Source organism: Rubricoccus marinus, assembly GCF_002257665.1.
Taxonomy (GTDB): Bacteria; Bacteroidota; Rhodothermia; order Rhodothermales; family Rubricoccaceae; genus Rubricoccus; species Rubricoccus marinus.
Genome location: NZ_MQWB01000001.1, coordinates 3,002,695 through 3,060,365, shown reverse-complemented (window position 1 = coordinate 3,060,365; position 57,671 = coordinate 3,002,695). Strand labels below are relative to the sequence as shown.

Sequence of the window (57,671 nt, the reverse complement as noted above, 5' to 3'; positions counted from 1 at the left end):
GCGTGTAGGCCACACGACGGACGCCCCGTCAGTCCCCCATCTTTCCAGACTCCCATGCTTTACGCTTCCACACGCTCGCTGGCCCTCGCGCTGGCCTTTGCGCTCACCCTCACCGCCTGCGACGCCTCCATCGACGACGCCACGGCGGACCTCACCGAGACCGAGCAGACCGAAGCCGCGTACCTCGTGGCCGACGCGCTGGCCGAGGACACCGGCGGCCTGCTCGCCTCTGCCTCCGACCTCACCGCCTCCGTTTCTCCGAACGGCCTGAGCGAAGGCCCACGCTCCGTGCGCGGCAACCGCCGCGCGGTCGCCTGCCGCGGCGGCGATCAGTCCGTCTCCTACGACGCCGGGACCGGCACGCACACCGTGACCTACGCGTGCTCGCAGTCCAACCCCGTCGGTGAGCGCAGCTACGCCGCTACGCTTCTCTACCAGTTCCGCGACGCCAGCGGCGGCTTCGTCGCGCGTCCCGACGCCAACTGGGAGAGCGTCGCCTCGGTCGGCTTCGACGGCGAGCGCGAGGGCTCCGTCTCCATGAGCCGCGGCGAGTTCTCCGCCGCCTCCACGTTCGAGCAGTCCAGCGACTGGTCGCTCACGGGCCTGGGCGACGCCGCCTCGCCCGCGGTCTTCAGCGTGGAGCAGCAGCGCAGCGGCACCAGCACCCGCACGGGCCCACGCGGCGACGGCTCCCGCGAGTTCGACATCACGCTTACCGGCACAGGCATCGAGCTCGTCCCTGCCGCCGACGGCACGGGCTACGCGGCCTCTGGCGAGCTGAGCTACACGCTCACCATGGAGGTGGTACGCGGAGACCGGACGGTTGAGCGCGAGGTGGAAGGCACCATCACGCTCGACGGAACGGAGCGCGGCCTCTTGCGCATTCTCGGCCTGCGCGGCGCCTACCGGATCTCGCTCGGCGACGGCGCCACGAGCCGCACCTAATCCCCTCGCGCCCGGGCCGCCAGAGGCCCGGGCGCGGTTCTCTCCCTCACGTGCCTGACGCTCCCGACCCCCGCGGCCTGTCCCCTCGCGACCTGGACCTCGCCCGGCGCCTCGACGCCAGGCAGGCTCCCGACGCAGCGGACCCGCTCCACGCGGCGCTCGATTCCCTCCAGCCTCTGGCGCCCGACGTGGCGCCAGAGGCGTCGGCGCGGATATGGGAGGCCATCGCGGCGCAAACGGGGCTCGCGCCAGAGGCCGGCGTCTCCCGGCCCGCGAGGGCGCCGGACCGGGCCCCTGCACGAGGCGTGCCGACACGTGTCCCGCGATGGGTGGGAGCCGTGGCGGCGGCGCTTCTCGTGTTGGGCGTGGGGTCGTGGGCAGCGCTGCAATGGGTTGAGAGAAGCACGCCAGCCGTCGTCGCATCCGCCTCTGGCGAGATCGAGACGTGGACCGGGCCGGACGGATCCACGGTCGCGCTACGCCCGCAGAGCCAGCTGGTGCGGCAGGGCGACGAGCGGACGTACGCGCTCACGGGCGAGGCGTTTTTCGACGTCGAGAGCGATCCCAGCCGCCCGTTTACCATCGAGACCGCCGCTGGCGACGTGCGCGTGCTCGGCACTCGGTTCAACGTCAGCACGTGGGGCGGCGAGACGCACGTATACGTGGAAGAAGGGCGCGTCGAGGTCTCGAGCCGGTCCAATGCACTCGTCCTGAACGCGGGCGAGGGCGGGGTTTTGCTGGGGGCCAGCGCCGAACGCCTCCGGTCGCCAGAGGCCGAGACGTTCCTGGACTGGCAGCGCGGGGAGGCCGTCTTCTCGCGCGAGAGCGTCCAACGCGTCGCGAGCGAGATCGAGCACCACTTCGCGGTCGTCGTCCGCCTCCCGCCGGGCGTGGGGCGCGAGACCGTCTCGGGCGTGATCGCGCTGGATTCGGCGCCCCAGGCGCTGGAGCAACTCGGCCGCATCCTCGGCGGCACGTTCCAGCGTGAGGGCGGCGCCTACCGCTTTGCCCGACCGTGAGCGACGGTCTCTGGCGCCTCGTCGTTCTGGCGGGGCTCGTCCTGGCCTCTGGCGCCGTGCAGGCCCAGGCGCTGCGCGCGCAAAACGAGCCGCTGCGCGACGTGATCGAGCGCGTGGAGCGCGAGACGACGTGGCGCTTTCTCTACTCGGATGCCCTCGTCGCGGGCAAGCGCGTCAGCCTGAGCACCGATACCGATGGCCTGCCGGACGCCCTCTCGCGCGCGCTCGCCCCGCTCGGCATCGGCGTGGACGCCGACCGCCAGAGGCGCCGCATCCTTCTCGTCCCGGCGCCGAAACGGACGCCTCTGGCGCCAGAGGCCGCGCCGGCACCCCGCGAGACGGCCGAGCGAGTCGTGCGCGGACGTGTCTTGGACAGCGAGACCGGCGAGGGCCTGCCCTTCGCGACGGTGGTGTGGGACGGCGGGCGCCGCGGCGTCGTGGCCGATGACCGGGGCGGCTTCGTGCTCACGCTCCGCGGTGAGATGGCCTCTGGCGCGACGGCGCTCACGGCCTCGTTCGTGGGCTACGGCGCCCAGACGGCCACGCCGAGAGGCTCCGCTATCACGTTCCGGCTGGCGCCAGAGGCGGGTGGCGTCCCGACCGTCGTGGTGGATGCGCGGGCGTTTACCGCCCCGCTGGACACGGCCTGGGCCGCGCGCATCCAACCCGGGCGGTACGACGCGCTGGGCGAAGGCGGCGGGCTCCGCGCGCTGGAAGTGCTCCCCTCGGTCGCGCCCGCAGCGGCGTTCTCGGACGGACTCATCGTGCGCGGGAGTCCGTCCGACGCCTTCGAGGTGCGGCTGGACGGCGTGCCGGTGTACAACCCTCGCCACCTCTTCGGCCTCGTCGACGCCTTCAACGCGGACGCGCTCCGCGCCGTCGCGCTGCACCTCGGCGTGGCGCCCGCGCAGGTCGCCGTCGCGCCCGGCGGCGCGTTGGACTACGTCACCGCGACCGGCGCCCCCACGCGGCCTCTGGCGACGCTCGGCGTCTCCAGCCTCGCCGCCAGAGGCTCGGCCTCGGTCCCGGTCCGCCCGGGCCGGACCACGCTCTTGGTGGGCGGCCGCACGTCCGCGCTGGGCGCTTCGCCCGGGACCGCCGACGCACTCGTGGAGCAGGGCCTCGGGGTCGCGACGCGCACGAGCGACCTCCCGAGCGGGACCGCCGACGCGCTCTCGCGGCTGGTGGACGTGAGCAGCACGCGCGCGTCCTACTGGGACCTCCATCTCGGCGCGGCGGACCAGCGGGCCTCTGGCGGCCGGACCGCGCTGACGGCTTACACAGGAGGCGACGAAACGGAGGTGGCGGGCGCGCGGCTCTACCTGGAGCGCGATGACGACGATCGGATTCGGCGTGTGGAGCGGCCCGTTGCCGCGCGAAACCGGTGGGGCAGCAGCGCCGCGAGCCTGACGGATCAGCGCATCCTCTCCGCGCGGTGGATGCTGACCTCGCGCGTCGGCGCGAGCACCTACAGCGCGCGCTTCGCGCAGGACGACTTCGCGTTTCGCTCCCAGCCCGGCCTAGGGAGCCTCGTGTTGGTGGACACGCTGGGCTACGACAATCACTTTCAGGAAGCCATCGCCGAGCAACGCGTGGAGGCCGCGCTTGGCGGCGGCGTGGCCTCTGGCGGATACAGCCTGCACCTCTATCGCCAGAGGTACGAGGAGACCGCCGCGCGCCGCGCTGCCTTCGTCACGGACCAGACGGCGACGCGCTTGGATGTCCACGCCGCCTGGGAGGGCACTGCCACGCGCGCGCTCCACCTCGACGCCGGGCTCCGCGCGCACATGTACTCCGAAGGCTCGGCGCTTCGCCTGAGTCCTCGCGTCCGGGCTCGCGTAGACGCCGCGCCGGGCTTCGCGCTGTCTGCGTCGCTGGGCCGGAGCACGCAGTTCGCCCACCGCCTCACGCTCGCGAACGTCGCCGGAGCCGCCGCCTGGGTGCTTACCGACTCGGAGCAGACCGTGACCGAAGCCGACCTCGCGGAGGTCTCCGCAGACCTCTCTGCCAGAGGCGTCTCGGTGCAGCTCACGGCCTACGCCAAGCGCACGCGCGGGCTGTGGCTCCACACCGAGGACCGCTCGGTCCGCGGCCTCGCGCGCGGGACCGTGTTGCAGCGCCCCTGGCTGACAGGCGTGGCCTCTGGCGCCAGAGGCGTGGAAACGCTGGTCCGCGTGCCTGTCGGTGCGTGGAGCCTTGGGGCCTCTGGCGCGCTTGCGCGGGCCACGTTCCAGCACCCGGAGCTCGAAGGGGGGGAGGCATTCCCCGCTGAGTGGGACCGCCCGGTTCAATTCGCGATCCTGGCAGATGGGCCCGTTCTTCCCGGCGTTCGCGTGGCGGCATCATGGACGCTCGCCTCTGGCGCGCCCAACCCCCTGGCGCCAGAGGCCGGGGAAGAGGAGAGGCTGCCGGGGCTCTCGCGCGTGGACCTCCGGGTCACCGCCGAGCAGCGCATTGGCCGCGCCGTCGCCACGCTCTCGCTCGCCGTCCGCAACGTGCTCGACCGCGACAACGCGTTCACGCGAGAGGCCACCAACGTGGTCCGCCTGGGCCGGCCTACCGACGAGCCGCGCCTGCTTGCCGTCCCGCTGGACATTTACGACGTGGGCGTGCTCCCCACGCTCGACCTCGCGCTGCGGTTCTAGCCTCTGGCGCCAGAGGCTAGAGGTACGGCGCCACGAGGCGGTCGATGGTGGCGTTGACCTCGGCATCGACCGTGCGCCGCGCCGGGTCGGCGTCGAACCACGCGGTCATCTCGCGAGCGCCAGCGGCCCAGGAGGTGGGAGCGTCGAAGTCCGGGACGAGAGCTTTGATCAGGCTGTTGTCGAACACGCGCGTGTGCGCCTTGTCGCCGAGCAGGCTCTGGCCCCACTCGCCGTCCGCCTTCGCGATCTGATCCGACGGCACGTGGACGATTCGTGCTTCGACGCCAGAGGCTTCCGCCAGCGCGCCGACGATGGCGTCCCACGTCAGGATCTCGTCCGACGTGATGTGGACCGCGCGGCCGAGTGCGTTCTCGTTGCCCAGCAGGCCGACAAAGCCTCTGGCGAAATCCCGGTGGTGCGTGAGCGTCCACAGCGAGAGCCCATCGCCGTGCACCAAGACGGGCGCCCCGCGCCGCAACCGGTCGATGACGGTGTAGCGGCCGTAGACGGGAGGGCGCCACGGCGCGTACGTGTGGGACGGCCGCACGATGGTGACTGGCATCCCAGCGTCGCGCGCAACCCAAACGCGTTTCTCGCACTCGATCTTGGCCTGCGAGTACGCCCAGAACGGGTTGTCCAGCGGTGTCTGCTCCGTGACGGGAAGCGACTGCGGCGGCGTCTGGTACGCCGAGGCGGAGGAGATGAACACGTACTGGCCGGTCCGTCCGCGGAACAGGCGCACGTCGTCCTCCACGTGCTCGGGTGCGAACGCCACCCAGTCCACGACGGCATCGAACGTCCGGTCGCCCAGCGCCTCGGCGAGGGCTTTGGGGTCGCGCGCGTCGGCGTGGAGGATCTCGGCGGCCTCTGGCGCGCGGGCGTCGGCGCCCCCGCGGGTGACGAGCGTGAGGTCGTGGCCGCGCTCAACGGCGAGGGCGGAGCAGGCCGACGAGATTGTGCCGGTGCCGCCTAGAAAGAGGATCGTCATCGCGAAGGGTGGAAGAGACGCAGCGGGAGTCTACGCGCGATGGCCCTGCACGCGGCCTCTGGCGCCAGAGGCCGCGGCGGGTCTCGTCCCTGTCACCCTGTCTCGCCAGAGGCTCAGGCGGCGAGCGTGGCTTCGATCTGGGCGATGCTGTCGCGGAGTTCGGCGGCCTTCTCGAACTCCAGGTTCATCGAGGCCGCGTCCATCTCGCGGGTGAGCTGCGCCACGAGGTCCAGCTTCTGGTCGTCGGTGAGGTACTTCACCACGGGGTCGGCCACCTTGGGGAGCTGGCTTGGGCCGGAGTAGTACGTCGGCGTCGGGTTCTCCTCGGGCTCCGGCTTGTGGTCCGCCACGAGCGTGCCCTTGCGGATCTCGTCGATGGACTTGGTGACCGTCGTCGGCGTGATGCCATGCTCGCGGTTGTACTCGGCTTGGATCTCGCGGCGGCGGTTCGTCTCCTCCATCATGCGTGCCATGGAGTCCGTGATGCGGTCGGCGTAGAGGATGACCACGCTGTCCGCGTTGCGCGCGGCGCGGCCCGCGGTCTGGATCAGCGAGCGCTCGGAGCGCAAGAAGCCCTCTTTGTCGGCGTCGAGGATGGCGACGAGGTTGACCTCGGGGAGGTCGAGGCCTTCGCGCAAGAGGTTAATGCCGACGAGCACGTCGAACGCGCCCAGGCGCAGGTCGCGCAGGATGTCGACGCGTTCCAGCGCGTCGATGTCGGAGTGGAGGTACCGCACGCGCACGCCGAAGGAGTCGAGGTAGTCGGTGAGGTCCTCGGCCATGCGCTTGGTGAGCGTGGTGACGAGCACGCGCCCGCCGGCCTTGACGCGCAGGCGGATCTCGCCGAGCAAGTCGTCGATCTGGCCTTCGACGGGGCGGACCTCCACTTCGGGGTCGAGGATGCCTGTCGGGCGAATGATCTGCTCCACGACGACGCCGTCGGACTTCTCGAGCTCGTAGTCGGCGGGCGTGGCGCTGACGAAGAGGACCTGATGGTGGAAGCGCTCGAACTCCTCATAGGTGAGCGGGCGATTGTCCATCGCGCTTGGCAGACGGAAGCCGTGCTCTACCAGGCTGAGTTTGCGCGCACGGTCGCCGTTGTACATCCCGCGCACCTGCGGAATGCTGACGTGGCTCTCGTCCACCGCCAGAAGCCAGTCGTCGCCGTAGCTCATCTGGAAGTAATCCAGCAGCGTGGAGGGGCGAGTACCGGGCTCGCGGCCGTCCATGTGGCGCGAGTAGTTCTCGATGCCGGAGCAGTAGCCGATCTCTTTGATCATCTCCAGGTCGAACAGCGTCCGCTGCTCCAGGCGTTGCGCCTCCACCAGCTTGCCCTCGTTGCGGAGGATCGCGAGGCGCCAGCGGAGCTCCTCTTCGATGCCGGCAAGCGCGCGGTCGAGTTGGTCCTGCGGCGTCACGAAGTGCTTGGCGGGGTAGATCGTCAGGAGGTCGCCCTCGCTCGCGATCTCTTTCCCGGTCACCGGGTCGATGCGCGAGACCTTTTCGACCTCGTCGCCCCAGAACGTGATGCGGTAAGCTTGGTCCTCGAAGTAGGCCGGGAAGACTTCCACTTGGTCGCCGCGGACGCGGAACGTGCCGGGCGCGAAGTCGATGTCGTTGCGGGTGTAGAAGACGTTGACCAGCTTGAGCAGAAGCTCGTCGCGGTCCACGGTCTCGCCGGGCTTGACTTGGATCACGCGGGCCTTGTACTCCTCCGGGTTGCCGAGCCCATAGATGCAGCTCACGCTGGCCACGATCACGATATCGCGCCGGCCACTCACGAGGGCCGACGTGGCGCGAAGCCGCAGCCGGTCGATCTCCTCGTTGATCGCCATGTCCTTCTCGATGTACGTGTCCGAGGAGACGATGTAGGCCTCGGGCTGGTAGTAGTCGTAGTAGGAGATAAAGAACTCCGTGGCGTTGTTCGGGAAGAACGTCCGGAACTCAGCGAAGAGCTGCGCCGCGAGGGTCTTGTTGTGCGAGAAGACGAGCGTCGGCTTGCCCGTCTTCTGGATGACGTTGGCGAGCGAGAACGTCTTGCCGGTACCTGTGGCCCCCAGAAGCGTCTGGTACTGGTCGCCTCGGAACAGCCCCTCGGTCATCTCCGCGATGGCGCGCGGCTGGTCGCCGGTGGGCCGGAACGGGGTGTCCAGCTTGAAAGGAGAGTCGATGCGGGCAATCGTCGCCATGTCGTCGGGGTCGCAGTTGGGCAGCCGGGAAGCGTAGCACTCCGTGCTGACAACGGTGCGTCAGCGGGGTGCGGCCGTGTGTACCCCGCCTCTGGCGTGGGGTTCGCGCCAGAGGCGGCCCTGTTGCCGGCGGACCGTGCACTGGCCTCTGGCGTATCCTCGCGCCGATGCAGTACTGGCTCTGGTCCGTTCCCCCCGACGCGCTCGCGGCCTTTGCCCGCGCCGAGACGTTCGCGCTCCGCATGCAGGGGCGGAAGGCGCTTCAGGAGGTGCGTCCGGGGGACCGCATTTTCGCGTACATCCCGGGTAGCCGCACGCTGGCGGCGCTCGTCGAGGCCTCTGGCGTGGCGTTCGAGGACAGCACTTCGCTCGTGCTGGGCAAACACCTGCCGCACCGCGTCCGCGTGCGGACCCTGACGGTGCTCCCGCAAGAAGCCTGGGTACCGTACGAGGGGTTCGCGCCGCACCTCAGCGTGCTGGATCAGTACCCGGACGAGCCCACGCTCGACCGGCAGTTCCGCCGCGTGGCGCAGCGCGTGCTCCATGCGCTCCCGGCGGTGGACGGAAAGGTCTTGGAGTTCCTGATCGCTGCGCGAGCGGGCGAGAACCCAGAGGCGCTGATGCAGATGGTGGAGGCGGTCCGCGAGACGCGCCAGAGGCCTCGGCCCGTCGCGAAGCCGGCCGTCGCGGAGCCTCTTGCGATGTATACGAGCTGGGACCGCGCCCAGGCGATGGAGCACGTGATCGCGCATGTGGAGGCGCGCGGGTTCGTGTACGCACCGTGGCAACTGGCGGCGTTCGTGGTCGCGTTGCGGACCCGGCCGTTTGTTCTCCTAGCGGGTGTGACGGGCGTCGGGAAAACGCGGCTGCCGCTGCTCGTGGCCGAGGCTACGGGAGCACGTGCCGACGTGCTCCCGGTGCGTCCTGACTGGACCGATCCGTCCGAGACGTTGGGCTACCGAGGACTCGATGGCCGCTTCCAGGCGGGTGGCGTGCTCCGGGCGGCCCGGGCCTCTGGCGAAGACCCAGAGCGGCAGCACGTTCTGATCTTGGACGAGATGAACCTCGCGCGACCGGAGCACTACCTAGCCGAAGTCCTGAGCCGCATGGAGTTGCGGACGCCAGCCGCGGCGCAGGCCTCTGGCGGCGCTGAATCCCCTCCTCTAGTGAGCGAGTCGCTTGCGCCAGAGGATGCCGTGTGGCAGGCAGTGCGGATGGGGCCCAACCTCGGTCTCGTCGGGACGGTAAACGTGGACGAGAGCGCGCATGCGTTCAGCCGTAAAGTGCTGGACCGGGCGTTCACGCTCGAACTCGATGCGCCCAACCTTCACGTCTGGACCACCTCTGACATCTCTGAGCAGGTCCCGGAGGCGTCACGGTGGCCTGTCTCCGCGTGGCAACCTCTGGCGCTCCGGCTCTCTGCTCTCACGGACATCCGTGATGAGCAACGGGAGGCCATTGGTCGCGCAGTACAGGCCGTCACCGAGGCCGATGCGATCCTCTCGCCGGCAGGGTTGGGCATCGGCTACCGGACGCGGGACGAGGTCGCGCTGTTCGTGCTCCATGCGATGCAAGCGCCAGAGGCGTTCCGGACGCGCGACGGTGAGTCTGTAGACCCGCTGGACCTTGCCCTCCTGATGAAGGTGCTCCCGAGAATTGAGGGCGCCGGAGCGGCGGCGCGTTCGGCGGTGCTCCTCCTTCTCGCGTGGGCCTCTGGCGAGAGCGAGCAGGATCGCGAGAGGTCTGCTGTAGTGCAGGTTGAGGCATGGGAGTCCGAGGGGAGACCGGCCGTGCTCCCGTCTGCGCGGTTCCCGAGGACGGCGGCTCGCCTCGCGCGGATCGCGGAGGGTGTGCTGGCCGATGGTGTTGCCTCGTTCTGGGCGTAGCGGTGAGAGGCGCTGATGCTCGTGCTCCCGAAACCGGGACCCTCGTCGTTGAAACGACGCGGATCCGGATCACGTGGAGCGGTACCTCGCCAGAGGCAGGGGAGAGCCACGTTCGTGTGCTCCGCGGAAGTGGAACGGTGTGGGCCGCTGGTGAGAAGTATTCCGCGACGCGAGAGGTGACAATTCCTGTGGCGGTGCCCGAAGAGCGCATCCTGTCTCTTTTGGTGGAGAGCCGGACAGGCGAACCCGTGGCCGTGCTACATCGAGATCCTGGCCAAGTCTCGGGCCTCGTTTCAGCAAATGGAGGGCGAACCGTCCACGGCTCCGTCCGCGTCCGCGATGAAGCGGGGCTGAGCGTGTTCGCGTTTACGGTCGGCGGGACGCCAGAGGCTGAGGTCGTGCTCCGGGTTGTTCCCGCGAAGGTGAGCAGCGCCGACGTTGCCGCGATGCGTGGGGGCGTAGAGGCCGCGTGGCGGGGTGCCGCGCTCGCCGGGTGGGGCGCAGCCGATGAGCAGAGCGGGTTACACAATGAGCCGTCGATTCCTGCCTGGGTCACCGTGCTCCGCTACGCCGTCCATCAGCTTGAAGGGCCTCTGGCGAGCATCGAGCGCCGCCCGGCGTTTGAGCTGTCGCGGCGGGAGCACGTCCGTCCGGCGGCGCGGTTGCGCGGCGACGCCGAGAGCGTTCGCGCGATCCGGCGGTCGAAGGGGAGAGGTGAATGGACGCACGTCCGGGGAGTGCCGGTACAGAGTCGGATGCCGGTCCGCGTGCTCGGCGAAAACGAGGACATCGCTGCGCACCGCTGGATTCGCCAGAGGCTGGACCTCGCTTTGAGCGTGTTGGCGCAGATCACGCGTGAGGAAGCTCGTCACCCGTACGCAGAGACCGGTAGGCGCCGCGCGCTCCGCGAGAGCCTGGATCAGATCGCCGCTGGCCTTCGCCGGTTTCGACGCCAGAGGCCTCTGGCGGAAGCGGTGGGAGCACCAGCTATGCGGAAGGCCCCGCTCGTGCTCCGGACTCGGCCTGTGTACCGGGAGGTATTCGACGCGCTTCAGGCCCTAGAGCGAGGCTTGGATGTTGGCGCGGGGGAGGTGGCGACAGCGTGGCTGGGAACCGGTCGGCTGTACGAGTCGTGGGCCGTGCTCCGCGTGGTGCAGGTTCTCGCCGATGTTCTGGGCGCGCCTGCTCCAGAAGAGCCGTTTGGACTCGCGGCCTCTGGCGCTCGCGTCCGCATCGGTCGCGGCACGCGGAATGCGATCAGGCTGGACGGCAACGGAGTCCGCGTTGACATTGCTTATGAGCCGCGTTTCCCAGGACCGCCCGGGCTTCTGGCGCAGCGGCCCGACGTGCTCCTCACGCTGCGTGCTCCCGGTCAGCCGGTACGCCGCGCCGTGCTCGACGCGAAGTACCGCCGCGACGATTCCACTGCGTACGCCATGCGCCACGGCGCCGCGGGTCCGCCAGAGGCGGCACTCGGAGACCTGCACCGGTACCGGGACGCCATCGTAAACAAAGAGGGCGAGCCTCTCGTGGAGGCCGCCGCAGCGCTTTTCCCGTTCCATGCGACGCCGACGTTCGAGAACAGCCGCCTCTGGCGGGCGCACGCGACGGTCGGCATCGGCGCGGTCCCGCTTGTGCCCGGTGAGGATGAGTGGCTGAGGCGGTGGATTCTGACGTGGCTGAGCAACGATGGGCGGCGCTCGTAGTCCTACGATCCGAATCGTATCATTCGGTCATGCGCTCCCTTTTCGTCCTCCTGTTCCTCGCAGTGGCCTCTGGCGCCGCGGCCCAACCCGAAGCCGACGCCCGTCGGCTCGCGCTCAGCGGCGACGCCACGGCGGCGCTCGACTTGCTCCTGGGTGCCGACGATCTCTCGCCAGAGGCCCGTCGGCTTGCCGCGCGCTTGGCGTTAGAGCGATCTCGGCCGCTTCTCGCCGCACAAACGCTCGCCACCGCCGACACAAGCGATGCCGACGCGCAGCTTCTCCTAGGCCTCGCGCTCCGCGCGCTGGGCGACGCCAGAGGTGCGGAAACGGCGTTGAGGCACGCACACCGCCTCCGTCCCGGTGGCGAGGCGACGGCAGACCTCGCCGTGCTTCTAGAATCGCGCCGGCCCGATGCTGCGTTGCCGCTCTACCGGCTTCTGGCGTCGCAGGACACCCTGAACCCGGTCGTTCTCGGTGCTCTGGGCCGCGTGTACGCGCGCCTGGATTCCCTGCCTCTGGCGCAAGAGGCTCTAGGGCGGGCCTACGCGCTCTACCCAAGGGGCGAGGCGGTCGCGATCTCTCTGGCCGAGACGTTGGAGGACGATCTCGACGCGCAGACCGCGCACCTCGATACCGCGCTGACGGTTCTCCCGCGCTCGTCCGAACTGTGGCGGCTGCGGGGCGGCGCGGCCATGCGCGCCGGTGAGACGGCTCGCGCCGTGAACGCCTACCGCAGCGCTCTCGTCCACGACGACTCCACGGCCGCGCGCCTCCGCGATCTCGGCGTCGCGCTCTACTACCTCGGCGACGTCCCAGAGGCTTTCGACGTGCTCCGGTCCTCGTTCGAGCGAGACAGCACAGACGACACCACGCTCCGCGTGTACGGCTTCGCCGCGAGCGAGAACGGCCAGACCGCGCTCGCGCTTCGCCTGCTCGCCAAGGCGTCAGACGCGATGGGCCGCGAGCCTCTGGCGAGCCTCTACGAGCGCATCGGGCGGATCTACAGCGAGGACCTGCAGGACAGCGTGGCGTTGGACAACCTCTCGCTCGCGCACGCCCTCGCGCCAGAGGACGCCGCGATTGCCGTCAACCGCGCCATCATCCTGCAGCAAACCGGAAAGCGCGCCGAGGCGCTCGCGGCGTATCAAGCGGCGCTCGCGCAGATTCCGGAAGCGCAGGCCAACTTCCGCGAGTTGGTCGAGAGCCGGATCGAGATGATCGAACTCATGGATGCGCGCTTTGAAGAGGCCCGCCAGAGGCGCGTCCGCGACGCCTTGCGGCGGCGCCTCAACGAATAACGCCTCGCTGGATCGCGATGGCTGCGGCCGGCACGTTGTCTGTCGCGAGGACATCGGCCCCGGCGTCCAGGAACGGCGCGTACGCCTCCCAGCCGCCGGGCATCGTCGCGGCCACGTCCGGCGCACCAAACGTCCCCGCCTGCGTCATCACGCCCGCTTCGTGGAAGACCCGAGCCGTCTCCGGGTCCGGCACGCCGACGCCGATGAATGCGATCAGCCGGTCGGGATCGAGCGCGGCGAGGTGCTCGCGCGCGCCCTCGGGCGTATCGGTCGAGACCGAGATCATGACCTCTGGCGCAAGTCGCGCCACTTCAAGCGCGTCCTCTAGAGAGTAAACGATGATGGCGACGCGGTTCTCCGCTCGCCAGAGGCGCACGGCCTCTACGATCGTGCGGAACGGCACGTTCTTGACGTCCAGCATGAGCACGGCGCGGCCCTCGGACCACGCGAGCGTTTCTGCGAACGTCGGCACGCGGTAGGACGTGATCGTGCCGGCGTCGTTGAGCAGTCGCAGCGCCCGGATCTCGGCGAACGTCAGCTCGTCCACGCGTCCCGTGCCCGTCGTCGTCCGGTCCACGGTCGCGTCGTGCATGAGGACGAGGTGGCCGTCGGCGGTCTGCCGCACGTCCATCTCGATCAGCGCCGGTGCAAAGTTGAGCACGTTCTCAAACGTCTCGATGGCGTTCTCCGGGTAGCCCGGCGTTGGGCCGCCGCGGTGCGCGCTCACCATCGGCCTGGCCTCTGGCGACCAGCGGAACGCCGCCGCCAGCGCGTCCGCGTCGGCGTAAGCGCGGTAGTGAAGGCTGGACGTGGGCCGCGCGATCTCTGGTGCGCGAACGGGCGCCACTTCGGGCCCCACCGGTCGCGGACTCCCGCATCCTGCGAGAACGATGAGCGATGCCGCGAGCGGCAGCAGCCTCTGGCGCCAGAGGCGCGCGTAGGTCGGGGTCATGAGGAGGCCTCGGCGATGCTGTGCTGAAGGCGAGACACGATGCCTGAGAAGCCCTGTTGGCGCTGCACGCCCAACAGGGGCGCGATGCCCAACTGACGCAAGAGGTCCGGCGGGATCTGTGCGACGGCCTCTGGCGAGGCGCCGTCGTACGCCTCCATCAGGATGCCGACGAGCGCGCGCTGCGTGGGCGCCTCGCCGGGAATGTCGGAGTGGATGCGGACCGCCCCGTCCTTGACCTCGGGGAAGAAGTAGACCTCGGCCATACACTCATGCACGCGCCCCAACCCCTTTTCGCGGAGGGCCCGGTACTTCTCCGGAAGGGGCGGGAACTGGCGTGCGCGTTCCAGCAGCATCTCGACGCGGAACTCGTCCGGTGCGCTCTGGAACTCGTCGATGATCTCTCGCAGACGGTCGGTCATAGGTCAGCCTCTGGCGCCAGAGGCAAAAGCGGTTGGTGGGTTAGGCGCGGCGCGCCAGAGGCGCGTCTAGTTCTCGTCGGGCTCGCCCTTTTCGATGGGCGCGCCGACGAGGTTGCCCCATTCCGTCCACGAGCCGTCGTAGTTGCGGACGTTCTCGAAGCCGAGCAGGTACTTCAGCACGAACCACGTGTGGCTAGAGCGCTCGCCGATACGGCAGTACGCGATCATGTCCTCCTTCGGGTTGAGGCCCTGCTCCTCCAGGTAGATCGCTTCCAGCTCGTCTCGGCTCTTGAACGTGCCGTCCTCCCCAGCGGCCCGGCTCCACGGCACATTGCTCGCGCCAGGGATGTGGCCGCCGCGGAGTGCGCCCTCTTGCGGGTAGCCGGCCATGTGCGTCACCTCCCCGATGTACTCCTGCGGGCTGCGCACGTCCACCATCTGGCCCCCGTCCTTCATGTGGTTCATCACGTCGTCCCGGAACGCGCGGATCGAGGTGTCGGGCTCACTCGCGTCGTAGTCGGCGCTCTCGAACGTAGGCACGTCGGTCGTCATCACACGGCCTTCGGCCACCCATTTGGCCCGGCCACCGTCCATAATGCGGCAGTCCTTGTGCCCGAACATCTTGAACGTCCAGAAGGCGTAGCACGCCCACCAGTTGGACTTGTCACCGTAGAACACGACGGTCGTGTCCTCATGGATGCCGAGCCGGGAGCACAGCCGCTCGAACTGTTTCGTGGAGATGTAGTCCCGCACATCCGGGTCTTGAAGGTCGTTCGTCCAATCCACGTGGACCGCGTTGTGCAGGTGCCCCGTCGCGTACAAAAGGATGTCCTCGTTCGACTCGATCACCCGGACGTTGGCGGTGTCGGCAAGGTGGTGGGAAACCCAATCTGTGGAGACGAGGACGTCAGGATGTGCGTAGTCAGACATGGAGATGGGAGGGCAACCAGGGAGTGGCTAAGGTACCGATCTGGTAGGGGGCAACGCCTCTGGCGCCAGAGGCCAGCGCAGCCTGCAAAGTGGCTCGGGCGAGGCGGGTGAGTGGGAGGCTAGGACCCTCCCGCGCGCGTCCGGTTCTCTAGGGGTGGATCGGGCGCGAACCGTCCCAACCACTCGACGTGGCACCGCGAGGTTGCTTGCTGTCTCAGGTGTGCTGCGGCACATGTCGCGAACCACCCCGGCCTCTGGCGGAGCGCCCTCGCCAGAGGCCGGGTCGCATGTGTTCTCTGCTCTAGAGTCTCGGCGTGCACTGGTTGGAACGCCAGAGGCGTGGGTACCCCTTTCGCCTGCGAAGTCGTCACGCGAGGGCTCTGGGTCTCGGCCCGGCCATGGGTCGGTTGCTGGTGCTCAGAGCAAATGCGGGCTGTTTCTGCGCCGATAGGGCGCTCGGGCATCCCACCGAAGGCGTCTAGACTCGCAACGGGGAAGAGGGCACTCCTGTGTGCCCCACGCAGAACGCGCGGGTCTTGCCATGCCCCGTTAGCTTCACCCTCGTGAGGCCTCGCCTGACACGCCAGAGGCGATTTCCGGCTGGGAGTGTACCTTGTAGGTCAGACGCGGACACGCTGAGCGGTTCCGAAAGGCCCGTTACGGGAGGCATGCACTTCAGCGTGCCTTGACCCTGGCTTAACGGCCCGGCTATATTCGCGACTGTCGCTTCATCCCTCCTCAACCGATCTGCGCCACGAGGTTGTTACAGCCTTCTTCTCACACACACGCGCTCGGGCTTGCCCGAAGCGGAGAGGCACTGATCCCACGAGGGTTGCGGCGTGGGCCGCTTGCCCAACACGGGCAGGATCACGGTTCCCGGCCGAAGTGGCCGGTCCGTCCCCGGTCTGTACACCCACAAGGCCGGCGTCCCTAAGACGCACCATCCACCTCGGGCCGCGCACCACACACCCGCGCTCGCTCGGGCTCTTCACACCACCAACTCGGAGGTAGCAATGTTCCGTTCACCGAGTACACTCGTACTCCTTCTGCTGGTAGGTCTGCTCCCCGGAGTAGCCCTGGCACAGAACTCAGGCACCCTCGCTGGTCGCGTCACTGACGCCCAGACCGGGGATACTCTTCCTGGAGCCAACGTCGTCGTTCAAGGCACGACACTTGGCGCCGCAACCAACCTCGACGGCGAATTCCGCATCATCGGTGTCCCCGTCGGCACTTACAACGTCACCGCGTCTTTCGCTGGATACCAGGAGCTCACGCTTGAAGGTGTCGACATCAACAGCGGAGCGACCCGAGAAGTCAGCTTCGAACTCGGAGGCAGCGAGCTCGGAACGGTCGAAGTCATTTACGAGCGGCCGATCATCCAGCAGGACGCCATCGGCGTTCCTCGCGTCGTTTCAGGAGAGGACCTTGAAAACCTCCCGATTCGTAGCGTGGCTGGCGTCACGGCCCTCCAGGGCGGTGTCGTCTCTGCAGACAACACGAGCACGCTCAACATCCGCGGTGGTCGTGGAGAAGAGGTCGCCTACTACGTGGACGGTGTTCGCGTGACGGGCCTTCTCGGTGTCAACCAGCAGGCCATTCAGGAGCAGGAGGTTCTCATCGGAACGATCCCTGCCCGGTACGGCGATGTCCAGTCTGGCGTGATCTCGATCACGACCAAGACGGGCCGTTCCGACTTCTTCGGCTCCGCCGAGGTCGTGACGAGCCAGGGCCTTGATTCCTTCGGCGACAACCTTGCGTCTCTCTCCCTGGGCGGTCCTATCGCTCCGGGCCGTGTTGGCTTCTTCCTTTCTGGGGAGTACGGCTACACCGAGGACAACAGCCCATACGGAATCGACACGTACCGCCTCAAAGATGATCTCTACGAGAGCATCCAGGCGACCCCTCAGGCTCTGCGCATCACGAACGCACAGGGAGAGGAGGAGCTTGTCAACTTCCCCATCGAGCTGATCCGCAGCCTCGACGGACCGATCGGTCAGGACTCCCTTCAGGCGCTCCTGCTCGCGAACAACATCATCGGCGAAGGCTCGACGATCGCAAACGGCAGCCCCGTCAACCGCGTCGAGAACTTTACCGCGAGCGACTTCGACCTCGTTCGTGGCAAGCGTGATCCGAACACGAACGTCACGCTGAACGGAAACCTGAACTTCGACCTGGGTGCTGTCAACCTCCGCCTGGGCGGTGGTCTTGCAACGTCGCGCAGCGAGCCGTTCAGCTTCACCAACTCCCTCTACAACCGGGAGACGTTCCAGCGTAACGAAACGGATAGCTACCGCCTCTACGGAACCTTCCTTCAGCGTCTGTCGAACTCCGCGTTCTACCAGATTCAGGGCGAGTTCCAGGACAACCAGGGCGTTTCATACCCAGATGGCTTCTCTTCAGACATCAACGATGTTCTGCAGTACGGCGATCTCAACTCTCCGGCAAACCAGGTTGCGCAGCGGTACTACGTGTTCCGCAACGAGCCCGGTACGGAGGAACCCGTTTACGTCCAGCAGTTTGACGAGGACGGCGGAGGCCGCCCTGGCTCGCTGTTCGGCTACACGTTCAGCCTTCCAGGCCGCGTAACGAACACGGGGTACTCCAAGTCGCACAACCAGCGCTACCGCTTCTCCGGTAACGCGACCACGCAGGTGGGCGTCCACCAGCTCGAGTTCGGTGGTGAGTACCAGCAGGACACCCGGCGCTTCTTCAGCATCGGTGGCTACAGCCTCTCCCGGTTCGTGAACGACGACGACGGTCCAGAGCAGACCATCGAGGGCTTCCCAGACGGAATCACCAGCTACGATCAGATCCCGTACAGCACCCTCCGCAACCGTGTCTCCTACTACGGATTCAACTTCAACGGTACGGAGGAGGTCAACGATCAGAGCGTGGACGGATACTTCCCGGACGCTGACGGCAACCGCAGCAACACAAACCTGGACGCGTACCGCCCGCGCTACTACGCTGGCTACATCCAGGACAAGATCGAATTCCAGGACTTGATCATTCAGCTCGGTTTCCGCGCTGACGTGTTCGACAACAACACGCTGCAGCTCAAGGACATCTACGCACCGACGCCAATCCAGCGCGTGGGTGACATGACGGCTCCCGCAGGTATTGAGAGTGACTTCGCTGTCTACTACAACGGCGACAACGTCGTTGGATACCGCGACACCGACGGCAACTTCTACGATGCCGAAGGCACGAACGTCGTTGCAGACCAGATCATCACGACAAACCGTGGTCAGGTCCGCTCCATCGACGCTCCGCGTTCGACGGTGTTCGAGGAGTACACGCCACAGGCAACGTTCATGCCCCGCGTTGGAGTCAGCTTCCCGGTAACCGACCGGGCGCTCTTCTTCGCGAGCTACAACGTGACGTCGCAGCGCCCAACCGAGGCCGCGTTCGCCACGCTCGCATCCTTCGAAGAGCTCGACGGCCAGCAGCGCACGTCGAACCCGACGCTGGAGCCAGAGCGGACAACGCAGTACGAGCTCGGCTTCCGCCAGCGTATCGGTGAGCGTGCTGCCTTAAGCATGTCCGGTTTCTACCGTACGCAGGACAACAAGATCTCCGTGCGTCAGGTGACGGGTGGCTTCCCCGCCTACTCCACCTACTTCAACGCGGACTTCACGACGACGCAGGGTGCAGAGCTCAACTTCGATCTGCGCCGGACGAACAACCTGTCGATCAACGCGAACTACACGCTTTCCTTCGCACAGGGAACGGGTTCGGACGCGAACTCGACCGGTACGGCTGCATGGCGTGGAGATTACTTCCCGCAGTTCATCAGCCCGTCTGACTTCGATCAGCGTCACACGGCAAACGTGAGCCTGGACTACCGCTTCGGCGCAGGTGAAGGCCCAATGCTCGGTGGCGTTCGCGCTCTCGAGAACTTCGGAGTCAACCTCATCGGTCAGTTCGGAAGTGGCCTTCGCTACACCCGCCTGCAGAGGAACACTCGCTTCAACGTGGGTGACTCGTTCACCGAGAACGTAGATGGCACCATCAACGGTGCAGAGCTGCCCGCAACGACTCGCCTCGACCTCCGGGTGGACCGCGCGTTCAACCTCGGGTTCAGCGATTCGAGAGTCCGGGCGTACGTCTCCGTGATCAACCTGTTGGACACGAAGAACGTCCTCGCTGTGTACCGGTCTACTGGCCTGCCGAACGAAGATGGCTTCGTCAACACGGCCGCTGGCAGAAGCCAGCTGGACACGCCGGGACGTCTGTTCAACTACCAGGCCTACACGGGTGGTCCTGTCAACGTTGGAGGACAGCAGTCCTCCGGTGCCGGCCGTTTCTACGGCTCACCGCGGCAGATCCGTCTCGGTCTCCTCTTCGACTTCTAGACAGCACGCGAACAAACTGGCCTGAGCATCCAACGCTCAGGCCAGTTCTCGCCGTCGTCATTACCTACGAAAACTGATCCTATGGTTCGCACTCGACACGCGACCACGCTCCTCCTCTTGCTTCTAGCAGGAGTGCTGGCGCCTACAACAGCAGCTCAGACTCCTGGGAACTGCACGTTGGGAACGGCTGAAGCCGATCTCGACATCAACAACATTTTTGCTCGTGTCTTTAACACGGGTAGCCTCTTCTTCGGAAACACCACCACAAACGGAGACGGATACTTGGCCCCGAAGGCATCGGAGAACTCTCCGATCTTCGCGTCTGGCATCTGGGTGGGTGGCAAGATCAACGGTGACCTTCGTGTTGCCGGATCTCGCTACAGCAACTTCAACTTCTGGCCTGGACCGCTCGGCAACGACGGCCGTCCCGTCAACCCGAACAACTGTAGTGCATATGACGAGATCTACAGCGTAACGCGCACCAACATCGCGAACTACGAAGCAGGTCTCGCTGAGACGGGTGATCTCGAGGATTGGCCGTTTGAGATCGGTGCACCCGTCATTGACGGAGATGGTATCGAGGGCAACTACAACCTCGCGGGTGGAGACCGCCCCGAGATCATCGGTGACCAGGGCATCTTCTGGGTCATGAACGACGTGGGCAACGAGCACTCGGTGCAGGCCACGGACCCCCTCGGAATTGAGGTCCAGGTGTTGGCGTTCTCTTTCTCCCGCGCTGACGCGCTGGGAGAGACGACGTTCTACCGCTACCGGATCATCAACAAGGGGGCAACTCCGATTGAAGAGACGTACATCTCGGTCTTCTCCGACCCGGACCTCGGCGACGCAGGTGATGACTACGTCTCTTACGATCAGGAGTTGGGCTTGGGTTACGTGTACAACTCCAACCCTGCAGATCAGGTCTATGGCGAAGCCCCCCCGGCTGCAGGCTATGACTTCTTCCAGGGTCCGATCGTTGGAACGGATACTCTCGATGCTACTGCGTTCTCGTACTTCATCAACGGATCGTCTCCAACGACGACCGGTGACCCCGTCACGGGACAGCAGATGTACTTCTACATGCAGGGACTGTGGGGTGATGGCTCTCCAATGCGTGCCAATGGCACGGGATACCAGCAGCCGACGACGTTCCCGATCACGAAGTTTGCCTTCCCAGGCGACCCTGTAACGGGGCAGACTTGGAGCGAGGTCAACATCGATGGAAATGGCACGTCGAACCCTGCGGGTGACCGTCGCTTGGTGATCCACACGGGTCCGTTCACGCTCGAGCGCAACGATCCCCAGGACATCGTGTTCGGAATCGTGTTCGCACAGGGAGCTGACCGCTTCAGCTCGATCACGGCACTGCGTTCGGCTGACCGCCTCGCGCAAACGGCTTACGACAACGACTTCAAGCTCGCTCCACCGCCTCCAGCACCCCCTAGGTGCCAGCCCGGAAGCGACGTTCTCGCGCCCGGATCGGGCAACTGCCTCGAGGCAATCAGCCAGGATGGTGAAACGACGCTCGTGTGGGGATACCCCTCGAACAACGCGAACTACCTCGCCCGCTTTGAAGCAGTGGACGTTCTCCTCGACCCCGAGGAGGTTGACGACAACACGTACAACTTCGAAGGCTTCAACATCTATCGCTACCCAACGTCCGACTTCGACGAGTCCGCTCGCGAGTTGGTCGCCACGTACGATATCGTCAACGGCGTGACCCGCGTGATCGACCTCGTCTTCGACGGCGATCTCGGCGATCTCGCTCCCAAGGTTGTCGCTCGTGGAACGGACTCCGGCATCCAGTACTCGTACCGGATCCAGAACGTCACGAACTACACGGATTACTACTATGGCGTCTCAGCGTACTCCTTCAACGAGGAGTCCACGCCGAAGGTGATCGAGAGCTCGCCGACGCAGATCACGGCTCGTCCGTCTGCTCTCACCAGCGGCAACCGGACTCAGTCCCAGTTCGCCGATGAGCTTCAGGGCGTGGCGGTTCAGCAGGTTGGTGAGGGAACGGTCTCCGCAACCATCGTTGACCCAACTGCTGTAACGGGTGACACCTACCGTGTCGAGTTCTTTACGAACGAGGACGACGGCAGCACCACCTACAGCATCATCAACGCGACGACTGGACGTGTTGCGCTGGACGGACGGGAGTACTACGACCGCGATAGCACGGCCGTCCCCCAGGGGCGCAACATTGCCGTGATCGACGGTCTGTCTTTCAGCGTTCAGGGACCTGCGCCGGAGTTCACGAACTTCGCGACGATCCAGAACGCAGCCGGTCCATTGCTGCACCCAGCCGCTCCTGCGTTCGCCGGGTATCCCACTCCTGGTGGTATCGACCCTGTTGCGGGAACGCAGCAGTCGACGAACAACCGTCGGTACTTCGTGGGGCCTGCCGAGGCTCTCACGGGGCACACACTCGACGAGTTCAACGAGAACGTCGGTGGAATCGGAACCTCTCGTGAGGACAGCGTTGTCCCGTTCGACTGGGAGATCCGCTTCACGGGCGAGACCAACTACGCTGCGATTTACAGCGGTACAACGTTTGGGCCTCCGATCCTGATCGAGGTGCCGTTCGAGCTCTGGAACACGGGCATTGCAACCCCAGATGACACGAGCGATGACGTCCGGTACTTCCCGACGATCTTCGACTTGGACTTCAGCGTTGCGCCAGGTGGTCAGGCATTCAGCTTCATCAACACCCCTGGTATCCAGGGAACGTTTGGTTGCTGCTCTGGCGATAGCCAGATGTCTAGCCTGACGAACGACCCGTACACGGACGGAATCACCTGGATCATTCCTCAGGACCGTACGCCAGGCGAGAGCGGATACAACGCGATCGTAGCCGCTATTCAGTCGGACCCAGCTGCAGCTGCTCCGTTGGTTGACAACGGAAGAGCTTCTCTGCTGCGTTCCGCACTCGTGTGGTGGAACGGTGGCGACACCGAGGTTGCTGGTGCGTTCGATCAGTTCGCGTTCCCGGAGGAAGGCACAATCTTCCGCCTCTCGACGTCGAAGCCGAACCAGCCCGGTGATGTCTTCACGCTCGACACCTCCGGCAACCAGCTTCTCGCTGGATCTGCAGAGGACGCTGTTGCAGCGCTCGAAAACATCCAGGTGGTTCCTAACCCGTACCTGGGTGCTTCGACCTACGAGACGGGTAACCTGAGCCGCGTGGTTCGCTTCACGAACCTCCCGGAGCAGGCCTCGACGATTCGCGTCTTTACGGTCGCAGGAACGCTGGTGAAGACGCTCCGCAAGGAGGGTTCGAGCAGGTCCCTCGACTGGAACCTCGAAACGGAGAACAACCTGCCGGTCGCGAGTGGCATGTACCTCATCCACGTTGACGTGGAAGGAGTTGGTGAGCGGACGCTCAAGCTCGGAGTCGTACAGCGCCGGACCCAGATCACCGTTTTCTAGAGCCCGGTCGCTTACTGACCTCAACGCACACATCAGACCATGAAAACCAGAATCCTTGCACTCTGCGCCGCTGGGCTGGGCCTTACAGGGCTCTTTGCTCCGGGTGCTTCCGCGCAGGACGACCGGGCAGGTACACAGGCGATGGAGGAACTCCTCGTCCCTGTTACACCCCGCACGGTTGCTCTCGGCAATACCCTCACGAGTGGACTCGACAACCTTTCAGGTGTCGAAGCCGCTCAAAGCAACCCTGCTGCTATCCTCGCATCCAACGGCACGAGCGTCATGTTCAGCCGGATGGATTACGTCGAGGACATCGGCATCAACTATTTCGGAGTCGCTCAGAAGTTTGGCGCGAACAGCGTTGCTCTGACGCTCACCTCTTGGGACTACGGCGATATCGCCCGTACCTCGGAGGAGCGGCCGGACACCAACCCGAACGCTCTCGAGACGTACGACGCGTCGACGTACTCATTCGGCGCTACGTACAGCCGTCAGTTCACGGACCGCATCGGTGCGGGCGCGACGCTGAAGGCTCTCGGACGTACGATTGACAACGTCAACTCAAACGGACTGGCCTTCGACGCCGGCATCACTTACGTGGTGCCGGAGTCAGGTCTCCGCTTCGGAGTCAGCCTGAAGAACCTGGGTCAGGAGATGACCTTCGGTGGTGACGGCCTCCGCCGTAGCACGCCGAACAACGGTCCCAACGGACCCGGAACGATTGCAGGCGAGATCGACGATCTCCCGGCACAGCTTCCATCGGTGCTGAACTTCGGCGCTGCGTACACCCGCCAGTTCGCTGGTGACGTGTCCGTGTCCGGAATGGCGAACTTCCGTTCGATCTCCTACGACCAGGACCAGTACAGCGCGGGCCTCGAGCTCGGCTATGCGAGCCTGGTGTACGCCCGTGGTGGTTTCAACATCACCGCGGACAACGACCAGGACTTCTGGCGCGGATGGAACGTGGGTGCTGGCCTGAACCTCGACGTTCAGACCACGTCCCTCAAGGTTGACTACGCCTACCGTCCTTCGGACGTGTTCGGCGACGTGAACATGTTCTCTGTCTCTGTCGGCATCTAGCCTGACAGCTGATCGAGCATTCAAGGGCGGCCCCGGTTCATGCCGGGGCCGCCTTTTGTAGTTTGATGGGCCTCGTGAGGAGAGGCCTCACACGCCCCACGCACATATGCGCCCGCTCGCGCTCGGACTCGCTTTCATCGTACTCGTCTTCGGGTTGGCAGCGTGTCTGAATCCGAAAGGAGTAGATGCGGGCCAGGAGTTTCTCAACCTCGCGCCAGAGGTCCAGTACGTAGGCAACGAGACGTGTGGAACGTGCCACGAGGAGCTATACGCGAGCTACGCCACGCACGGCATGGCGCAGTCGTTCTATCCTCTGGCGGAGGACAACGCGGTCGAGGACTTTTCCGGCGTCGTGGTTCGGCACGCCGCATCGGGGTTTGAGTACGTGGCGAAACGAGAGGGAGGGCGATTTGTGCAGGAGGAGCGCCGCGTGGAACCGGATGGGAGCGTTTCGCACCAACTGACGCGGACGATGGATTACGTGGTGGGGAGCGGATCTGCTGCCCGGACGTACCTCTCCGAGGAGAACGGAAGGCTGTACGAGTTGCCGCTGACGTGGTACACACGCGACGACAGTGGGGGCGCCTCTGGCGTGTGGGCACTGAGCCCCGGGTACGACCAGAACAACGCGCGCTTCTCGCGAGCCATTCCAGATCGGTGCATGGCGTGCCACAACGGCACGAGCGAGTACGTGCCGTACACCGACGGGAAGTACGCGTCGCTCGCCAGCGGGATCGGGTGCGAGCAGTGCCACGGGCCGGGCGAGTTGCACGTAGAGGCCCGGACGGCAGAAGAGGAGGCGCCCGACTCGATGGATGTCACCATCGTGAACCCGAAGTGGCTCAGCACGGATCTCCGGCTTGATGTGTGCCAGCAGTGCCACCTGAGCGGCGAGGTCTCGGTCATCCGTGAGGGGCAAACCGCGACGAGCTACCGGCCAGGAATGCCTCTGGCGGCGCACCGCGCCATCTTCTCGCTGACGAACACCGACCCGAACGAGGTCAGCGTGATCTCTCATTCCGACCGGATGAAAGAGAGCGCCTGCTTCCAGGAGTCCGTATCGATGGACTGCGTGACGTGTCACAATCCACACGAGGGGTTCCAAGACAAAGGGCCGGAGTACTTCAACTCCACATGCCAGACGTGCCACGCGCCTGATGCGCTTCAGGGCCAGATGGCCTCGGGCGAGTTGAAGGAGCAGCACGCGCCAGAGGCCAACTGCTTTTCGTGCCACATGCCGAAGGTGACGGCAAAGGACGCGCCGCACGCATCGTTTACCGACCACAAGATCCGCGTGGTGCGCGATGACGCGATTTCGGGCGTGGCCTCTGGCGCGGAGTCCGAACTGGTGCCGTACTACGAGCGGGACGAGGGCGATGAGGCCTTGCGCGGCATCGCGTACATCGTATTCGCACGGCAGAGCGGTGGATCGCCCGCGTTCCGCCGTGGGCTCGCGATGCTGGAGAGCGCGTTGGATGAGCCGACGGGAGCGGGCGAAGCTCAGTTCTTGCTCGGGTTCGCGCGGCTTCAGACAGGGGACGCCAGAGGCGCGATTCAGCCGCTCCGTGCGGCGATCGAACTCCAGGCCAATCCGGAGCGGCTCAACACGCTTGCGCAAGCGCTGGAGGTCTCTGGCGGGAGCGCCAGCGAGGCGGAGAAGCTGTACCGGCAGGCGCTCGACATCCAGCCGGCTGCGTCCGACATCCGCACCAACCTTGGGCGCCTGTTGGAAGCGCAGGGGCGGATTCCAGACGGCATCGCGCAGTACCGCGCGGCGATCCAGGAGGAGCCGTGGCAGGTGGAGGCGCACACGCTTCTGGGTGGCGCGCTCGCGAAAGCGGGCGATGTCCAGGGCGCAGCGCAGGCGCTTCGCGAGGCGATCAAGCTGGAGCCCCGGCAGGCAGACGCCCTGACGAACCTCGCGGTGCTTCTGGCGCAGCAGGGCCAGACCGGGGAGGCTGCGGCTCTGTTCCGACGGGCCGTGCAGGCGGACCCCCGTAACGCGAACGCACAGGCGAACCTCGCGCTCTACCTCCTCAACGAGAACGACGCGCAGGGCGCTCTACAAAGCGCGCGGACGGCGCTGCAGATCAACCCGCAGCAGCAGACCGCGCAGCAAGTGCTCGGCATCCTGCAACAGAACGGAATCCGCTGACGCCAGAGGCCTCTGGCGCCAGAGGCGCTACGGCTGCCCTCTCTCTTCCAACTCGGGAGCCGGCTGACCCGAGAGGTGGGCGGCGATGCGCGCGGCGTGGATGCGGCCGTTCTCGATAAACCACCGGCTGGTGTTGTACCCCCCGCACACGGTTCCAGCGAGGTAGATGCCAGGGCGGTTGCTCTCCATCGTGGACTCGTCGACGTGGGGAACGAGCGCCTCGCCCTCCAACTCGATCCCGAGATCGCGCAGGAACGAGAAGTCCGGGTGGTAGCCCGTGAGCGCGAGGACGGCGTCGGCCGGGATCGCCAGAGGCCCGTCGGGCGTGGTGACGTGGACGGCCTCTGGCGTGATGCGCTCGACGGTTGTGCGCATGTACGCCGCGATGGCGCCGTCCGTGATGCGGTTGACGAGGTCGGGGCGGATCCAGTACTTCACCGTTGGGCCGACGTCCTCGCCGCGGATGACGAGCGTGACGTTCGCGCCGTGGCGGTTGCACTCCAGCGCGGCTTTGGCGGCGGAGTTCTTGGCACCGATCACGACGACGTTCCGCCCGCTGTACGGGTACGGCTCTTTGTAATAGTGCGTGACGTGAGGCAGGTCCTCGCCTTCGACGCCGAGCAGGTTGGGCTGGTCGAAAAAGCCACTGGCGACGACGACAGCGCGTGCGCGGTGTTCGCCTTTGCTGGTGCGGACGGTGAAGTCACCGGCTTCTCCGTCTACGCCCAGCACGCGCTCGCCCAACCGGATGTCGAGCCTCTCGCGCTGCGCGACCGTGCGGTAGTAGTCGATGGTCTCCTCGCGGCGCGGCTTGTACAATGTCGTCGCCAGAGGATGCCCCCCGATCTCCAGCAGCTCGGGCGTGGAGAAGAACTCCATCTGCGTGGGGTAGCCCACGAGAGAGTTGACGATCGCGCCTTTCTCAACGACGCGGGCGGTGAGGCCGGCCCGCTTGGCCGCGAGGGCACACGCGAGCCCGATGGGCCCAGCGCCCACGGCGAGAAGGTCGACGGCCTCTGGCGAGTCTTGGATTTGCATACTCGGATCTACGCCGTAGCCGCGCCTGCGTTGCCAAGGGACCTCGAAAAGCGAGGGTGCTTCTGGCGCCAGAGGCGTGGATACGCAGCTTCAGTCCCCAGTCCCCAGTCCCCAGTCCCCAGTCCCCGCTACACGCCGTCGCCAGAGGCCCCCGGGCGGCGGGCGGCGAAAAAGCGCCGGAGCAGGTCTGCGGATTCCTCGGCCATCACGCCGGTGACGGTCTCCACGCGATGGTTCAGGCGCGGGTCCTGCGGAATGTCGTACAGCGTGGAAGCGGCGCCGGCTTTCTCGTCGAATGCGCCGTAGACGAGGCGCTCCAGGCGTGACCACACGAGCGCGCCCGCGCACATCGGGCAGGGCTCCAGCGTCACGTACAGCGTGCAACCGTCCAGGAACTTGCTCCCCACGGTCTGGCACGCGGCGCCGATAGCAAGCATCTCAGCGTGCGCTGTCGGGTCGCCCAGCGTCTCCACCTGGTTGTGGCCGCGCCCCACGATCGTGCTGCCTTTGACGACGACCGCGCCGATGGGCACCTCGCCCGCTTCGGCGGCGCGTTCGGCCTCGCTCAGGGCGAGGCGCATCCAGCGGCGGTCGGGGTCGAGAAGGGATCGGAGCGACATAGTGAGATCAGGCGTGCGGGTGCCCAACGGCGCCAGAGGCCGCTCGGGTCCGCCTCTCACGAAACACAAGTCCGCCTTTTACGCCAGAGGCCTCTGGCGGCTAGGCGCGGACGAGCGGCATCGTCATGCAACGAGGGCCGCCACGGCCGCGCGAGAGCTCGTTGCCCTCCAGGCGGATCGCGATCTTGTCGTTTTGGGGCAGATCGCCATCGCCGTGGTATTTCAGGAAGCTCTCGGCGTCCACGATGCGGAAGCCGTGCTCCTTCATTTTGGCGTACGTCTCGCGGTTGCGCGTGTAGCCCACGACGAGCCCGGGGCGGATCGCGAAGAGGTTGGCGCCGTCGGTCCACTGCTCCCGCTGCTGGCTGATCGGGTCGTCGCCACAAGGGATGAATGTGACCTCTCGGTCCATGACCTCCTCCAGCGCGGCGTGCAGACTGGTGTGGACGCGCATGGTGAACTCTCCGTCGCGGTCGCCAGAGGACAGGTCGTAGACGTTGTCCGTGTAGCCCTCGATGATGGGCGGGAAGACGACAAAGGTGGCCTCGTCCGCGAAGGTGAACACCGTATCGAGGTGCATGCACGAGCGCCGCTTCGGCAGGTTCACCACCATAACGTGCTCAATGGCGGTCCGCGCCAGAAGCTCCCGCGCCACCTGTACGGCGCCGCCGAGGCTGGTCCGCTCGCTCTGCCCGATCAGCACCACCTTGTCCGAGACCACGAGCAGGTCGCCGCCTTCGAACGAGACCTCTTCCGGGAGCTCGATCAGCCTCTGGCGCGAGGCCTCAAAGCGCGGGTGGAAGTTGAAGACCGTCCGGATGAGCGCACTCTCTGGGCGCCGCGCTGAGCGCGCCGCCGTGCTGAGAACCACGTGGTCGCCGACGACCGCCGCGAGATCGCGCGTGAACAGCAGGTTTGGGAGCGGATGCGCGCTAACCGGAAACGGCGCCTGTCCGGTAAAGGCGAAGCGGTGCAGCGCCGCCGCGTCGAGGTCCGCGAGCTCGGACTGGTACGCCTCGAAGTTGCGCTCCGGCACGAGCCCGATCAGCTCCTCGACGTAGTTCGTGCGGGCCTCTGGCGTCTCGAACGCCTCCAGCACCAAGTCGGACAGCTCCAACACCGCGTCGTCGTGGCCGACCAAGCGGCGGAACAGCGTGGTCATGACCTCGTGCTCCTGGCGGGCCTCCTCGGCGAACAGGATGTCGTCGAACAAGAGCTCGTCGCGGTTCTCCGGCGAGACGAGCGCCATCTCGTCGCCCGGGATGTGGACGAGCACCTGGCGGAGCGGGGCGACTTCGGAGGTGATGTGGAGCGGGAGATCGGACACGAGACACGGGGCTGGAAGGGCTTCCAAGCTACCTCGCGGGTCTGTTCTCCTGGGCCACGCCAGAGGCCTCTACCGCCTCTTCTTCTGGAGCAACTCCACGAACCGCAGCAGCGCCGCCACCACGAGCAGCACCACCAAGACGGGCAACGCGAGCTTGATCAGCGCCACGCTCACCTTGAGCACGACGCCCAACAGGGCGAGGGCCACCATCACCACGATGGCGATCAGCAGGAGTTGGAGCAGGCGCTGGATCAGCATGAACGGACGGGTTAGAGCGTGAGCACCTCCACGGTGGAGAGGGCCTGGCCGCTGGCGTTGCGGCCTCCGATCACGAGGATACGGCCGCTCGGCGCGCGGGTTACAGTGTGGCTGTAGCGAGGCGTCACGAGTGCAGCGGGGACGGAGAGGAACCGGCCAGAGCGGTCCGCGAAGACCTCCAGCGACGCCAGAGGCGCACCGGCGGCGTCACGGCCGCCCGCGAGCAACGCGAGCGAGTTGCCCAGGCTGATGCCAGCGGCCGAGGTGCGGGGTTCGAGCGGTAGACCCACCGAGCCCACGTTGACATCGAACGGGTATTGGGAGCCGGGAGCGGTGTAGAAAAAACGGGTCGCAGAAGCGGAGGGCGGCTCGGACGTGGCGTCGAACCCGGTCGCGATGGTAACGACCTGTGTGGCGGTCGTCGTGAGCACGAGCTGGGTGGCGTCGGCGTACCGCGCGCCGCCGCCGGCGCCGCCTCCCGGGGTGAGCGTCACCAGCGTATCGGCGGTGGAGGTGGTCTTGAGCTCTAGCACGTCCAGCGTATTGCTCGCCGCGACGGGGTTCGTGGTAGAGCCCGTCGGCGCCTGGCCCCCGAGGGCGTACAGGAACACGCGGCCCTCGCGCGTGAGCAGCACCGTGGTGTGCCCGCTCCGGCGGCTCTGAGTGCGGCGGGTAAACACGGGGCTCGTGGTGTCCGTCTCCGGGTCGTAGATCTCTGGCGTGCCGACGAACGAGTCCACGCCAGAGGCCTCTGGCGTAGACGTACCGCCGAGGAGCAGCACGCGTCCGTCGGGGAGGGCGGTGGCGGTGTGGCCGGTGCGCGGCGACTGGAGAGCGGCTGGATCGCTGAGCGCGAAGGTGAGCGGCCCGGACTCGCGGATCACTTGCGCGGTCGAGAGCACGTCTCCGCTAGATCCGATTCCTCCCGCGAGAAGCACGCCGCTGGTGAGAGCGGTCGCGGTATGGTCCGCACGCGGCTCGAATAGGACCACGCCCGCGGCGCGCACCCCGACGCTGGCCCGGATCAGGTCGACCTCGCGAGAGGCCGTCTGTTCGTTCGAGAACGCTTCCAGCAAAAACGTGTTGGCGCCCGAGAGGAGGTCGACCTCGATCTCCCATAGCCCCGTCACGTCGTTCTGCGTGGCCTCAGCGCCGTTGACGCGCACGTCGTCAACGCCGGAGATGGACTCTACGGAAAGCTGGAGCAGCACACGCGTGCCCGTCTGCACCTCGGTCAGGCTCGGCGAGACCACTTCGATCTCAGGCGCGATGGAGCCGACGATGGGCCGGTCGCAGCCCGCGAGGAGCAAGAGGGCGAGAAGCGAGACGCAGGCCTCTGGCGAGAATCGGATCATGCGAACGTAGGGGTAAAGACGGGCGCGTCGTACTCGACGCGGTGCAGCACGAGGCCGTGAGCGGGCGCCGCGGGACCCGCGAGGCGGCGGTCGCCAGAGGCGAGAAGGTCGGGAATGCTATCGGCCTCTCGGCGGCCGCGCCCGATCTCCAGCAGCGTCCCGACGATCGCGCGCACCATGCCGTGCACGTACCGGTTGGCTTGGATCTCGAAGCGCCAATCGCCCTCTCGCGCCTCGGGCACCCACTGGGCATGGTGAACGGTACACACGCGGTTGGTCGTCTCCGAGCGGGTGCGGCAGAAGGAGGAGAATTCGTGCGTGCCCAGAAGCGCCTGAGCGGCCTCGTTCATGGTCTCCACGTCGGGTGTGGAGCGGAGGGTTGTGCGCCAGAGGCGATCCAGGGCCCGGGGCGCCGTTGCGACGTGGTAGTGGTACGTGCGCTGCCGCGCGCTGTACCGCGCGTGGAAGTCCTCTGGCGCGGGCTCCACGCCGAGCACAGCGACGGACTCCGGGAGCAGGCCGTTCAGGCTGCCCCGTAAGCGAAACGCGTCGACCGGCTCAGGCGTGTCGACGTGCGCGACCTGGCCTCTGGCGTGAACCCCGGCGTCGGTCCTCCCGGACCCCATAAACGGGGGCGTGCTTCCCATGATGACGGTCAGCGCGCGCTCGATCTCCCCCTGGACGGTCCGCGCTCCGGGCTGCGTCTGCCACCCGGAAAACTCGGTGCCGTCGTATTCGATCAAGAGGCGGGTGCGGGCCACAGGCTATGCGGGATGCGGGATGCGGGATGCGGGATGCGTAAGGCTCCGCGGCCCTTGAAAAGTTCCGACCGCCTCTGGCGCCAGAGGCCTCCGGGGCGCCGAACGGCTCAGAATTTGGCCTCGGCCGGCAGAACCCCTCGCGGCCACCCCTTACGCATCACGCAGTACGCATCACCCCCAGAGCGCCAGAGGCCCGCCCAACCGCGATCTTCTGTCCACCTTCCCCGTCCCCCGCATGACCCCTCGCGTCTACCTCACTGGCTTTATGGCCTCCGGCAAGAGCACCGTCGGCCCGCTGGTGGCGGACGCGTTGGGTTACCGCTTTCTCGACCTCGACTGGCTCGTCGTGGTGCGGACAGGAAAGTCCATCCCGGAGATCTTCGCCGAGGGCGGCGCGGAAGCGTTCCGAAAAGCAGAGGCCCAAGCGCTGGAGGAGACCACGCGCGGGGAGAGCCACGTGATCGCCTCTGGCGGCGGCTCCCTCGTGCAACCGGGCGCCATGGACCTCGCGAAGGGTGCTGGGACCGTCGTGTGGCTGCGCACCTCGCCCGAGACCGTCGCGCGCCGCGTCGGCTCCGCCGGCGACCGGCCGATGCTGTGGGGCGACGACGGGCGGCCTCTGGCGGGCGCGCCGCTGCGCCAGAGGATCCGCGAGCTGATGAATGAGCGCGAGCCCTCCTACGCCCACGCCGACCTCACGGTAGACGCCGACGCGTCGCCAGAGGCCGTCGCGCGAGCCGTCGTAGAAGCCGTGCGCGCGCTCTGAGGAGCCCGCTTGGCGCGGAAGCCGCCACGCCATGAACAGATCGGGCCTCTGGCGGCGTCGCCAGAGGCCCTAGGGGTCAGCCGACGGCCGGGAGCTAGAGCCGCGTAAGGGTGTAGCCCTTCTCGCGCAGCATCATGATCACGCTGTCTGCGCCCACCAAGTGCCCCGCGCCGACGACGACCAGTACGTCCTCGCCCTCGCGCGCCAGCATCGCTTCGATCTGCGGCACCCAGGCCGCGTTGCGGTCGCGCAGCAGCGCCGGGCGGATGGAGTCCGGGATGTCGTTGAAGTACGGCTCCATGGCCTCGTCCTCGCCCGACTTCCAGGCCGCGATCAGGCCCTCGATCTCACCGCTCATCGCATCCCACTCGTTCAGCGTCTCGAGAAGCATCTCCACCTGCGTCTCCTCGGGGATGCCGTCGAAGATGGCCATCTGGCTGTCGGCGGTCTCCAGCGCGAGGCGCTCCTTGGCGTCGGCGGTGGCGCGGCCGAGGAAGTGCTGGTCCACGCCGCTGGTGGCGGTGTACCCGGTCCCCTGGAGCGCCAGAGGCACGAGGGTGAGCTGCACGGCCCACGGCTCAAACCCGGAGAGCTGCGTGGCGGCGGGGCCGACGCGTGCTTCTAGCGCGGCGAAGCTCTCGCCCATCGCGTCCTGGAGCGTGCGGCCATCCGCGTACTGCGCCCGCGTCATCACGGCGCTCTGGATGGCTGCCATGTCGCTCATGTCGATCTCGAAGGCGACGGCCTCGGCATCAGCGTAGGCCTCCTCCACGTTCGCGGGGAGCGGGTACGAACCCTCGTCCAACACGTGGACGGAGCCGAGGAGGTACACGCGGCTGTCCTCATCCTCCATGAGGTAGAGAACGGGCGAGACCTCGCCAGAGGCCTCGGCGGCCTGCGCGTCTGGGGCTGCGGCCTCTTGCGCGAGGGCGGGCGCCAGAGGCGTAAGCGCGAGGAGGGCGGCGAGAATCGAATGTCGGGACGTCATAGGTCTTAGCGGGTCAGCCGGAAGCTCCGGCGGTGGTGGATCGTTGGCCCGTGTTCGGCCAGGGCGGCGTAGTGTTGCGCGGTGGGGTAGCCCTTGTGCTGCGCGAAGCCGTAGGCGCCGAACTCGCCGCCTAGCGCCACCATTGCCTCGTCGCGCGTGACCTTGGCCACGACCGAAGCCGCCGCGATGCTCAGGCTTTTCGCGTCGCCCTTTACGATAGCCTCCACGTGCGCCGAAGGCACGGCGCCAGAGGCCTCTGGCGGTTCGGCCCCGGCGGTTTGTGCCGCTGGCGGGACGCGGTTGCCGTCGATCAGCACCGCGTCCGGGGTCACGGCGAGGTCCGCGAGGGCGCGGCGCATGGCTTCCATCGCGGCCCAGAGCACGTTGAGGGCGTCCACCTCTTGCGGCGAGCACGCGCCGACGCCTACCGCGAGGGCTTGCTCGCGGATCAGCGGGAGGAGCCTCTGGCGCTGCGCTGCGGAAAGCGCCTTGGAATCGTCCAGGCCGGGGAGGCGGGCATCGTGTGGGAGGATCACGGCCGCAGCCACGACGGGGCCTGCTAGGCAGCCGCGGCCGGCTTCGTCCACGCCGGCCACGCGCTCGCGCCCTGCGGCCCAGTGGAGGCGTTCAAGAGAGAAATCAGGCACAGGCGTTCGTCTGGGGAGGGGAAGGAAGGCGCATCGGCGCCCTGAGTTGTTGCACGGGCCGAAACCATCTATCTTGGCCACCGTCTAGAAGATCGCCCCGCCCATCGACGAGGAGGCGGGGCCGGGGTCACACCGACGCCATCGCGCGGAGCGAGGCATACCGGAACGAACGACGTGGCCCCGTCGCAGAGCTCTCGCCCCAGGGCGTGGTCTGCACCGTGACAGCTACCGGCCGTCTTTTCCCACGGGGAAGGTCCACGCCGGCGCTCTCATCCTCTTCCCGCGCGGGAGCTTCCCGCCGCGAACACGCTGCACCGCCGGTGTCTCCCCCGCAGGGGCCTCTGGCGAGCAGTGGCACTTCATACTGTACCGCATAGCCATCCTATACATGGCAGACGACACGCAGGCCGAAGACGGCCGCGAATCGAAGGTCACCGTCGATCAGGAGGCTTCCACCTCGCCCAAGGGCAAGGCCAAAGGGAACGCCACCGACGCTGAAACCCCTAAACCCAAAAAGACGCGCTCGCGCGTTACCACCGTCGACCTGACGAGCAGCGCCAAGGCCGAGAAGCCTGCGCCGCGCTCTCGCAAAAAGGCCGACGACGATGCGCCAGAGGCCGAGAAGCCCAAGCGCGCCCCACGCAAGAAAAAGACGGATCCCGAAGCGGACGCCGCCGAGGAGACGCCGAAAAAGCGCGCCCCTCGCAAAAAGGCCGCCGCCAAGGACGCCGACGCGCCAGAGGCGGACGAGAAGCCCAAGCGCCGCTCGCGCAAGAAGGCTGAGCCCGAAGCGTCCAGCGACGACGCGCCAGCGCCAGAGGCCTCTGGCGAGGCCGACGAGAAGCCGAAGCGCAAGCGCACCCGCCGCAAGGTAGACGCCGAGCCCGTCGCCTCCAGCGATGACCCCAAGGTGGCCGAGGCCACTGGCGACGAGCCGGAAAGCCGCAGCGACGACTCCTCGCAGGGGCAGCAGAACGACGGCGACGACCGCCGCAGCCGGGGCAACCGCAACGACAACCGCGGCGGCAACCAGGACCAGGAAGGTGGAGGACGGCGCCGCAACCGTAACCGCAACAAGAAGAAAGGCGGGGGCGGAGGCCAGGACCAGAACAGTGGCCACCCCGGGCAGGAGTTCGAGGGCGTGCTGGAGCTGATCGGCGACAAGAAGTTCGGCTTCATCCGCGAGTTCACGACCTCGCTGAAAAAGGGCGACAACGACCCCTTTATGCCGCCACCGCTGATCCAGAAGCACGATCTCCGCGACGGCGTCAAGCTGACCGGCATCATCAAGCCCGGCCGCAAGGGCGCGTGGCAGGTCACCCGCGTGGATTCCATCATGGATGGACCCGTGGAGGACTGGGAGGGAACGGAGGACTTCGAGAAGGGGATGGTGATCTACCCCGAGGAGAAGCTCAACCTCATCTCCAGCCCGTCGGATTCGTCGATGCGCGTCGTGGACCTCGTGACGCCGCTTGGCAAGGGCCAGCGCGCGCTGATCGTGGCGCCGCCCCGCGCGGGCAAGACGATCCTGCTCAAGAAGATGGCGGAGGGGCTCGCGAAGAACCACCCCGGCATCAAGATGATCGCGCTGCTCATCGACGAGCGCCCGGAGGAGGTGACGGACTTCCGCCGTAACACGGAGGCCACGGTGTTCGCGTCCTCCAACGATTACGGGGAGGACAACCACGTGCGCGTGGCAACGCTCGCCTTTGAGTACAGCCGACGCATGGTGGAGCAGGGGCACGACGTCGTCGTGCTGCTGGACTCGCTCACGCGCCTCGGCCGCACGTTCAACCTCTTCGGAGGCAACTCCGGCCGCACGATGTCGGGCGGTCTGGACGCTCGCGCGCTGCTCATGCCGCGCAAGATCTTCAGCTCGGCCCGCAACATCGAGAACGGCGGCTCGCTCACGATCATCGCCACGGCGCTGGTCGAGACCGGCAGCCGCATGGACGACGTGATCTTCGAGGAGTTCAAGGGCACCGGCAACGCCGAGATCGTGCTCGACCGCGAGCTCTCAGAAAAGCGGGTCTACCCGGCGATCAACATCCGCCGCAGCGGCACGCGCAACGAAGAGCGGCTTGTCCCAGAGGAACACACCGCGCAGCGGAACCTCCTCTTGCGGGCGCTCAACTCGCGCCACCCCGTGGAGGCGATGCAGGCGCTGCTCAAGCAGATCCAGCTCAGCCCGAGCAACGAGCACCTGCTCAACGAGCTCATCCCTGAGTCCGCATAAGCGCCTCGCCAGAGGCCAGGCAGGACAGGCGCCTCTGGCGCCGCATCCTCGCGAGGGGCGTCTTCGGGCGCCCCTCGTTTCGTGTAGGCCTCTGGCGTCATGCGCGCCTATGAACGGCGTGGGCTAAGCAGGCGTGGGAGTAGCAAGGCTCTGCCAGGCGTCTCGCCCTCGCGCTCGCGCCAGAGGCCTCTGGCGGACTAGCCGCCGTAGCTGAACGAGGCGCCCAGCCCGAGCGGGATCCCGAACGCCCAGTAGAGCAGCAGGAACGCGCTCCACGCGACCAGGAACGCGACCGAGTACGGCAGCATGATCGAGGTCAGCGTGCCGATGCCGGTGCTCTTGACGTAGCGCTGGCAGTACACGACGACGAGCGGGAAGTACGGCATCAACGGCGTGATGATGTTGGACGACGAGTCGCCCACGCGGTAGGCCGCCTGGGTGAGGTCCGGCGAGATGCCGACCTGCATCAGGACCGGCACGAAGATCGGCGCGAGCAGCGCCCATTTCGCGCTGGCCGACCCCACGAAGAGGTTGACGAACGCCGTCAGGAAGATGATGCCGACGATGGTGACGCCGCCCGGCAGGTTCAGCGCCTGCAGCCCCGCCGCGCCCTTGACCGCCAGCAGCGTGCCCAGGTTGGACGTGCTGAAGGCGTAGATGAACAGCGAGCAGAAGAACGCCATCACGATGTAGTAGCTCATGCCCTGCATCGCCTTCGTCATCGCGTCCACCACGTCCTTGCTGTTCTTGAACGTGCCTGCTACGAACCCGTAGACCACGCCGGGGATCAGGAACAGCAGGAAGATCAGCGGCACGATGGACTGCATGATCGGCGCCGAGAACGAGTTCAGCGAGCCGGTCTCGGGATCGCGGAACGCCGAGCCTTCGGGGATCAGCGTGAGCGTGAGCAACACCAAGCCAAGCACCAGCGCGCCAGAGGCCGCCCAGAACGCGCGCTTCTCGCGCGGCGAGAACGAGGCCATGTCCGGCGCTTCCTCCGCGTCGGCGTCAACGGGCGCGGTCGCGTTGAGCCGTGGCTCAATGATGCGGTCCGTGATGATCCAGCCCAAGCCGATGATGAGCAGGCTGGAGGCGGCGGTGAAGTAGTAGTTGTTGAGCGGGTTGACCTGGATCGTCGCGTCTACGATCTGCGCTGCGGGCAGCGTGAATCCCTGCAGCAAAGGGTCGATGGCGGAGGGGACGGGGTTGGCACTAAAGCCGCCCGAGACGCCCGCAAACGCCGCGGCGATGCCCGCCAGAGGATGCCGACCGGCGGCGTAGAAGATGATCCCGCCCAGCGGAATCACGAGAACGTACCCCGCGTCCACCGCGCTGTGACTGATCAGGCCCACGAGGACGACGACGGGCGTAAGCAACGCCGTGCTCGTCCGGCCGAGAAGGAGCTTGATGCTCGTGTTGAAAAACCCGGCTGCGTCCGCCACGCCCACGCCCAGCATCGCCACGAGCACCACGCCCAGCGGCGCGAAGGACGTAAAGATGGTCACCATGTTCGTCAGAAAGCTCGTGAGGGCCTCTGGCGTCAGCAGGTTCAGCACGCGGAGCGGCTCGCCATCGCGCGGGTTGACGGCGTTGAACTCCACGCCGGCGAGCAGGGCGCTCAGCACCCAGACGAGGATCAGCGAGAGCAGGAACAGCATCGCCGGATCCGGGAGCTTGTTTCCGAGGCGCTCAATGTGGCCGAGCAGGCGGCTGATCCGACCGGAGGGCTCTGTCGCAGGGGATGGCGTCATGACGAGAACGATGGGGAAAGCCCAAATCTACCGCACCGCCCCCGTCCTCCCCGGCGCCAGAGGCTCAGCGAGGACCGTGAAGCCCCAGGCTAGGGCTAGGGGTAAACCCTAGAGGTCGGCAAAGATGCCAGCGCAGACGCCTACGCAGGAACGGCCTGCACCCCCGGCGGTGGGAGGTACGGCTTCGTCAGGGCAGAAGGCCCGACTCATCCTGCCTGGGCCCTTCCCTCGCTTCCCGTACGAGGAAACGGAGGGTCTGCCCGGCGGAGCTGATTTGGGGCGGCTATCCCAAGAACCGGCGGTGATCTACCATAATGCACCGCTCCGCGACGTAGGGGAGATCCGCAGCCTCGGCCGCGGCCTGGGCCTCTGGCGAGTGGACGCCGAGTTGCGTCCAGACCAGCGGGTGCCGGCCTGTGGCCGCAGCGCGTGCGGCGGCATCGTGTACCACGCCCTCTGTGTGCTCCGAGCGGCGGAACACGTTTACGATATCGATCTCGACCTCCTCGGGAATCGACTGGAGATCCGGGTACGCTGTCTGGCCCAGGATCTCGTCGTGGAAGGGGTTGATCGGGACCACCCGGTAACCCGCGTCGAGGAGGTACTGCGCGATCCGGTGACTCGTCTGGTACGCGCGAGGTGAGCAGCCCACGACGGCGATGGTGTGGGCGGAGGCGAGGGAATCGGCGAGGTCTGGGGACTGCATAGGCTGGATCGGCGTAGACGAAGCCCTCACAACGCTGCCGCTATGCCTCTGGATTCTCGCCCGCGCCGACCGGCGCCCTCGCCACCGGCACCGGGGGATGCTCTCCCCGAACGCGACGCCGGGCCTCTGGCGGCGGACCGCGGACCCGCACGCGTGGCAGACGCGCCGGCGCCAGAGGCCTTGGAGGCCCTCTCGGACGCCGAGCAGGCGGGAGCGCTACGGCGCCTTGGGCGGTGGCTGCCGCGGCTCTCTGGACTGGTGCGGTTCGCCAACCGCACGGGTGCAGTAAGCGCGGTCTGCGCACTCATTTTGTGGTGGGCGCTGGTGAGCCCGGTCGTGCTGGGAGTGGGCGGCGCGTCCTGGCTGGTGGCGATCGTGGTTCTCGGGGTGTTGCTCCTGCCCGCAGCCTCGGCGTGGCTGCTCGGCCTGACGCTTAACGACATCCTGACGCTGCCCGAGCGGCTGCGTGGCGGCGCCATCGCTGCGGCGTCGCAGTCGCGAGAGGCCCTGGCCGCATCGCCAGAGGCGGGGGGGCGCATCACGGGCGTGATCCGCGCGATCTGGGCCGCGCGCGGGTTCGTGCTGGAATCCAAAGGCGCCTGGGCCAAGGCCGCGACGGCGGCGCGCGTGGTCCGCTTGGCGAAGCTGCCGTTCGTGCTGGGCACGCTGGGGCTTTTCGCGCTCAACGCCGCGGTCATCGTCGGCGGGCTTATCGCGCTCGTCATCCTGCTGGTATAGGGCCGCCTCTGGCGCCAGAGGCTTTCGTCTCTCTCGCGCAGGGAGCACGAGGCTGGCAGAAGCGGTCGTTACCTTGCGTGACCCCCTTCTGAGCCGTGTCGGTTCCCGCTGAACTCCCCCCTGAAAGCCCCACCCGCGAGGGATCGGAGCGCGCTGCGCGCCGCAGCGGCGTGGCGTGGCGGCGCGACGCCGAGCCGGCGCTCGTCGGCTGGCTCAAAGCGCGTTGGGCCGGAGTGCCCCCGCGGGCTCGGTGGGCCTCTGGCGCCGTGCTGGCCGGCTTCCTCGCGCTCGCGGTCTGGGGCATGTGGGACGTGGCCGAGACCCCGTTAGACGAAGGCGAAGCGGCCCGCAACGCCGCGATCGCACGGACCGCGTGGGCCGCCGCACAACGCCAGGCACCGACGCCGCTGGCAGCCGAGCCGGACGGCTCCGCCTTCGCCAGCGGCGCCCTAGAGCCCGGCGACGCCGAGACGGCCGCGGGCAAATACGTCGACTTCCTCTCCTACACCACGTCCGATAGCACGGCCTTCACGGTGGTCGCCACGTCGGAGGCGTTTACGCCGGACCTGTCGGTGCGCACGCCCGACGGTCGCCGCCTCGCGGCGTCGGTCCTGCTCGGAACGTCCTCTCGCGCCGAGGTCGTCGGCTTGCAGGGGCCGGGCCGCTTCGATATCACGCTGACCACGGCCTCGCAAGGGGCCTCTGGCGCCTACCAGGTGCTCGTCGGCAACGGGACCGCTCGGGACACCCTCCGCGCCGGCGACGCGCTCCGCGCCGACACGCTCGGTAGCGGACGGGCGCTTGCCGGCCGGTTCGAGGTCGGCTACGCGCTGCTTGCTGAGCCGGACCGCCCGGTGATCCTTGAGGTCGTCTCGTCCGCGTTCACGCCGCGCATCACGCTTCTCGGCCCCGCTGGCGAGATCCGCCAGCAGCGCACGCTGGAGCGGGGCGTCTCTGGCGACAGCCTCTTTGGCGCCGTGCTGCGCTTCCGGCCCGGGTGGGACCTCCCGTACACCGTGCTCATCTCCAGCGACGAGCGTGAGGCCACAGGCCCGTTCGCGCTCGAAATGCGCACCATCGACGTCAAGCCTCTTGCGGGCGACGGCCGCCCCGTCTCCGGCGAGCTGGGCAAGGACAGCTGGCTCCGGGACGGCCGCTACGTGGACGCCTACCGCTTCCGCGTCAGCGATGGCGACGACCTCAAGATCGACGTGCAGAGCCAGGACTTCGCGCCCGCCTTCCATCTCTGGCGCGAGGAGACCCGAGGCGTAAAAGACGCGCTCTCGGAGCTCAACCGCGCCGAGCGCGCCGGCGTCACGGCGGAGAAATCCGATTTCGAGCCCGGCACGTACGTCCTCGAAATCATGAGCGCGAAGGTGGGGGAGGGCGGAGCGTACCCCTCGGGGCGCTACGCGCTCACGGTGGCCTCCGAGCGCCCCGAGCCCGTCCGCTTCGACCCCTCCGACCCCGACGCACCACGCGGGTGGACCGGCGCCATCGGCGGCTCGGCCACGGGCCGCTCGCCAGACGGCGACACGTTCGTGATTTCGGTCAACGCCGTCTCCATCTCGTATCCCCGCGGCGACCGCACCCGTATACAGCTCGGCGTCACCGTCCGCTCGGTGGATTACTCCGGCCCGTGGGCGCCGTGGCGCAGCTTTGCCAGCCAGGGCGCCCTCATGGACGCCAGAGGCCGGCAGTACCAGCCGGCCCCGGCCGAGAGCGCCGGAACAGGCACCATCGCCGAGCCCGGTAGTGAGCGCCGCGGCCGCCTCGTCTTCTACGCCGACGGCGTCCGCACCGATCAGGGGCGCCTCGTGTTCTCCGCGCCCCTCGGCGGCGGCACGTCCGTCCCCATCGTTCTCGACATCCCTCGTTGATGCGCCTCTGGCGCCCAGTCCCGTGACGCAGCACTTCCACCGCCTCGACGCCGAGGCCGACCGCGACTTCCTCGCCCGAGGCGAGACCGACCCGTTTACCGGCGTGGCCTTCCGGCCCACCAACGTCGTCGTGCAAGCGGCCGATGGGACCGTGCTCCTGCGCGAGACGTGGGAGGCGCTGGGCGAGAGCTACGGCGGCTCCAGCGAGACGCGGGCCTGGGAAGGCGCCTCTGGCGACGGAGCTGCAGCCCGGCCGCCTGTTCTGGGCGCCGGCATCGGCGCGGCTGCCGCCGCGGCGAGCGCCGGGGCCTCTGGCGCGACGGTGCCGCCGAGCGCACCCGTGCGGCCGCCCGTCGTCAAGCCGGCGGTTCCCAAGGCGCCCCGTGGGTACATGCCGCCGCCGGCGGAGCCCGAGCCGGAAAAGGGCCGCTCGTGGCTGATCCCGCTGCTGTCCGTGATCGGCGTGGCGCTGTTGCTCGTGGTCGCGTTCCTCGTCGTGAGCCAGCTCGCCGACGACCCCGAGCCTGCCCCAGTCGTGGAGGAGATCGTGGAGGACTCCTCGCCAGAGGCCGTCGCGATCGCCGCGGGCGAGATCGAGGGCACGCTCGGGGAGGGCGACGTGGAGGTCAACGGCCGCTACGAGGACCGCTTCACGTTTGTCGCCGATTCCTCCGGCCGCGTGCTCACCTTCGCGCTCGCCTCTGGCGACTTCCGGCCCGACCTCGTCGTGGTGGGACCCGACGGCCAGCGCTACGAGGCCGAGGCCTCTGGCGGAGAGGGCGAGAGCGTGCGCATCGACAACCTGCGCGGGCCGGGCCGCTTCCAACTCCTCGTGACCTCGCGCGAGCCCGGCGGTGAGGGTGCCTACACGCTCCGCATCCGGCAGGAGACCCCCATCCGGACGCTTTCCGCCAACAACCAGACGGTCAATGCCGTCCTCGGCCAGCGCAGCGAAGTCGTGGACGGGTTCTACCGCGATACCTACGAGTTCCGCGCCGAGGCCGACCGCGAGTACACGCTCGCGCTCGCGTCAACCGCCTTCGAGATCGTGCCGACGCTGACGCGGGGGACGACCAAGATCGCGCCTCAGAACGGCGGCTTCGTGTTCACGCCAGAGGAGGACGGCCGCTACCGCCTGGTCGTGACCTCGCGCGAGAAGGGCAAGCGTGGCGCCTACACGGTTAATCTGAAGGCCGGTCCCAAGGTGGAGGAGCCCGCCGTAGAGGCGCCCCGCGTCCGTGGCCTGATTCCGAACGCCGCCCCCGCGCGCGATTCCGTCCGGGCAGGCGAGCAGGTGACCTACACCTTTACCGGCCAGGTCGGCGACCGCGTCCGCGTGGACACGCGCGCCCTCGGGTTCGCGCCCTCCATCGTCCTCGTCGGCCCCGACGGCCGCCGCATGCCGGGCACAACGACCAACGAGCGCGCCAGCGTCAACGAGACGCTCGCGACGGCCGGGACCTACCGCGTCGTCGTGAGCAGCGGCGAGGCCTCTGGCCCGTTCCAGATCTCGATGGAGAAGACCGAGGCCCCGCGCGCCGCCGACATCCCCCGCATGCCGGGCATCGACACGCCGCGCGAGGCGCCCCGGTCTACCGGCCAGGACGGCAACCAAGAGTATCAGCCGCAGCCGCTCCGCAACCAGCGCCCCTAGACCACGCGCCTCTGGCGCTGCCAGGCGCTCGGCGCCAGAGGCCACCCGCAGCCTCTGGCGCCGGACGTTGCCCCGGACGCCGTTTCCCGGCTACCTTCGCCCGCCCCGCTTCTCACCCATGAGCGACACCGATACGATCCGCGTTCCCAAGGCCCGCCTCCGCGAGGTCAAGCAGGAGATCGACGATCTCCAGGCCGAGCGTGACCGCCTGCGCGCCGACCTCGCCGCGCTCCGCGAGGAGCACGAGAACCTGCGCGCGCACCTGACGGGCAGCATTCGCGAGATCGCGAAGCTCAAGGAGCAGGCCGGCGCGTAGCCTCTGGCGCCAGAGGCGCGTCTGCTAGAACCCGGTTCGCGCTGTGGTGCGAGTTCTAGGCCTACGCTGCCGTGCTCGACGAGGTCGACACGGACTCCCCAGCACGTCGTCCTGGGGGACGCGACAGCCTTTCCACCCCGAGGGCAAGGGGTTAACTCGCCAGAAGTCCCGTGGCCTGACGCGGCAGCGGAGCCGCACGTGGCTAGCCCCCTCACGTCCGTGAGCTTCGCTGGCCTACGGCTCGGGATGACACAGGGCCGGAGGTAGCGGCAGGACAGGCCTCTGGCGCTGGGATCCTGGGCTGCGCCGTCCTTTCGGGATCGCGTGCGCTCAGGATGACAACGAGGGAAGCGTGGGGCACAACCGCTTTTGGCAGCAGAGGCAGTGCCCTACGGCGCGTTCTCGCCAGAGGCCTCTGGCGCGTCACCGCTTGCAACCTCCTCGCCGTCCTCCGGGCGGAGGAGAGGGAACAGGAGCACGTCGCGGATGGAGGGCTGGTTGGTCATCACCATCGTGAGGCGGTCGATGCCGATACCGAGCCCGGCCGCGGGCGGCATGCCGTACTCCAGCGCGCGGAGGTAGTCCTCGTCGACCGTGTTGACGGCCTCGTCGTCGCCTGCCGTCGCGAGCGTGACCTGGTCCTCGAAGCGCTGGCGCTGGTCCAGCGGGTCGTTGAGCTCGGAGAACGCGTTGCACAGCTCCTTGCCGCCCGCGATAAGCTCGAAGCGCTCGACCAGACCTTCCTCGGTCCGGTGCCGCTTCGCCAGAGGCGAGAGCTCGACGGGGTAGTCCGTGATAAACGTCGGCTGGATAAGGTGCGGCTCGACGGTCTCGCCAAAGACCTCGTCGATAAGCTTGCCCAGCCCCATGCTATCGTCCACGGCGATGTGCAAGCTCTTGGCGATGTCCGCGACCTCGTCGCGCGTCTTGCCGCGCAGGTTGTGACCCGTCTTGTCCTCGATGGCCTGGAAGATGGGGATGCGCGCAAAGGGCGCCTTGAAGCTCAGCGTGTGCTCGCCCCAGGTGACCTCGCTTGTGCCGTGGAGCGCTTGGGCGATCTCCTCCAGCATCGTCTCCACGAGCTTCATCATCCAGTCGTAGTCGCGGAAGGCGACGTACAACTCCATCATGGTGAACTCGGGGTTGTGGAAGCGCGAGAGGCCCTCGTTGCGGAAGTCCTTCGCGATCTCGTACACGCCCTCGAAGCCGCCCACGAGGAGCCGCTTGAGGTACAGCTCGTCCGCGATGCGGAGAAAGAGCGGCATGTCCAGCGCGTTCGCGTGCGTCTTGAACGGACGCGCGGCGGCGCCGCCATAGAGCGGCTGGAGCGCGGGCGTTTCCACTTCCACGTAGCCTCTGGCGTCCAAGAAGTCGCGCATGGTGCGCAAGAGGCGGGCGCGCTTGACGAACACGTCGCGCACCTCGGGGTGCAGCGCGAGATCGGCGTAGCGCTGGCGGTAGCGGAAGTCGGGATCGGTGACCTCGTTGAAGGTCTTGCTCTCGCCGGTCTCCTCGTCCACGACCGTCTTCTCGACGGGCAGCGGCTTGAGGCTCTTCGAGAGCAGCACGATCCTGTCGGCGTGCACGCTCACCTCGCCCTTCTGCGTCCGGAACAGCGTGCCTTCGATGCCCAGCCAGTCGCCGGGGTCGAGCAGCTTTTTAAAGATGGCGTTGTACCAGCCGTCCTCCAGGTCGTCGCGGCGGGCGTAGATCTGGATCGCGCCAGAGGCGTCGGAGAGGTGGAAAAAGGCCACCTTGCCCATCACGCGCTTGGTCTGCATCCGGCCCGCGATGACCACGCGGACGGGCTCCGTCCCCTCGGCCTCGGGGTCGTGTTTGGCGTCCTCGAACAGGTCCAGCGCCTCTTGCGCGTGGTGCGTCGTGGTCCACGCCTCGGCGGGGTACGGCTCGATGCCGGCCTCGCGGAGCGCGGCGAGGTGCTGACGGCGGACTTCTTCTTGCTCGGTGAGATCGCGGGCGGACATGCGGCTCGGCGGAATGGAGCGTGCAAGATCCGCCTCTGGCGAAGGCCGCGCGCGCCAGAGGCCCGTTTTCGCTCCGCTTTCCCTCGCGCCTCTGGCGCAAGAGGACTTTGCCGCCAGAGGCGCGAGGGCGGCGTACCGGATGCACGGGGGAAGGCATGGGCAAAACCCCGAACTCCATGAGGGAGGCATGAAGCGCGGACCGACGACGGCGCGCGCGAGTGGGTACGGCCGCCTCCGGGCTCCCTTTCTCACCACGCCTCTCTCGTCATGTCCCGTCTCACTCTCTTCGCGGCCGCCTTGCTCGTCGCAGCGCCGCTGTCGGCTCAGGACCTCTCCGTCTACGGCTCCGCCGATGCCGGCCAGATGGTCCCTTACGACGCGGCCACGCGCACCGTCTCCAACGAGGCCCTCCAGTCCACGCTCTACGAACTGATCTCCCTCAAGCACGCCGACCACCAGGCCCACTGGAACGTCGTCGGGCCACAGTTCTACTCCCTCCACGATCTCCTCGGCGACCTCTATGGTGCGCTCGATCCCTACATCGACCAGATCGCCGAGCGCCAGCGCGCCCTCGGGATGGCCGCCGATGGCGACCCCGGCCGCGCAGCCTCTGGCGACGGCCTCGACGCCTTCCCAGAGGGCTTGCTCGCGGACTACAACGTGCCCAAGATCCTCTCCGAGCGCTACATGACCGTTATCGAGCGCATCGAGATGCGGGTCACGGAGACCGGCGACGCGGGGGACTCCGTGACGCAGGACCTTTTGATCGGCACTGCGCACGAACTGGAGAAGCACCTCTGGATGCTTCGCAGCTTCCAGCGCCAGGCGGACGGCCAGTAAACCGGTTCGCCTGATCTCTCCGCCCCGCCAGAGGCCTCTGGCGGGGCGGAGTCGTATCGGGACGGGCCGTGGGAGCCAGACCGCTGGATCGGACCCCTCTCGAAGACACGTCTGCCTCGCATGGGTGGGACGCCTCTGGCGCATCCGTGAGGAGACGGTGCGTCCCGAACCCGCCGCAGGCCGCGGGCATTCAATGGGCTGAACACACTCCCTTCTCGACATGGCTTCTCTCCCCGCACACGCCTCCGGCACCTTCGATCTCGGCGATGGCCTCACGGTCCACCGCCTCGGCTACGGCGCGATGCGCATCACCGGCGAGGGCATCTGGGGCGCACCCGACGACCACGACACCGCGCTCGCCGTCCTCCGCCGCGCGGTCGAACTCGGCATCGACTTTATCGATACCGCCGACTCCTACGGCCCGTTCGTGTCGGAGGACCTCATCGCCGAGGCCCTCGCGCCCTACGACGGCGTCACCATCGCCACCAAAGGCGGCCTCTTGCGCACCGGCCCTGGCAAGTGGCACCCGCTCGGCAAGCCGGACTACCTGCGTCAGGCGGTCCACATGTCGCTCCGCCGCCTCAAAATGGACACGATCCCGCTCTACCAGCTTCACCGCATCGACCCGGATGTGGACCGCGGTGAGCAGTTCGACGTGCTCAAGGAGTTCGTAGACGACGGCCTCGTGGCACGCATCGGCCTCAGCGAGGTCGGCGTAGAGGAGATCCAAGCCGCGCAAGAGGCCGGTCTGAACGTGGTCACGGTCCAGAACGAGTACAACCTCGGCCAGCGCAAGCATGAGGACGTGGTCGACTTCTGCGACAAGGAGGGCATCGGCTTTATCCCGTGGTACCCGCTCAACGCCGGCAAACTCTCCGAGTCCGATGTGCTCCAAGACGCTGCCGACTCGCTCGGCGCCACGCACAGCCAGGTCGCGCTCGCGTGGCTGCTCAAGCGTTCGCCGGTGATGTTGCCCATTCCCGGCACGTCCAGCGTGAAGCACCTGGAGGAGAACACCGCCGCTGCCGAGATCGAGATGCCCGACGACGTGTTCGAGGCGCTCGACCAGGCCACGCGCGAGACCGCCTAGCCCTCCGGCACAGCACGAGCCTCGCCGGCTTTTTCCGCCTCTGGCGCCCTGCCGCGCCAGAGGCGGTTTGCATCAAGGGCGGGCTCGGCGTTTCACCTCGGCAAGCGTCCTTGTAGAACGCCCTTGACGCCAGAGGCTCGGCGCCCGAGACTAGAGCTATGCGCGCTCTCGTCATCGTCCTGCTCCTCCTCGCCTCTGGCGCCCTGGCCCAGCCCGCGACCGTCAACGGGATCGTGCGCGACGCCAGCGGCTTCCCGCTTCCCGGTGCCAACGTGTACCTGTCCGGCACCGCGAGAGGCGCGGCTTCGGACGCAGACGGGAAGTACTCGATCGAGGATGTGCCGCCGGGGGCGTACCGGATTGTAGCGTCCATGCTGGGATACCAAGCGGCCGTCCGTGAGATTCGCCTCGCCGGAGGGGCGCGCATCTACGTGACGCTGGAGCTAGAGCCGTCAGCGGTGGAGATGGGCACCGCGCGGGTCGAGGCTGAGCGGGACCGGCGGTGGGAGCGGCGCCTGGCGCAGTTCGCACGCGTCCTTCTCGGCGAGTCCGCCAACGCGGACTCCACGCGCATCCTCAACCCGGAGGTGCTGAGCTTCCGCTCCTCCTGGGGCACGCTTACCGCGACCGCCGCTGCGCCGCTCCTCATCGAGAACCGCGCGCTGGGCTACCGCCTTCGGTACGACCTCCACGAGTTTGAGGCCAGCTCCGGCCGGGTGCGTTACCATGGCGACGAGGTCTTCGAGCCTCTGGCGCCAGGGGACTCCGCCGAAGCGCGGCGGTGGGCGGCGGCGCGCAAGCGGGCGTACCTCGGCTCTCAGGCTCACCTGTTCCGCGCGCTACTGGAGGGCACCGCCGAGGATGAGGGATTTACGCTCCTCCACGTTTTCGACGGCGATGGGTTGGACCGGCGCGCCGAGGGCGCCACGTTCCGAACGTCGAGCGATGACCTTCTCCAAGAAGCCAGCTACGGGTGGGGCACGCTCCGCTTCCGCGGGCGCGTCGATGTCGCCTACGGTGGGGAGCCAGAAGACGAGGCGTACCTCACGTCTGAATGGTTCCGCGAGAGGCGCCGCGTGCCCGATCCCGTCCAGCGTTCCACGCTCCACCTCAACGAGTCATCCGTGCGGCTGGACCCTCAGGGGACGCCAGAGGACCCCTTTGCGATCAGCACGAGCGGCTACATGGCCTACGAGAGGCTGGCCGACCGCGTCCCGGAGGAATACCGCCCGGAGGAATAGGCTTTGGCCGCCAGAGGCCTTCTGACCCTCTCCAGGGCGCCTGCTGTGCCGGGGATTGGCGGGGGAGGCGCTGAGTAGCTTAGCCTCTGGGCGGCATGTGTAGTGGCAAACATGCGCATATTTGCCCTTTGGCGCCTGCGCACGCCTTTCGGCATGGAGGAGACCCTGATCGTGCCTGCGCATACGATCTGCGAGAAACCGAAGGTTTGTATCTGTGTAAAGCCCCCCCTTCCCTGGGCGTTTCCTCAGTCCCTGAACGCCGTGCATTCCGCTTCCCTCTCCCCGTACGACCTCACGAAGGTCGTTCACCTCCTTCTGGCCGTCGCTGGAGCGTCGGATCACCCGCCAGAGGCCCACGAACGCCAGCGCGCGATCGAACTCGCGCGCGGGTGGTCCCCAGACCTCGACACAGGCTCCATCGAAGCTATCGTCGACACGGCGTACGTGGCGGCACGGCGCGGCATTCACCTTGAAGCCGTCGCCCGCGATGTGGCACGGGTAATCGGGCCCGAGGGGACGTTGCGGCTGCTTTCAAACCTGGGACGGATCGCGCAGGCGGACGGGCACCTGGAACTTCGCGAAGCGATGGTCATCGCGCGCATTCGCGCCGTTCTCCACGGCTTCGATGAGCCGGGGCCCGAGAGCGCCGTGAAGCGTCCGGGGTCGTACGGCAAACGGTTCCGCTGGGCGGCCGCCAAGGGGCGCTAAGGCTCTCGGCCCGAGAGCGCCTCTGGCGCCAGAAGCTCAGCAGTCCCCCTCGCACTCGAACCGTACGGTTTCCACGAGGCCTCTGGCGTCGGTCTCGAAGGCGAGGCCGAACGAGCGGTCCGCCTGGTAGTCCACGCCCCAGTCTTCACCGGCGTCGATGCGGAAGCCGCCCGCCAGAGGCGCCGCGGGACCGAGAAGGTCTTCCACCTGCTCCCGCGTCCAGCCGCTGAAGTCGTACCGGTCGAGCAGGTCCGAAGCCATGTGATACCGCGCCACGCGCTCGCCCCGTCGCCACGCGTCGGGATCGAACGGCCCGGCGCTGCCCGTGTCGTACGGAGCCGCAGCGCCAGGGTCGAGGTAGTGGGCGTAGATCCAGATGCCCGCCAGCGGCGCGAGAAACGCCGCAACGAAAAGCAGCAGCTTGACCGCGCCAGAGGCCGTTCCAGGCCGCGCCTCTGGCGGCCCGGAAGTCGCCAGAGGCTCAGTCGGTCGGCGCGGTCCAGGCGGCAGTGGCGTCCTTGACATAAGCAGCGATGTTCTCGGCGGGGATGCGGTCCTGCTCCATCGTGTCACGGGAGCGGATGGTGACCGTTCCGTCCTCCATCGTGTCGCCATCGACGGTGACGGCGAACGGCGTCCCGATCTCGTCCTGGCGGCGGTAGCGGCGGCCAACGGCGCCCTTCTCGTCGTAGAACACGTTGAGCCCGCCGCGGAGGTCGGCAGCGATGGCCTTGGCCTTGTCGTCCATGCCGTCCTTCTTGACGAGAGGGAAGACGGCGACCTGGTACGGCGCGATGCTCGGGTGGAAGCGCAGAACCGAACGGCTCTCAGTTTTGCCCTCCTTCGCGGTCGGGACTTCCTCCTCGTGGAAGGCGTCGCAGAGCAGCATCAGGATGGTGCGGTCGAGCCCGACCGACGTCTCGACGACGTACGGGATGTAGCGCTCCTTCGTCTGCGGATCGAAGTACTCCAGCTTCTTGCCGCTGAACTCCTGGTGGCGCGAGAGGTCGAAGTCGGTCCGGGAGTGGATGCCCTCGATCTCCTGCCAGCCGAAGGGGTACTCGTACTGCACGTCCTTCGCCGCGTCGGCGTAGTGGGCCAGCTTTTCGTGGTCGTGCCAGCGCAAGCGGCTCGGGCGGATGCCGTTGCTCATGTGCCAGTTCATGCGCTTCTCGGCCCACTCAGCGTAGTGCTCCATCTGGCTGCCGGGCGCGACGAAGTACTGCATCTCCATCTGCTCGAACTCGCGCATGCGGAAGATGAACTGCCGCGCGACGACCTCGTTGCGGAACGCCTTGCCGATCTGCGCGATGCCGAACGGGACCTGCTGGCGCGAGGTCTGCTGCACGTTGCCGAAGTGGACGAAGATGCCCTGCGCCGTCTCCGGACGGAGGTAGATCGTATCGCCGCCGACGGCGCCGACCTTGGTCTCGAACATGAGGTTGAACTGGCGCACCTCGGTCCAGTCGAACGCGCCGGACTCGGGCGCGCGGATCTCCTCGGCCAGGATGAGCGCGTGGAGCGCGCTGGAGGGATCGTCGGCGTTGAGCGCCTCGACGAGAGCCGCGTGGACGCGCTCGGCCTCTTGCGTCTTCTTTTTCTTCTCCAGCTTCGCGATGTGGCCCTCGATGAGTTGATCGGCGCGGTAGCGCTTGTTCGACTGCTTGTCGTCGATCATCGGGTCGTTGAAGGCGTCGACGTGGCCGCTCGCTTTCCAGACCGTGGGGTGCATGAGAATGGCGGAGTCCAGCCCCACCACGTCCTCGTGCTCGTGGACCATCGCGCGCCACCAGCGCTCGCGCACGTTCCGCTTCAGTTCCACGCCCAGCGGGCCGTAGTCGTAGACGGCACCTAGGCCGCCATAGATCTCGGAAGACGGGAAGATGAAGCCCCGCCGCTTGGCGAGGGAAACGATGGTGTCGAGCGTGGCGGCCATAGGGTCGGTCGGGAATCAGGAGCCCCAAGATCGCGCCGGGCCTCTGGCGAGACCGCGAAAGGCCTGGGGAAAGAAGGTCCGCGCCTCCCTCTCGGCGCCAGAGGTATGCGCGGCGCCACGCTAGATTGACGCCGCTTCACCGCCCAACGCCCTGCAGAATCCCGCCCCTCCGTCCGACGCGTTGACAGAACCGCTCGCCTCCCGGCACCCGCCAGAGGCTCGGGCGGGGCGCGTTCGCGCGGCGAGAAAGGCGATGCGCCTGCACCAGTGGTCGAAAAACGTGCTCGTGGCGCTGCCCGCTTTGCTGGCGCACAACCTGTCGCCGGAGGTCGCCGGAGAGGTCGCCATTGCGTTTCTCGCCCTCGGGCTCGTCGCCAGCGGCACGTATGTGGTCAACGACCTGCTCGATCAGGAGCAGGACGCGCGGCACCCCACCAAGAGGCACCGGCCGTTCGCCTCTGGCGCGCTGACGCCCGGCTTCGGCTGGGCGTTCGGCCCGGCACTCGTGGGGCTGGGCTTCGCGCTCGCGTGGGCGCTGCTGCCTCTGGCGTTCGTGGGCGCGCTGGGTGTGTACCTCGCGACGACGCTCGCGTACTCGTTCAAGCTCAAAAGCGTCGTGATCGTCGACGTGTGCGTGCTCGCCGCGCTCTACGCGCTCCGCGTGCTCGCGGGCGGCGCGGCCACGGGCATCCCCGTGAGTGAGTGGCTTCTGGCGTTCTCGCTCTTCTTCTTCCTCGGCCTCGCGTTGCTCAAGCGCTACGCCGAACTCCGCATTCTGGAAATCGAGGTCGACGCGCGCGACAACGGCCGCGGCTACACCATCGAGGACGCCGCGATGCTCCGCGCGATCGGTCCGGCGGCGGGCTTTATGGCCGTGCTCGTCTTCGCGCTCTACGTCACCTCGCCCGACGTGGCCGTGCTCTACGCGCGTCCGGGCCTCCTCTGGCTCGCCGCGCCGCTTCTCGCCTACTGGACGATGCGGATGTGGATGCTCGCCCACCGGGGCGATCTTCCAGACGAGCCTGTGGCCTACGCGCTCCGCGACCGCGCGAGCTACGCCGTCGCCGCGCTGACGGCAGGCGTGCTGCTGCTGGCGTCGATTCCTGTGTAAGGGTACCGGGTGCGAGGTACCGGGTACGCCAGAGGCCGCCGGGGACGACCACCCCATGACCTCTGGCGGCAGGACCGGCCTCTGGCGCCAGAGGCGCCCCCGATCCCGCCAGAGGCCGCCCTCACGCATTACGCAGTACGCATCACCCCATGTCCCGAATCACCGCCGACTCCCAGCGTCACCACCTCTCGTGGGGTCGCACGCCGAAGCTGGCGCCCGCGCGGGTCGTCGCGCCCGGATGGCAGAGTGAGGTGACCGATCTCGGCGGCTTCGACCGGCCGCTTCTCGCCTACGGGCAGGGCCGCTCCTATGGCGACGCGTGCCTGAACGAGGACGGCGTGATCCTCGACACGATCGGGCTGGACCGGTTTATCGCGTTCGACCCAGCCTCTGGCCTCGTCCGCTGTGAGGCGGGCGTGACGCTGGCCGACGTGCTCGCGCTCGTGGTCCCGCACGGCTGGTTTCTGCCCGTCACGCCCGGGACCAAGTACGTGACCGTGGCCGGCGCCGTCGCCAACGACGTGCACGGCAAAAACCACCACGCCGCGGGCACCTTCGGGCGCTTCGTGACGCGGCTGGAACTCAAACGCTCCTCTGGCGAGACGCTCGACCTCACGCCAGAGGCCGGGGCGCCAGAGGCCGACCTCTTCCGCGCGACGGTCGGCGGGCTGGGGCTCACCGGCTTCATCACGTGGGTCGAGTTCCGTCTCGTCCCGATCGCGAGCGACCAGATCACCGGCCGCAGCACCAAGTTCGAGAGCCTGGAGGCGTTTTTCGCGCTCTCCGAGGTGGCCTCTGGCGAGAGCCCGTACGTGGTCTCGTGGATCGACACGCTGCGGCCCGAAGGGCGCGGCATCCTCATGCAGGGGGACCACGCCGCCTCTGGCGACCTCCCCGAGATCGGCGACACGCCGCCAGAGGCGAAACTCGGCCTCCCGATCAATGCGCCCAACTGGGCGCTCAACAAACTCACCGTCCGCGCCTTTAACGCGGCGTACTACGGGCGCCAGAGGCAGCGAGAGGCGCCCATCTGGCAGCACTACGAGCCGTTTTTCTACCCGCTCGACATCGCGAAGGACTGGAACCGCGGCTATGGCAAACGCGGCTTCTTCCAGTACCAGTTCGTCGTCCCGTTCGCCGACGGGGGCGACGCCGTCCGCGAGATCCTCGGCCGCCTCGCGGCCTCTGGCGAGGGCTCGTTTCTCGCCGTGCTCAAAACGTTTGGCGACGTGCCCTCGCCCGGCATCATGTCGTTCCCGCGCGAGGGCGTCACGCTCGCGCTCGACCTGCCCAACCGCGGCGCCGAGACCGTCCGCCTCTTGCGCGGCTGCGACGCCATCGTGCGCGAGGCCGGGGGCGCCGTCTACCCGGCCAAAGACGCGACGATGACGCCCGAGTCGTTCCGCGCCTTTTTCCCCCAGTGGGAGGCCTTCGCGGAACACATCGACCCGGCTTTTTCCTCCTCCTTCTGGCGACGCGTCACACATGATTCGTGAAGCGAGATCCGTGAGGTCTCCGCCTCTGGCGCCAGAGGCGTCGCGTATCTCTCCAGCGGCTCTCGGCGGTCCGCACGCTTTCTGCCGTCACGGCTGGCCTCCCTCACGCATCACGACTCCCGCATCATGACGGTTCTGATCCTCGGCGCCACCAGCGCCATCGCGCACGAGACCGCGCGGCTGTACGCCGCGTCGGGCGCCACGCTCGCGCTCGGCGCCCGCAACCCGGACAAGCTCCGCGCCGCGGCCGATGACCTCCGCGCCAGAGGCGCTGCAGCGGTCCACGAGATCCACTTCGACGCGCTGGACACGGCCACGCATCAGAGTGCCATCGACGGGGCCGCTGGCGCGATGGGCGGCATCGACACCGCGCTCGTGGCCTACGGCGTGCTGCCCGACGCCGAGACGGTCCACACCGACCCCGACGCGGCCGTCGAGTCCTTCGATGTCAACGCGACGAGCACGATCTCGGTCATGACGCGCCTCGCGAACATGATGGTGCAGCAGGGGCACGGCACGCTTGCCGTCATTTCGTCCGTCGCGGGCGACCGTGGGCGGCCCAGCAACTATGTCTACGGCGCCGCCAAAGCGGCCGTGACGGCCTTCGCCAGCGGCCTCCGCGCGCGCCTCCACGGGACCGGCGTCGAGGTCGTCACCATCAAGCCCGGCCCGGTCGACACGCCCATGATCGTCGGCGTCCACGAGCCCGGCCTGCTCGCGGCCTCGCCCCAGGCCGTCGGCGCCCGCATCCACCGCGCGATGGAGAAGGGCGAAGGCACGGTCTACACGCCCGGCTACTGGCGCCCCGTCATGGCCGCCGTCCGCGCGATCCCAGACAAGCTGTTCAAGCGCCTGGACTGGTGATGCCGTGGACCGACCTTCTCCCTGATCCTCGGACGATCCTCGGAGTGTATTCGTCAGCACCGTCGCTGGCGGGGTTCAAACTGGAGTGGATCTCTTCAGGGCCAACTGCTGTAGCTCATGAAGATGTCCGCCTGAGGGGAGATTTCGCCGCCTTGCCAGATCCGCTCCCACCGCGCTGGAGCGAGCGCGGGTACGAAAGAGCAAGCGTCGGCTTCTCGCTCAGTGGTGTGACAGAAGCGCGAGTGGACGGGGTGCCGCAGATCCGACCCAATGGACACGCTGGCTTCGAAGGCGCACCGGTGGATCTCCAGATCGAGCGTGACGGGCAATCCATCATCGTGTCAGGAACGAGCGACTACCTCACATTCCGGTTTGTCTGCTCCGACATCCGAGCGTACGTGGAAGGTCAGCAGCACTCTTCGTATTGAGCCTCTGGCGCCAGAGGCTCAGAACCAACGCTCGCACCTACCAACACCGTCATTCCCGCGCAGGCGGGAATCCAGAGTGGTGGGCGCGGTCCCGCCAGAGGCCTCTGGCGAGCAGAATCCATCGCGAGCCCCGGCACCTCGCGACAAATCTGAGCTACTGATCCCGCCAGGGGAGCCACTGATGGCGGAGACGGGCCGGGTGGGATCGGGAGACGCCTGAGTCCTCAATCCACTCGAACCGCGCACAGCAGAATGGGTTAGAGCCCCCTTCGGACCGCCGATCTCTGTCGCACCAAGTACCGCGTGGCTCTCTCCCGTCCCCAGAAAACCGCCGTGTGGATCGGCGTCGCCGTTATCGCGGTGGCACTGCTCATCGTGCCCCGCTTCCTCGGTGGCAGTGACGACGCGAGCGCCGCGCCAGAGGCCTCTGGCGGCAGAGGCGGCTCCGATACGCTCGCGGTAACCGTCGCCCAGGTCTCAGAAGAGCTGCTGGAGGACAAGGTGACCACGACCGGCACGCTGCTCCCGTGGGAGTCGGTCGACCTCCGCGCCGAAGTGGCCGGGCGCGTCGTCGGGCTCAACTTTTCCGAGGGCTCGTTTGTCCGCCAGGGGCAAACCCTCGTTTCGCTCGACACCGACGTGCTCCGCGCGCAGATCGAAGGCGCCCGCACGCGCCGCGACCTGGCGCAGGTGCAGGCGCGCCGCCGCCGCGAGCTGTTCGAGATCGGCGGGCTCAGCCGCCAGGAGCTGGATCAGGCCGAGAGCGAGGCCCGCGTGCTGGACGCCGAACTGGCCCAACTCGCCGCCGAGGTCCGCCGCCGCCAGATCGTCGCGCCGTTCTCGGGTGAGATCGGTCTGCGCGAGGTCAGCAGCGGCGCCTACGTCTCACCCGGCGACCGCATCGCCACGCTCCGCATCACGGGCCAACTCAGGCTGGAGTTCAGCGTGCCTGAGCGCTACCTCGGCCAGATACGCGAGGGCGAGCCCGTCCGCTTCCGCGTGCCCGGACAGGAGGACAGCTTTGTCGGCACCATCTACGCGACGGAGCCCTCGGTGGACGCCTCGACGCGCGCCTTTATGGTCCGCGCCCGCGTCCGCAACCCCGGCGGCGTGCTCGTCCCCGGCGCCTTCGCCGAGGTCGAACTCGTCCTCGACGAGGTCCCCGACGCGCTGCTCATCCCGACCGCCTCGCTCATCACCGGCGCCGACAGCACGACCGTCTTCGTCGTCCGCGGCGGCAAAGCCGTCCCCCAGGCCGTCACGACCGGCGTCCGCACGTCCGACCGCATCCAGATCACGAGCGGGCTTGCCTCTGGCGAGACCGTGCTCACGTCGGGCCTGAACCAGGTCCGCCCCGGCCAGGCCGTCCGCGCCGGTGGCGCCTTCGACCCGACGCGCGTTCGTCCCGAGGACGCGCCCGAGCGGAGCCGCGAATACCAGGAAGCCCAGTGAGCCGCCGCCGTCCCCTGCTCGCCTCTGGCGTCCACATCGGGTCCCCAGACCCCGGCGTGGCGACTTCTAGTCTCTGGCGCCAGAGGCCAGCCGCGCCGGCCTCACCGACAGCGTCATCCCCGCGAACGCGGGGATCCAGAGTGGTGGGAACGCTCCACCGGTCCACTACTGCGGCGGCAGACGTGCGCCAGAGGTGGGGCCTTCCTTCCCTGGTGCGTCCAGGCACGTCGTCGACCCCACAGGTCGCCACCCTGGATTCCCGCGTTCGCGGGAATGACGGACCGGGAGGACCGGAGCGGGGCGTGACGGCTGCCTCACGGTGCCGTCCCCTGCTCGCCTCTGGCGTTCGCCGCTACCGAGCCTCTGGCGCCAGAGGCCCCGCGCCGCTGCGAGGCGTAGAGCGAGCCGGGCGCGACACCGGCGCGCCTCTGCCCATCCCTCGTCCCCCGTCCCCCGTCCCGCAGCGCGTTCGCCAGAGGCGCGAGGCGACTCCGCACCCTGAGCGCTGCCCCAGCGCCAGAGGCCCCGCCGCCTAGCCGATGGCCTCGCTCTACGACATCTCGGTCCGGCGGCCCGTCTTCGCGACGGTGCTTTCCATCGCCATCCTGATCGGTGGCATCATCGGGTTCATGGAGCTCGGCGTGCGCGAGTACCCCATCGTGCAGACGCCCGTGATCTCGGTGCGGACCGACCTGCGCGGCGCGAACGCGTCGGTCGTCGAAAGCCAGATCACCGAGCCCATCGAGGAGTCGGTCAACGCCATCGACGGGATCCGGTCCATCACGAGCACGAGCAACCAGGGCCGCAGCACGGTCCGCGTCGAGTTCGACCTGGGTGCCGACCTGGACGCCGCCGCAGCCGAGGTGCGCGACCGCGTGAGCCGCGCCAGAGGCCGCATCCCGTCGGAGGCGGAGGAGCCGGTGATCTCGAAGTCCAACTCGGACGGCGACCCGGTCATCTTTCTCAACCTCGCGTCCGAGCAGTACAACCTGCTGGAGCTCTCCGAGATCGCGGACAACTTTTTCGCCGAGCGCCTCCAGACCATCGACGGCGTGGCCAGCGTGGACATCTGGGGCGACAAGCGCTACGCGATGCGGATGTGGATGGACCCCGCCGCGCTCGCCGCCTACGGCCTCACGCCGGGCGACGTGCGCCGCGCCGTCAACGAGCAGAACATCGAACTCCCGGGCGGCATCATCGAGGGCGATCAGGTGGAGCTCACCATCCGCCCGCTCACGCGCCTCTCCACCGTCGAGGAGTTCGAGAACCTGATCCTCAAAAACGACGGGACCACGCTTGTCCGCTTTTCCGACGTGGGCCGCGTCGAGCTCGCGGCGCAGAACCAGCGGACGGTCCTCAAGCGCGATGGCGTCGCGATGGTCGGCGTCGTCCTGAGGCCTCTGGCGGACGCCAACTCCATCGAGATCGTCGACGAGTTCTACGACCGTCTGGAGGACATCCGGCCCGACATCCCCGAGGG

At 67.6% G+C, this 57,671-nt stretch carries 46 protein-coding genes (2 of these 46 only partly in view); 27 read left to right on the top strand and 19 right to left on the bottom strand.

The window, feature by feature from the left end:
- The 4 genes in view from BSZ36_RS12915 to BSZ36_RS12900 are tightly spaced (at most 50 nt apart) and all read left to right on the top strand, a layout consistent with a single transcriptional unit that may run on beyond the window.
- Positions 1-8 carry the 3' end of an RNA polymerase sigma factor gene (locus BSZ36_RS12915; RefSeq protein ID WP_094549616.1) on the top strand. Its footprint begins 673 nt before the window's first position, so 8 of the gene's 681 nt are visible here — the last part of the coding sequence; its start codon lies beyond the left edge, outside the window; its stop codon occupies positions 6-8.
- A gap of 46 nt (positions 9-54) precedes the next feature.
- A complete protein-coding gene (locus BSZ36_RS12910) occupies positions 55-945 on the top strand; it encodes a hypothetical protein (protein WP_094549614.1) in 891 nt (296 codons plus the stop codon).
- 50 nt (positions 946-995) lie between these two features.
- On the top strand, positions 996-1,964 hold the full coding sequence (locus BSZ36_RS12905) for a FecR domain-containing protein (protein WP_179271184.1): 969 nt from the start codon (positions 996-998) through the stop codon (positions 1,962-1,964).
- A complete protein-coding gene (locus tag BSZ36_RS12900; protein ID WP_094549610.1) occupies positions 1,961-4,609 on the top strand; it encodes a TonB-dependent receptor in 2,649 nt (882 codons plus the stop codon). The genes BSZ36_RS12905 and BSZ36_RS12900 overlap by 4 nt, the downstream gene beginning before the upstream one ends.
- Before the next feature lie 16 nt (positions 4,610-4,625).
- On the opposite strand, the gene BSZ36_RS12895 is transcribed toward BSZ36_RS12900, so the two are convergent.
- Together BSZ36_RS12895 and uvrB are read right to left on the bottom strand one after the other, a co-directional pair.
- Complete coding sequence (locus BSZ36_RS12895) at positions 4,626-5,597, bottom strand: SDR family oxidoreductase (RefSeq protein ID WP_094549608.1); 972 nt, start codon at positions 5,595-5,597, stop codon at positions 4,626-4,628.
- A 113-nt stretch (positions 5,598-5,710) separates the two neighbouring features.
- The gene (uvrB, locus tag BSZ36_RS12890; RefSeq protein WP_094549605.1) at positions 5,711-7,786 is read right to left on the bottom strand and encodes an excinuclease ABC subunit UvrB; all 2,076 of its coding nucleotides are present in this window, start codon (positions 7,784-7,786) and stop codon (positions 5,711-5,713) included.
- Between the two features lie 167 nt (positions 7,787-7,953).
- Here uvrB and BSZ36_RS12885 point away from each other — a divergent pair, with 167 nt between their 5' ends.
- From BSZ36_RS12885 to BSZ36_RS12875, 3 genes are read left to right on the top strand one after another with little or no spacing between them, the layout of a single operon-like run.
- On the top strand, positions 7,954-9,672 hold the full coding sequence (locus BSZ36_RS12885) for an McrB family protein (RefSeq protein ID WP_094549603.1): 1,719 nt from the start codon (positions 7,954-7,956) through the stop codon (positions 9,670-9,672).
- A gap of 2 nt (positions 9,673-9,674) precedes the next feature.
- Positions 9,675-11,378, top strand: a complete 1,704-nt coding sequence (locus tag BSZ36_RS12880; protein ID WP_179271183.1) for a DUF2357 domain-containing protein — start codon at positions 9,675-9,677, stop codon at positions 11,376-11,378.
- A gap of 29 nt (positions 11,379-11,407) precedes the next feature.
- Complete coding sequence (locus BSZ36_RS12875; protein WP_094549599.1) at positions 11,408-12,676, top strand: tetratricopeptide repeat protein; 1,269 nt, start codon at positions 11,408-11,410, stop codon at positions 12,674-12,676.
- Here the strand turns inward: BSZ36_RS12875 and BSZ36_RS12870 are convergent.
- The 3 genes from BSZ36_RS12870 to BSZ36_RS12860 all read right to left on the bottom strand — a co-directional run bounded on the left by BSZ36_RS12870 (position 12,666) and on the right by BSZ36_RS12860 (position 14,977).
- Complete coding sequence (locus BSZ36_RS12870; protein ID WP_094549596.1) at positions 12,666-13,628, bottom strand: glycerophosphodiester phosphodiesterase family protein; 963 nt, start codon at positions 13,626-13,628, stop codon at positions 12,666-12,668. The two genes, BSZ36_RS12875 and BSZ36_RS12870, sit on opposite strands and share 11 nt — an antisense overlap.
- The gene (locus tag BSZ36_RS12865) at positions 13,625-14,047 is read right to left on the bottom strand and encodes a SufE family protein (RefSeq protein ID WP_094549594.1); all 423 of its coding nucleotides are present in this window, start codon (positions 14,045-14,047) and stop codon (positions 13,625-13,627) included. Before BSZ36_RS12865 ends, BSZ36_RS12870 begins: the two co-directional genes overlap by 4 nt.
- 66 nt (positions 14,048-14,113) lie before the next feature.
- Positions 14,114-14,977 (bottom strand): sulfurtransferase, encoded by an 864-nt coding sequence (locus BSZ36_RS12860; protein ID WP_094549592.1) that lies wholly within the window; start codon positions 14,975-14,977, stop codon positions 14,114-14,116.
- A 1,013-nt stretch (positions 14,978-15,990) separates the two neighbouring features.
- On the opposite strand from BSZ36_RS12860, the gene BSZ36_RS12855 reads away from it, so the two are divergent.
- The 4 genes from BSZ36_RS12855 to BSZ36_RS12840 all read left to right on the top strand — a co-directional run bounded on the left by BSZ36_RS12855 (position 15,991) and on the right by BSZ36_RS12840 (position 25,999).
- Positions 15,991-19,332, top strand: coding sequence for a TonB-dependent receptor domain-containing protein (locus BSZ36_RS12855; RefSeq protein ID WP_094549590.1), 3,342 nt, complete (start codon positions 15,991-15,993; stop codon positions 19,330-19,332).
- 81 nt (positions 19,333-19,413) lie between these two features.
- Entirely contained in the window at positions 19,414-22,764 is a 3,351-nt protein-coding gene (locus tag BSZ36_RS12850) for a T9SS type A sorting domain-containing protein (protein WP_143536896.1), read from the top strand.
- A gap of 39 nt (positions 22,765-22,803) precedes the next feature.
- Positions 22,804-23,844, top strand: coding sequence for a PorV/PorQ family protein (locus BSZ36_RS12845; RefSeq protein ID WP_143536895.1), 1,041 nt, complete (start codon positions 22,804-22,806; stop codon positions 23,842-23,844).
- A gap of 106 nt (positions 23,845-23,950) precedes the next feature.
- A complete protein-coding gene (locus BSZ36_RS12840) occupies positions 23,951-25,999 on the top strand; it encodes a tetratricopeptide repeat protein (RefSeq protein ID WP_094549584.1) in 2,049 nt (682 codons plus the stop codon).
- Between the two features lie 27 nt (positions 26,000-26,026).
- Here the strand turns inward: BSZ36_RS12840 and BSZ36_RS12835 are convergent, their stop codons facing one another.
- The 6 genes from BSZ36_RS12835 to truA all read right to left on the bottom strand — a co-directional run bounded on the left by BSZ36_RS12835 (position 26,027) and on the right by truA (position 31,358).
- Entirely contained in the window at positions 26,027-27,037 is a 1,011-nt protein-coding gene (locus BSZ36_RS12835; protein ID WP_094549582.1) for a YpdA family putative bacillithiol disulfide reductase, read from the bottom strand.
- 128 nt (positions 27,038-27,165) lie between these two features.
- Positions 27,166-27,657, bottom strand: coding sequence for a tRNA adenosine(34) deaminase TadA (gene tadA / locus BSZ36_RS12830; RefSeq protein WP_094549579.1), 492 nt, complete (start codon positions 27,655-27,657; stop codon positions 27,166-27,168).
- 100 nt (positions 27,658-27,757) lie between these two features.
- Positions 27,758-28,984: an arginine deiminase gene (locus tag BSZ36_RS12825; RefSeq protein ID WP_218827661.1), complete on the bottom strand. Its 1,227-nt coding sequence runs from the start codon at positions 28,982-28,984 to the stop codon at positions 27,758-27,760.
- A 69-nt stretch (positions 28,985-29,053) separates the two neighbouring features.
- Positions 29,054-29,242, bottom strand: a complete 189-nt coding sequence (locus tag BSZ36_RS12820; RefSeq protein ID WP_094549577.1) for a hypothetical protein — start codon at positions 29,240-29,242, stop codon at positions 29,054-29,056.
- Positions 29,243-29,253: 11 nt separating this feature from the next.
- Positions 29,254-30,597, bottom strand: coding sequence for a Kelch repeat-containing protein (locus BSZ36_RS12815; RefSeq protein WP_094549575.1), 1,344 nt, complete (start codon positions 30,595-30,597; stop codon positions 29,254-29,256).
- Positions 30,594-31,358, bottom strand: a complete 765-nt coding sequence (gene truA, locus BSZ36_RS12810; protein ID WP_094549573.1) for a tRNA pseudouridine(38-40) synthase TruA — start codon at positions 31,356-31,358, stop codon at positions 30,594-30,596. The genes BSZ36_RS12815 and truA overlap by 4 nt, the downstream gene beginning before the upstream one ends.
- A gap of 235 nt (positions 31,359-31,593) precedes the next feature.
- Between truA and BSZ36_RS12805 the strand changes: the two genes are divergently transcribed.
- Positions 31,594-32,124, top strand: a complete 531-nt coding sequence (locus tag BSZ36_RS12805) for a shikimate kinase (RefSeq protein WP_094549571.1) — start codon at positions 31,594-31,596, stop codon at positions 32,122-32,124.
- 94 nt (positions 32,125-32,218) lie between these two features.
- Here BSZ36_RS12805 and BSZ36_RS12800 read toward each other — a convergent pair whose 3' ends face one another.
- Positions 32,219-33,112 (bottom strand): TraB/GumN family protein, encoded by an 894-nt coding sequence (locus BSZ36_RS12800; RefSeq protein ID WP_094549569.1) that lies wholly within the window; start codon positions 33,110-33,112, stop codon positions 32,219-32,221.
- A 5-nt stretch (positions 33,113-33,117) separates the two neighbouring features.
- Positions 33,118-33,759 carry a ribonuclease HII gene (locus BSZ36_RS12795; RefSeq protein WP_094549567.1) on the bottom strand — a complete coding sequence of 214 codons (642 nt, stop codon included), beginning with the start codon at positions 33,757-33,759 and terminating at the stop codon, positions 33,118-33,120.
- A 388-nt stretch (positions 33,760-34,147) separates the two neighbouring features.
- On the opposite strand from BSZ36_RS12795, the gene rho reads away from it, so the two are divergent.
- Positions 34,148-35,995, top strand: coding sequence for a transcription termination factor Rho (rho, locus tag BSZ36_RS12790; RefSeq protein ID WP_094549565.1), 1,848 nt, complete (start codon positions 34,148-34,150; stop codon positions 35,993-35,995).
- Between the two features lie 197 nt (positions 35,996-36,192).
- Here rho and BSZ36_RS12785 read toward each other — a convergent pair whose 3' ends face one another.
- Positions 36,193-37,746, bottom strand: coding sequence for an AbgT family transporter (locus tag BSZ36_RS12785; protein WP_094549563.1), 1,554 nt, complete (start codon positions 37,744-37,746; stop codon positions 36,193-36,195).
- A gap of 283 nt (positions 37,747-38,029) precedes the next feature.
- Positions 38,030-38,452, bottom strand: a complete 423-nt coding sequence (locus BSZ36_RS12780; RefSeq protein WP_094549561.1) for a CoA-binding protein — start codon at positions 38,450-38,452, stop codon at positions 38,030-38,032.
- A 42-nt stretch (positions 38,453-38,494) separates the two neighbouring features.
- Between BSZ36_RS12780 and BSZ36_RS12775 the strand changes: the two genes are divergently transcribed.
- From BSZ36_RS12775 to BSZ36_RS12760, 4 genes are all read left to right on the top strand, one after another.
- Positions 38,495-39,190, top strand: a complete 696-nt coding sequence (locus BSZ36_RS12775; RefSeq protein ID WP_143536894.1) for a hypothetical protein — start codon at positions 38,495-38,497, stop codon at positions 39,188-39,190.
- Positions 39,191-39,285: 95 nt separating this feature from the next.
- Positions 39,286-41,070, top strand: coding sequence for a hypothetical protein (locus BSZ36_RS12770; protein ID WP_094549557.1), 1,785 nt, complete (start codon positions 39,286-39,288; stop codon positions 41,068-41,070).
- Between the two features lie 22 nt (positions 41,071-41,092).
- On the top strand, positions 41,093-42,724 hold the full coding sequence (locus BSZ36_RS12765; RefSeq protein ID WP_094549555.1) for an SRPBCC family protein: 1,632 nt from the start codon (positions 41,093-41,095) through the stop codon (positions 42,722-42,724).
- Between the two features lie 118 nt (positions 42,725-42,842).
- A complete protein-coding gene (locus BSZ36_RS12760) occupies positions 42,843-43,040 on the top strand; it encodes a hypothetical protein (RefSeq protein WP_094549552.1) in 198 nt (65 codons plus the stop codon).
- Positions 43,041-43,429: 389 nt separating this feature from the next.
- Here BSZ36_RS12760 and lysS read toward each other — a convergent pair whose 3' ends face one another.
- Positions 43,430-45,025, bottom strand: a complete 1,596-nt coding sequence (gene lysS / locus BSZ36_RS12755) for a lysine--tRNA ligase (protein ID WP_094549550.1) — start codon at positions 45,023-45,025, stop codon at positions 43,430-43,432.
- A 267-nt stretch (positions 45,026-45,292) separates the two neighbouring features.
- On the opposite strand from lysS, the gene BSZ36_RS12750 reads away from it, so the two are divergent.
- The 4 genes from BSZ36_RS12750 (at position 45,293) to BSZ36_RS12735 (ending at position 48,904) form a co-directional block, all read left to right on the top strand.
- The gene (locus BSZ36_RS12750; protein ID WP_094549548.1) at positions 45,293-45,865 is read left to right on the top strand and encodes a Dps family protein; all 573 of its coding nucleotides are present in this window, start codon (positions 45,293-45,295) and stop codon (positions 45,863-45,865) included.
- Between the two features lie 220 nt (positions 45,866-46,085).
- Positions 46,086-46,955, top strand: coding sequence for an aldo/keto reductase (locus BSZ36_RS12745; RefSeq protein ID WP_094549546.1), 870 nt, complete (start codon positions 46,086-46,088; stop codon positions 46,953-46,955).
- 158 nt (positions 46,956-47,113) lie between these two features.
- Entirely contained in the window at positions 47,114-48,196 is a 1,083-nt protein-coding gene (locus BSZ36_RS12740; protein ID WP_094549544.1) for a carboxypeptidase-like regulatory domain-containing protein, read from the top strand.
- 261 nt (positions 48,197-48,457) lie between these two features.
- Complete coding sequence (locus BSZ36_RS12735; protein WP_179271182.1) at positions 48,458-48,904, top strand: TerB family tellurite resistance protein; 447 nt, start codon at positions 48,458-48,460, stop codon at positions 48,902-48,904.
- 36 nt (positions 48,905-48,940) lie between these two features.
- On the opposite strand, the gene BSZ36_RS12730 is transcribed toward BSZ36_RS12735, so the two are convergent.
- Together BSZ36_RS12730 and BSZ36_RS12725 are read right to left on the bottom strand one after the other, a co-directional pair.
- The gene (locus BSZ36_RS12730) at positions 48,941-49,429 is read right to left on the bottom strand and encodes a hypothetical protein (RefSeq protein ID WP_094549540.1); all 489 of its coding nucleotides are present in this window, start codon (positions 49,427-49,429) and stop codon (positions 48,941-48,943) included.
- A complete protein-coding gene (locus BSZ36_RS12725; protein ID WP_094549538.1) occupies positions 49,386-50,840 on the bottom strand; it encodes a glycine--tRNA ligase in 1,455 nt (484 codons plus the stop codon). Before BSZ36_RS12725 ends, BSZ36_RS12730 begins: the two co-directional genes overlap by 44 nt.
- Positions 50,841-51,021: 181 nt before the next feature.
- Between BSZ36_RS12725 and BSZ36_RS12720 the strand changes: the two genes are divergently transcribed.
- The 5 genes from BSZ36_RS12720 (at position 51,022) to BSZ36_RS12700 (ending at position 56,191) form a co-directional block, all read left to right on the top strand.
- Complete coding sequence (locus BSZ36_RS12720) at positions 51,022-51,951, top strand: UbiA family prenyltransferase (RefSeq protein ID WP_281253153.1); 930 nt, start codon at positions 51,022-51,024, stop codon at positions 51,949-51,951.
- A 149-nt stretch (positions 51,952-52,100) separates the two neighbouring features.
- Positions 52,101-53,447 (top strand): FAD-binding oxidoreductase, encoded by a 1,347-nt coding sequence (locus BSZ36_RS12715; protein WP_094549534.1) that lies wholly within the window; start codon positions 52,101-52,103, stop codon positions 53,445-53,447.
- Positions 53,448-53,573: 126 nt separating this feature from the next.
- Positions 53,574-54,311 carry an SDR family oxidoreductase gene (locus tag BSZ36_RS12710; protein ID WP_218827660.1) on the top strand — a complete coding sequence of 246 codons (738 nt, stop codon included), beginning with the start codon at positions 53,574-53,576 and terminating at the stop codon, positions 54,309-54,311.
- Positions 54,311-54,739 carry a hypothetical protein gene (locus BSZ36_RS19025; protein ID WP_143536892.1) on the top strand — a complete coding sequence of 143 codons (429 nt, stop codon included), beginning with the start codon at positions 54,311-54,313 and terminating at the stop codon, positions 54,737-54,739. The genes BSZ36_RS12710 and BSZ36_RS19025 overlap by 1 nt, the downstream gene beginning before the upstream one ends.
- Before the next feature lie 303 nt (positions 54,740-55,042).
- A complete protein-coding gene (locus BSZ36_RS12700; protein ID WP_094549528.1) occupies positions 55,043-56,191 on the top strand; it encodes an efflux RND transporter periplasmic adaptor subunit in 1,149 nt (382 codons plus the stop codon).
- A 314-nt stretch (positions 56,192-56,505) separates the two neighbouring features.
- Here BSZ36_RS12700 and BSZ36_RS19020 read toward each other — a convergent pair whose 3' ends face one another.
- Complete coding sequence (locus tag BSZ36_RS19020; RefSeq protein WP_143536891.1) at positions 56,506-56,688, bottom strand: hypothetical protein; 183 nt, start codon at positions 56,686-56,688, stop codon at positions 56,506-56,508.
- Positions 56,689-56,730: 42 nt separating this feature from the next.
- On the opposite strand from BSZ36_RS19020, the gene BSZ36_RS12695 reads away from it, so the two are divergent.
- Positions 56,731-57,671, top strand: the beginning of a protein-coding gene (locus BSZ36_RS12695) for an efflux RND transporter permease subunit (RefSeq protein ID WP_094549526.1). 2,371 nt of this gene lie beyond the right edge of the window; the window shows 941 of its 3,312 coding nt (coding positions 1-941); its start codon is at positions 56,731-56,733; the stop codon falls past the right edge of the window.

Bases quoted from the DNA above. Each gene is read 5' to 3' on its own strand.
- BSZ36_RS12800 (WP_094549569.1), bottom strand. From the start codon at position 33,112: ATGACGTCCCGACATTCGATTCTCGCCGCCCTCCTCGCGCTTACGCCT.
- BSZ36_RS12730 (WP_094549540.1), bottom strand. From the start codon at position 49,429: ATGTCAAGGACGCCACTGCCGCCTGGACCGCGCCGACCGACTGAGCCT.
- tadA (WP_094549579.1), bottom strand. From the start codon at position 27,657: ATGTCGCTCCGATCCCTTCTCGACCCCGACCGCCGCTGGATGCGCCTC.
- BSZ36_RS12775 (WP_143536894.1), top strand. From the start codon at position 38,495: ATGCCTCTGGATTCTCGCCCGCGCCGACCGGCGCCCTCGCCACCGGCA.
- BSZ36_RS12745 (WP_094549546.1), top strand. From the start codon at position 46,086: ATGGCTTCTCTCCCCGCACACGCCTCCGGCACCTTCGATCTCGGCGAT.
- BSZ36_RS12845 (WP_143536895.1), top strand. From the start codon at position 22,804: ATGAAAACCAGAATCCTTGCACTCTGCGCCGCTGGGCTGGGCCTTACA.
- BSZ36_RS12910 (WP_094549614.1), top strand. From the start codon at position 55: ATGCTTTACGCTTCCACACGCTCGCTGGCCCTCGCGCTGGCCTTTGCG.
- BSZ36_RS12820 (WP_094549577.1), bottom strand. From the start codon at position 29,242: ATGCTGATCCAGCGCCTGCTCCAACTCCTGCTGATCGCCATCGTGGTG.
- BSZ36_RS12750 (WP_094549548.1), top strand. From the start codon at position 45,293: ATGTCCCGTCTCACTCTCTTCGCGGCCGCCTTGCTCGTCGCAGCGCCG.
- BSZ36_RS12785 (WP_094549563.1), bottom strand. From the start codon at position 37,746: ATGACGCCATCCCCTGCGACAGAGCCCTCCGGTCGGATCAGCCGCCTG.
- BSZ36_RS19025 (WP_143536892.1), top strand. From the start codon at position 54,311: ATGCCGTGGACCGACCTTCTCCCTGATCCTCGGACGATCCTCGGAGTG.
- BSZ36_RS12715 (WP_094549534.1), top strand. From the start codon at position 52,101: ATGTCCCGAATCACCGCCGACTCCCAGCGTCACCACCTCTCGTGGGGT.
- BSZ36_RS12805 (WP_094549571.1), top strand. From the start codon at position 31,594: ATGACCCCTCGCGTCTACCTCACTGGCTTTATGGCCTCCGGCAAGAGC.
- BSZ36_RS12885 (WP_094549603.1), top strand. From the start codon at position 7,954: ATGCAGTACTGGCTCTGGTCCGTTCCCCCCGACGCGCTCGCGGCCTTT.
- uvrB (WP_094549605.1), bottom strand. From the start codon at position 7,786: ATGGCGACGATTGCCCGCATCGACTCTCCTTTCAAGCTGGACACCCCG.
- BSZ36_RS12840 (WP_094549584.1), top strand. From the start codon at position 23,951: ATGCGCCCGCTCGCGCTCGGACTCGCTTTCATCGTACTCGTCTTCGGG.
- BSZ36_RS12835 (WP_094549582.1), bottom strand. From the start codon at position 27,037: ATGCAAATCCAAGACTCGCCAGAGGCCGTCGACCTTCTCGCCGTGGGC.
- BSZ36_RS12725 (WP_094549538.1), bottom strand. From the start codon at position 50,840: ATGGCCGCCACGCTCGACACCATCGTTTCCCTCGCCAAGCGGCGGGGC.
- BSZ36_RS12895 (WP_094549608.1), bottom strand. From the start codon at position 5,597: ATGACGATCCTCTTTCTAGGCGGCACCGGCACAATCTCGTCGGCCTGC.
- BSZ36_RS12710 (WP_218827660.1), top strand. From the start codon at position 53,574: ATGACGGTTCTGATCCTCGGCGCCACCAGCGCCATCGCGCACGAGACC.
- BSZ36_RS12815 (WP_094549575.1), bottom strand. From the start codon at position 30,597: ATGATCCGATTCTCGCCAGAGGCCTGCGTCTCGCTTCTCGCCCTCTTG.
- BSZ36_RS12850 (WP_143536896.1), top strand. From the start codon at position 19,414: ATGGTTCGCACTCGACACGCGACCACGCTCCTCCTCTTGCTTCTAGCA.
- lysS (WP_094549550.1), bottom strand. From the start codon at position 45,025: ATGTCCGCCCGCGATCTCACCGAGCAAGAAGAAGTCCGCCGTCAGCAC.
- BSZ36_RS12780 (WP_094549561.1), bottom strand. From the start codon at position 38,452: ATGCAGTCCCCAGACCTCGCCGATTCCCTCGCCTCCGCCCACACCATC.
- BSZ36_RS12875 (WP_094549599.1), top strand. From the start codon at position 11,408: ATGCGCTCCCTTTTCGTCCTCCTGTTCCTCGCAGTGGCCTCTGGCGCC.
- rho (WP_094549565.1), top strand. From the start codon at position 34,148: ATGGCAGACGACACGCAGGCCGAAGACGGCCGCGAATCGAAGGTCACC.
- BSZ36_RS12740 (WP_094549544.1), top strand. From the start codon at position 47,114: ATGCGCGCTCTCGTCATCGTCCTGCTCCTCCTCGCCTCTGGCGCCCTG.
- BSZ36_RS12870 (WP_094549596.1), bottom strand. From the start codon at position 13,628: ATGACCCCGACCTACGCGCGCCTCTGGCGCCAGAGGCTGCTGCCGCTC.
- BSZ36_RS12760 (WP_094549552.1), top strand. From the start codon at position 42,843: ATGAGCGACACCGATACGATCCGCGTTCCCAAGGCCCGCCTCCGCGAG.
- BSZ36_RS12855 (WP_094549590.1), top strand. From the start codon at position 15,991: ATGTTCCGTTCACCGAGTACACTCGTACTCCTTCTGCTGGTAGGTCTG.
- BSZ36_RS12860 (WP_094549592.1), bottom strand. From the start codon at position 14,977: ATGTCTGACTACGCACATCCTGACGTCCTCGTCTCCACAGATTGGGTT.
- BSZ36_RS12865 (WP_094549594.1), bottom strand. From the start codon at position 14,047: ATGACCGACCGTCTGCGAGAGATCATCGACGAGTTCCAGAGCGCACCG.